The sequence below is a fragment of the Bifidobacterium parmae genome (genome assembly GCF_002860365.1).
Taxonomy (GTDB): domain Bacteria; phylum Actinomycetota; class Actinomycetes; order Actinomycetales; family Bifidobacteriaceae; genus Bifidobacterium; species Bifidobacterium parmae.
In genome coordinates, this window is the sequence record NZ_NMWT01000001.1 from 173,015 (window position 1) to 230,685 (window position 57,671).

The window sequence follows — 57,671 nt, forward strand, 5'->3', positions numbered from 1 at the left end:
CGCGATGGTGTCGGATTCCGGCGGTGTCACGGTCGACAACGCTCCCGAAACCGTGTCGAGCAGGGAGAATTCCGAGCGTTTCAATGACGAGGTCGTCGCTTCGACGAGGTATCTGCCGTCGCTCGACAGATACGCCGGCGTATTTCCGTCCGGATATTCGTCCGGATCGGCGAAGGGCTTGAGGATCTTCCGTATCGTGTCGCGGTCGGTGACGCTATGGATGGTCTTTCCCGTGGTGATGCTCTTGACGATGAGACTCGACACGGCGTTCCGACCCTTGACTTCGTACACACTCAACTGCTGATTCACGTCGCCGGACTCATCCTCCGCGAGCATCACATAGTCCAGATTGGCGGTGACGAGGCTGTTGCGATGATTTGAAATTGTCGTCACGTCGCCGGTTTTGGAATCGATCCGATAGACGTACGGACCATCGGGACCCGTAACGTCGCCAAAGTAATAAATATATGCGAGCAGTGTCCCGCCGCCGAAGCCTCCGAACAGAAAAGACGTTGTCCCCGAGTCCGGATCGAACGACGAGGGGACGGAATCCTCGGGAATGGCGGCCTGCATCGTGGAGACGACGTCGCCGCTGCCCGCATCATAGGTCTTCAACGTGCTGGAGGAGGCGCCGGAGGGGATGTTGAGCACATACAAATGCGACAAATCGGAATTCATGGCCATGGTGGAGGCGCCGTCTTCGTCGACCTTCAGTGTGGAGAGCATCTTGTGCCGTGCGATGTCGCCCACCCCGTAGTGGTCCGAGTATGCGACCACCAGTCGGTTGCCGTTCGCATGCCATACGGACGGAGCGTCGTCCGAGTCATCGGAGTCGTCATCCGAGTAGTCGGAGTCGTCGTCGGAATAGTCCGAGTCGTCGTCGGAATAGTCCGAGTCGTCGTCGGAACTCGATGAGCCCGCCGAATCGTCATCCATATAGTTCAGCGTGGTGATCTTCTTCGAAGCGACGTCCACCATCCGCACCGATTGGTCGTCGTCGATGTAGTAGACGTGTTTGGCGTCGGTCGAGATGACCGGATAATCGTCATTCGAGTCGTCCAGCTTGGTGATTGACGCGTCTTTCGGCGTCACCATGAAGTACGTGCCGTCGTCCGAAGAATCCGATGCTCTCACGATGGCCACGGAGCCGTCCCTGGACCATTGGCGGATGGAGACCTTCTCGTATTTCCGGAAGTCGATGTTGCCGATGACCTTCAGCGACAACGGTCCCGACGCCGAGGCGATCATCGGCGTGAACAGCATCGCCGCCGCGACGATCATCGCGATGACGCCCGCCGCCACGCGTGCCGCCGCGTGTTTCGTGTCGCGCTCCGCCACGCGCGCCGTGACACGCGTCGTCGTCGTTCGCGTCGCGTCAATCGCCGCCGTCATCCGTGTTCCGTCGTTTGTCGTCGGTGTCCGTGTTCCGTCGTTTGTCGTCGGTGTCCGTGTTCCGTCGTTTGTCGTCGGTGTCCGTGTTCCAGATGTCTGAGCGCATCTTGCCATTCGTGTCCCGGATGCCTGAGTGCATCCCGTCCGCTGTGTGTTCTTCCCTTCCATGGTCATCTCCTTCGATGTCCCGTTGTCCGTGTCGGATGGAATAGCGGTCCGCACCGGCCGTCGACCTGACCGAGTGTAGTTGCCGGTTGAGTCGTTGCACCTTTTTCATTTTACCCCGCAGTACACCGTCATCCCCGGCGGCGTCTTCGGTTCCGCGGTCGGCCGGTTTTCTCGTCCCTGCGGTCGCTCCGTTCTCTCGTTTCGCGCTGTCGGCGTACGTTCAGCACGGTATTTTCCCGTCCTACCGTCGCGAACGTACGCTGGGAAATCGTCAGTGTACGTTCGCGACGATGCTTCCCAAAAAGACCGTGCCGAACGTACGCCGGTCCGTCAGGCCGTCGTCCGGGAATCGTCGGTGGTGTCGCTTGTGGAGAAACGACACCGGACGGATGGACGGTTATCCACAATCGCACGTCGTGCGGCGTGTCATCCACAATCCCGGATTTGCCGGATTCAACGGATGTCCTCTACCGTGAGGGAATGAAACAGCACAAGGTGGTGAACGAGCGGATAGCACAGGCGCAACAGGAGAACCGTTGCGCGGTAGGGGACACGGACGCCCTGCGCCGGGCGATGAGGCGACGTGCCATGACGGGCGAATTGGCGTCTCCTTACCAGAATCTGTATGTTCCGCCGGACTATTGGGCGCAGTTGAACGAGTGCCAGCGCTCGCTGCACGTGGCGCGAGGCTTGGCGCGCCTGCATCCCACGTGGGTGTTCGCGGGGATCACTGCCGCGGACGTCCACGGATTCGAACACTCGTGGAACGTCCATGACCAATCCGTCTACGTCGCGAACGCGGAGGGGAGGAAGATCTCGAACAGGTCCGAGTTGTCTCGGCGAATGCCGGGAGAGGGATATCGCCGTTCCAACCGGTCAGGGGCCGACGGAGGACGCCGGTTCACCGTGAGACGCCTCTACGTTCCATCGATTGCGCCGGTATCGGTGAACGGCATCATGGTGACTGATGCGGCCCGAACGCTGATCGACTGCGGTCTGAGCCTGCCGTTCCGTTTCGCGCTGCCGATGTTCGATTCCGCGGCGCGCAAAGGCATGGACGTGAACGAGGTGGAGCGGTCGTGCAAGGGGCTGCATGATGATCGCGCCCCTATCGAAATGCTGTTGCGATATGTTGACGCGGCCAGCGAGAACGGAGGGGAATCGATGGTTCGCGCGTTCATCATCGACAACGGGTTCGTCGTGCCGGAGCTGCAGGTCGAGTTCCACGATCCCACGTATCCCGTGCGACGGTATCGTGTCGACTTCCTGTGGAGACTGCATGACGGCCGCATGATCGTGCTGGAATACGACGGCATGGCCAAATACGAGAATCCCGCGATGACGCGGGGACGCACCGCCAAGCAGATACTCAACGAGCGTAACGAGCGTGATCGCGTGTTGAGGGCCGCCGGCGTCACCACGATTCTGCATTGCACGTATGAGGACGCGTTCGCGTCGAACCGGCTCTTCATGATGCTGGGGGACAACGCCGTGCCGAGAATCCGCGCCGAGGACGCCTACCGCTGATGTGTCGGTGCGGTCGGTGGCGGTGCGGTCGGTGGCGGTGCGGTCGGTGGCGGTTTCGCTGTCGCCGACCGCACCTGCCGCGGCGTACGTTCGGCACGGTCTTTTTGGAAGGCGTCGTCGCGAACGTACACTGAGGATTTCCCAGCGTACGTTCGCGACGATAGATCAGGAAAATACCGTGCCGAACGTACGCAGGTGAAACGAATCCCTACCGGCCGCCGGCGAAGTTGAGCTGGCGCCACGCCTCGTAGATGGCGATCGACGCGCAGTTCGTGAGGTTCAGGCTGCGCAGGCTCGGGCGCATCGGCAGCCTGACCTGCTCGGCCACGTGCGGGCCGGCCATGATGTCCATCGGATCGGGGATGTTGCCCGGCTCCGGCCCGAACAGCAGGATGTCGGTCGGCTTGTACTCGATCTCCGTGTACAGCTTCGTGGCGTGCGCGGTGAACGCGATGATGCGCGAGTTCGGCATCGACTCGACGAGGTTCTCGAAGTTCGGGTGCAATACCACGTGCGCCATGTCGTGGTAGTCGAGGCCGGCGCGGCGCAGCTTCGTGTCGCGCAGGTTGAAGCCGAGCGGCTCCACGAGGTGCAGGATCGTGCCGGTCACCGCGCACAGGCGGATCGCGGAGCCGGTGTTGCCGGGGATGCGCGGCGAGTAGTAGCACAGGTGCGGGGTGACGGTCTCCGCCTCGGCCGCCTTCTCAGCGGTGAGCATCGCGTCGACCACGCTGATCGGATTGCCGTGCGCGTCGGTCACGAGCTCGTCCGGCCCGTAGTTCGACTTGCGGTAGCCGTATTCGAACATCTTCTCGACTTGTGCCTCCGGGTTGTCGGCAGGGTTGCCGGCCGGATTGCCGGTTTCCGGCGTGGTCTGGGCCGTGGCCCCCAGCGTCTGTTGTGCTTCGTTCGTCATAGCTGCTAAGAATATGGACGATGACCGACACGGGTGTGCGTCAATGCGGGCGTCCGCGCGTGGTTCCCGGACTCGCGTGGCTCCCAGAACGCGCCTGTGGCGGCAGAAGGAATCGCGGGCTGGGCGTCGGCGAGCGGGCTGGGCGTCGACGAGCGGAAGGGAGCGTCGGAATGGATGTCATGGGTGTTCCGGAACGGAGCCGAACCGCCCGCGTGCGCCTGCGTCTCGCCGCATGGTGGGAGGCGAACGCGCGCGACCTGCCGTGGCGGTTCGGCCGCGCGACGCCGTGGGGGATCCTCGTCTCGGAGGTGATGAGCCAGCAGACGCAGATGAGCCGCGTCGTGCCGTATTGGACCGCGTGGATGGAGCGGTGGCCGGACGCCGCCGCGCTCGCCGCCGCCCCGAAATCCGACGTGATTGGCGCGTGGGGGCGTCTCGGCTACCCGCGCCGCGCCCTGCGGCTGCAGGAGTGCGCGCGCGTCGTCGCCGGCGCGTGCGGCGACGAGCTGCCGCGCACGTACGACGCGTTGGTCGCGCTGCCCGGCGTCGGCGACTATACGGCGAGCGCGGTGATGAGCTTCGCGTACGGCGAGCGGATCGCCGTGGTCGACACGAACATCCGTCGCGTTCTTTCGCGCGTGTTCGCGGGGGAGGAGTCGCGCGGCGGCGCGGCGAGCGCGGCGGAGCGCGCGCTCGCGGCCGCCGTCCTGCCGGGCGATGACGGGAGCGATGGTGCGGGAAGCGATGATGACGATGATGTTCCACGCGATGTTTCACGGGATTCCGGTGATGTTCCACATGATGTTTCACGCGATGGCTCGCGCATCCCCTCCGTCATGTGGAACCAGTCGGTGATGGAGTTGGGCGCGCTCGTGTGTACGGCGAAGAACCCGTTGTGCGGGCATTGCCCGGTGCGCGACGACTGCGCGTTCCTCGCCGCGGGGCGGCCCGGATTGGGGGAGCGGCGCACGCGTCCCCGGCAGCGGTTCCGGGGCACGGACCGTCAGGTGCGCGGCATCGTCCTCGACGCGTTGCGCGGACTGCCGGCCGCGTCCGAACAGTCCGCCGGACGTGCGTCCGTGCTGGAGCGTGCGACGGTCGAAACGTTGTGGAAGGACCATGCGCAGCTCGACCGGTGCGTGGCGAGCCTCGACGAGGATGGTCTGATCGAGATCCTGCCCGGCGGCGCGATTCGTCTGCCGCGATAGACTGGGACGCATTATGGCACAGGGCAAGTCGGGTATGGGCAGGTCGGGTACGCAGCGCACGCGCAGGCCGGGCGGACGCAAGCTGAGCAAACGGCAGCGTGCGGTCTATCGTCGGCGTCGCATCGTCGTCGGCGTCGCGCTGCTGGTCGCGCTCGCGCTCGTCGTGTTCTGCGGGTACAGCCTGTCGCGCGGCGTGGGCGCGGTGTGGGGCGCGACGTACGGCAGCGTGGACCGTGCCGCGCTGGAACGCGACACGACGCCCACGCCGCATCGCACCACCGGCGTGAAGGACTGCTCCGCGAAGGACACGCGCCTGTCGCTCACCGCGAAGTCCGCGACGGTGGCGGTCGGCGGTTCGATGGAGTTCGTCGCGACGATCGAGCATGACGGCGCGGATTCGTGTCTGATCGACGCGTCCGATTCGGGGCGTGTGCTCACGATCACGTCGGCCGACGGCAAGGACACGGTGTGGACGTCCGACTCGTGCCCGGCGGACGCGAGGATGCTGCTCATGGCGAAGGGCGACAAGGACGTGCAGACGCTCACGTGGGGCGCGAACCGCACGGGCTCGGAGTGCGTGGAGAACCAGGACGATCTGCCGAAGGTGGACCGCGGCGCGTACGTCGCGCGGCTGAGTCTCAGGAACGCCCCCAAGGTCGTCAGCGAGAAGGTCACCATCGAAGTCCAATAGGCCACGCGCCCCCAGCGCGAGACCTTGCCTCCCCGGAGGGAGTCGTGATGGGGTGGATCTGTGTCGCCCCCGCTGACGGGGGCTGGCGAGCCCGGACGATGTGCAGACGCGCCGTCTTGAGGTGTCGCCCCCGCTGGCGGGGGCTGGCGTGGATGACGGCGTTCTGGAATTGGCTGACGTAGGTGTCGCCCCCGCTGGCGGGGGCTGGCGGCCTTTGGCCGACTGGGGGTGGTTGCGGTCGGTGGCCACCTTCGGTCGCGCTGCGCGCGCCAGCTCCAGCCGGCGGGAACGGGAATGAAGACGTGCGCCCGTTTGAGCGGGCGGGGCGGGAAAGTCCTTACATACCGCTATTCTTTGTAATTTGCATACGGTGTGTCATATTGCGGGCATGCCTCCACACAACGAAGCTCGCATAGGCATATGGTGGCCATGCTTGCTTCGACGGGGAAAACGAACACATAGCGAGCGATAAGGAACGTCCATTGGCTACTGAAGCTACGACGAACACCACCACCATCACCGCACGCGCCGACCAGCACGACATCGACCTGCACAAGGCGTCGGATCGCGTGAACTTCGGTTCCATCAAGGAACCCATCGACGTGCCCTACCTCCTGGGCGTCCAGACCGACAGCTTCGACTGGCTGATCGGCAACGAACGCTGGAAGGCGCGCGTCGCGAAGGACGAGGAGAACGGCACGGTCACCACGCCGCACGTCTCCGGCCTCGACGAGGTCTTCAACGAGATCTCCCCGATCGAGAACTTCGCGCAGACCATGTCCCTCACCTTCTCCGACCCGTACTTCGAGGAGCCGCGCCACACGGTCCAGGAGTGCAAGGAGAAGGACTACACCTACTCCGCCCCGCTGTACGTGAACGCCGAGTTCGAGAACGGCGAGACCGGCGAGATCAAGTCCCAGACCGTGTTCATGGGCGACTTCCCGCTGCAGACCGCGCACGGCACGTTCATCATCGGCGGCACCGAGCGCGTCATCGTCTCCCAGCTCGTGCGCTCCCCGGGCGTCTACTTCGACCGCCAGCAGGACCGCACCTCCGACAAGGAGGTCTTCGGCGCGAAGATCATCCCGTCGCGCGGCGCGTGGCTCGAGTTCGAGATCGACAAGAAGGACCAGCCGCAGGTGCGCGTGGACCGCAAGCGCAAGCAGTCCGCGATCGTGTTCCTCATGGCCATCGGCATGACCAAGCCGGAGATCCGCGAGGCGTTCAAGGACTACCCGCTGGTGCTCGACGCCTTGGAGAAGGAGACCCTCCAGACCCAGGACGAGGCCCTCGTCGACCTGTACCGCAAGATCCGTCCGGCCGACACCCCGACCCCGGACGCGGGCCGCAACCTGCTCGACTCCTTCTACTTCAACACGAAGCGCTACGATCTGGCCCGCGTCGGCCGCTACAAGATCGACCGCAAGCTCGGCCTGGAGAACGAGGTCAACGACCGCTCCCTCCACAAAGAGGACATCATCGCGACGATCAAGTACCTGTGCACGCTGCATGACGGCAAGGACACCTTCCCGGGCAAGCGCAACGGCGAGGACGTGGACCTGCGCGTCGACGTCGACGACATCGACCACTTCGGCAACCGCCGCATCCGCCAGGTCGGCGAGCTGATCCAGAACCAGCTGCGCACCGGCCTGTCCCGCATGGAGCGCGTCGTGCGCGAGCGCATGACCACGCAGGACGCCGAGGCGATCACCCCGCAGTCCCTGATCAACATCCGCCCGGTGAACGCCACCATCAAGGAGTTCTTCGGCACCTCGCAGCTGTCGCAGTTCATGGACCAGAACAACCCGCTGTCCGGCGTGACGAACAAGCGTCGTCTCTCCGCGCTGGGCCCCGGCGGCCTGTCCCGCGACCGCGCCTCCATGGAGGTGCGCGACGTGCACCCGTCCCACTTCGGCCGCATGTGCCCGATCGAGTCCCCTGAAGGCCCGAACATCGGCCTCATCGGCTCGCTGGCGACCTTCGGCCGCGTCAACCCGTTCGGCTTCATCGAGACCCCGTACCGCAAGGTCGTCGACGGCCACGTGACCGACGAGGTCGAGTACATGACCGCCGACCGCGATCTCGACCACGTGATCGCCCAGGCCAACCAGGAGCTCGACAAGAACGGCAACTTCGTCCAGAAGTCCGCCCTCGCCCGAGTTGGCGAGGAGGAGGCGGTCGATGTGCCCGTCAGCCAGGTCGACTACATGGACGTCTCCCCGCGCCAGATGGTCTCCCTCGGCGCCTCGCTGATTCCGTTCCTCGAGCACGACGAGGGCCACCGAGCGCTCATGGGCACCAACATGCAGCGCCAGGCCGTCCCGCTGATCGAGTCCGAGCGCCCGCTCGTCGGCACCGGCTCCGAGTGGCGCGCCGCCAACGACTCCGGCGACGTCATCAAGTCGGAGAAGGACGGCGTGGTCACCTACGTCTCCGCCGACATGATCCGCGTGATGAACGACGACGGCACGACCAGCTCCTACAAGCTGGCCAAGTTCCAGCGCTCCAACCAGACCACCTGCTACAACCAGCGTCCGATCGTCCACGACGGCGAGCGCGTCGAGGCCGGCACCGTGATGGCCGACGGCCCGGCGATCGAGAAGGGCGAGCTGGCCCTCGGCAAGAACCTGCTCATCGCGTTCATGCCGTGGAACGGCTACAACTACGAGGACGCCGTGATCATCTCCCAGCGTCTCGTCCAGGACGACACGCTCTCCTCCATCCACATCGAGGAGTACGAGATCGACGCCCGCGAGACCAAGCTGGGTGCCGAGGAGATCACCCGCGACCTGCCGAACGTCGGCGAGGACGCGGTCGCGAACCTCGACGAGCGCGGCATCATCCGCATCGGCGCCGAGGTCGAGGCCGGCGACATCCTCGTCGGCAAGGTCACGCCGAAGGGCGAGACCGAGCTGACCCCGGAGGAGCGCCTGCTGCGCGCCATCTTCGGCGAGAAGTCCCGCGAGGTGCGCGACACCTCGCTGCGCGTGCCCCACGGCGAGACCGGCACGGTCATCGGCGTCAAGGAGATCACCCGCGAGGACGCCGAGGAGGACGGCGACGAGCTGCCCAACGGCGTCAACCAGATGATCCGCGTCTACATCGCCCAGCACCGCAAGATCACGGTGGGCGACAAGCTCTCCGGCCGCCACGGCAACAAGGGCTGCATCTCCCGCATCCTGCCCGAGGAGGACATGCCGTTCCTCGCCGACGGCACCCCGGTCGACATCATGCTCAACCCGCTCGGCGTGCCGTCCCGAATGAACCTCGGCCAGGTGCTCGAGCTGCACCTCGGCTGGATCGCGCACTCCGGCTGGGACATCTCCCTCGACCCGGACCTCGAGGCCGAGTGGAAGAAGCTCGTGCCCGCCGGCGCCGAGAAGGCGGAGCCGGGCACCCCGGTCGCGACCCCGGTGTTCGACGGCGTCAAGCCGGACGTGCTCAAGGGCCTGCTGTCCACCACGCTGCCGAACCGCGACGGCGACCGTCTGGTCGGCCCGGACGGCAAGGCCACGCTGTTCGACGGCCGCACCGGCGAGCCGTTCGCGCGTCCGATCTCCGTGGGCTACATGTACATGCTGAAGCTCCACCACCTGGTCGACGACAAGATCCACGCCCGCTCCACCGGCCCGTACTCGATGATCACCCAGCAGCCGCTGGGCGGCAAGGCGCAGTTCGGCGGCCAGCGCTTCGGCGAGATGGAGGTGTGGGCCCTCGAGGCCTACGGCGCCGCGTATACGCTGCACGAGATGATGACCACCAAGTCCGACGACGTGGACGGCCGCGTGCGCGTCTACGGCGCGATCGTCAAGGGCGAGAACCTGCCGCCGGCGGGCATCCCCGAGTCCTTCAAGGTGCTCCTCAAGGAGATGCAGTCCCTGTCCCTGAACGTCGAGGTGCTCAACGCCGAAGGCCAGGCCATCGACATGAAGGACGAGGACGACGATCCGGCCGGCTCCTCCGACGACCTCGGCTTCAACATCGGCGCCCGCCCCGACGCGGCCGCGAAGGAAGACCAGGCCGCCGCACAGCCCGAGTACCAGTGAGACCCATCGAGAACCGTAAGCAAGCGTAAGTAAGGACGAAAACAACAGTGCTGGACGTCAACGCATTCGACAAGCTTCGCATCGGCCTGGCCACCGCGGACGATATCCGCGGCTGGAGCCACGGCGAGGTCAAGAAGCCCGAAACCATCAACTACCGCACCCTGAAGCCGGAGAAGGACGGTCTGTTCGGCGAGCAGATCTTCGGACCGACCCGTGACTGGGAGTGCGCCTGCGGCAAGTACAAGCGCGTGCGCTTCAAGGGCATCGTGTGCGAGCGATGCGGCGTGGAGGTCACCCGCTCCCGCGTCCGCCGCGAGCGCATGGGCCACATCGAGCTGGCCGCCCCCGTCACCCACATCTGGTTCTTCAAGGGCGTGCCGTCCCGTCTGGGCTACATGCTCAACGTGACCCCGAAGGACCTGGAGAAGGTCATCTACTTCGCCTCCTACATGGTCACCGCCGTGAACGAGGAGCAGCGTCACCAGGACCTGCCGGACCTGCAGGACGAGTTCGACCACGAGATCGCGAACTTCGAGAAGCGCCGCGACGTCGAGATCGAGGACCGCGCCAAGAAGGTCGAGGCCGATCTGCACGAGCTCGAGGAGGCCGGCGAGGCCAAGGGCGCCGCGAAGGCCAAGCTGCGCAACGGCGCCGAGCGCGACATGGCGGCCATCCGCCAGCGCTACGACGACCAGATCGCGCGTCTGAACGCCGTGTTCGACAAGTTCAAGAAGCTCAAGGCCGGCGACATCATCGACGACGTGGACCTGTGGCGCGAGATGCAGGACCGCTACGAGGACTACTTCGAGGGCTCCATGGGCGCCGAGGCGGTCAAGAAGCGCCTGCAGTCCCTCGACCTCGAGGCCATCGCCGCCGAGCTGCGCGAGGAGATCAAGGACGCGTCCGAGCAGCGCAAGACCAAGGCCCTCAAGCGCCTCAAGGTCGTCAACGCGTTCCTGTCCACCGGCAACAAGCCGGAGGCCATGGTGCTCGACGTGATCCCGGTCATCCCGCCGGACCTGCGCCCGATGGTCCAGCTGGACGGCGGCCGCTTCGCGACCTCCGACCTCAACGACCTGTACCGTCGCGTCATCAACCGCAACAACCGTCTGAAGCGCCTCATCGAGCTCGGCGCCCCGGAGATCATGCTCAACAACGAGAAGCGCATGCTCCAGGAGGCCGTCGACTCCCTGTTCGACAACGGCCGCCGCGGCCGTCCGGTCACCGGCGCCTCGAACCGCCCGCTCAAGTCCCTGTCCGACATGCTCAAGGGCAAGCAGGGCCGCTTCCGCCAGAACCTGCTCGGCAAGCGCGTCGACTACTCCGGCCGTTCCGTGATCGTCGTCGGCCCGTCGCTGCGCATGCACCAGTGCGGCCTGCCGAAGCCGATGGCGCTCGAGCTGTTCAAGCCGTTCGTCATCAAGCGTCTCGTCGATATGAACTACGCGCAGAACATGAAGAGCGCGAAGCGCATGGTCGACCGCGGCGACACCGAGGTGTACGGCGTGCTCGAGGAGGTCATCTCCGAGCATCCGGTGCTCCTCAACCGCGCGCCTACGCTGCACCGTCTGGGCATCCAGGCGTTCGAGCCGATCCTGGTCGAGGGCAAGGCCATCCACCTGCCGCCGCTCGCCTGCGCCGCGTTCAACGCCGACTTCGACGGCGACCAGATGGCCGTCCACCTGCCGCTGTCCGCCGAGGCCCAGGCCGAGGCCCGCTCGCTGATGATGGCCTCCGACAACATCCTGAAGCCGGCCGACGGCCACACCGTGACCATGCCGTCCCAGGACATGATCCTCGGCCTGTACTACCTGTCCACCGTGGTGGAGGGCGTCAAGGGCCAGGGCCGCGTGTTCTCCTCGCTGGCCGAGGCCGAGATGGCGCTCGACCTGCACGAGATCGACATGCAGGCCAAGGTGCTCATCCGCGTGCCGAAGGACTTCGTCCTGCCGTCCAACTGGGAGCCGGGCGAGCTCAAGGTCGCCGATCCGGACGCCCAGAACGGCGAGACCGTCGTCAAGGAGGAGCGTTTCCAGGACGGTACCGCCCTGTTCGCCACCTCCTACGGCCGCGTGCTGTTCAACCAGACCCTGCCGGTCGACTACCCGTTCGTCAACGAGCAGGTCGGCAAGAAGCGTCTGGCGAAGATCGTCGACGACATCGCGACCCGCTACTCCACCGCCCAGGTGGCCGCCTCGCTGGACGCCCTGAAGGATCTCGGCTTCACCCGCGCGCCGTGGTCCGGCGTGTCCTTCGCGTTCTCCGACGTCATCGAGCCGGGCGAGCGCAACACCCTCGTCGCCAAGTACGAGGACGAGGCCGCCCAGGTCAACGACAACTTCGAGATGGGTCTTCTGACCGAGGAGGAGCGCCGCCAGGAGCTCATCGACCTGTGGACGAAGTGCACCGCCGAAGTGTCGAAGGCCGTCGAGCACGACTTCGATCCGCTCAACAACCTCGCCATCATCGTCCAGTCGGGCGCGCGAGGCAACATGATGCAGATCAACCAGATCGCCGGCATGCGTGGCCTCGTGGCCAACCCGAAGGGCGAGATCATCCCCCGTCCGGTGAAGTCCAACTACCGCGACGGCCTGTCCGTGCTGGAGTACTTCATCTCCCAGCACGGCGCCCGCAAGGGTCTGGCCGATACCGCACTGCGTACCGCCGAGTCGGGCTACCTGACCCGTCGTCTGGTCGACGTCTCCCAGGACGTGATCGTCCGCGAGGAGGACTGCGGCACCAAGCAGGGCATCGACATCCGCGTGGCCGACCGCGACGCCGACGGCAACCTCGTGCTCGTCAAGAACGCGGACGGCGGCCCGTACTCCCGTCTGCTCGCGGCCGACGTCATCGACCCGGCCGACGGCAAGACCGTGCTGTACAAGCGCGACGACGCCCTGTCGATGGACGTGCTCAACGACCTCGTCGCCCACGGCGTCGAGTTCGTCAAGTGCCGTTCCGTGCTCTCCTGCGCCTCCAAGCGCGGCGTGTGCGCGAAGTGCTACGGCTGGTCGATGGCCACCAACAAGCTGGTCGACGTCGGCGAGACCGTCGGCATCGTCGCGGCCCAGTCCATCGGCGAGCCCGGCACCCAGCTGACGCTGCGTTCCTTCCACTCCGGCGGCGTCGCCTCGGCCTCCGATATCACGCAGGGTCTCCCGCGTGTCACCGAGCTTTTCGAAGCCCGCACGCCGAAGGGCGAGTCCCCGATCGCCGAGTTCGCCGGCACCATCAAGGTGGTGGACGGCGACCGCGGCCGCCAGGTCATCCTCACCCCGGACGCCGACTCCGGCGCCCCGGTCGAGGACGGCGAGATCAAGCCGATCACGTACAACGTGTCGCGCCGCGTCCCGCTGCTCGTGAAGGACGGCGAGCACGTCGCCACCGGCACGCAGCTCATCGAGGGTTCCGTCGATCCGAAGAAGATCCTGCGCATCCTCAACAAGCGCGCCGCGCAGATGAACATCGTCGAGGAAGTGCACAACGTGTACCGCTCCCAGGGCGTCGACATCCACGACAAGCACATCGAGGTCATCGTCCACCAGATGAGCCGTCGCATCACCGTGATCGACTCCGGCGAGACCGACCTGCTGCCCGGCGAGCTGGTCGACCAGCAGCGCTTCCGCGAGGTCAACAAGGCCGCCGTGCAGGCGGGCAAGAAGCCGGCCTCCGGCCGTCCGGAGCTCATGGGCATCACGAAGGCCTCGCTGGCCACCGACTCGTGGCTGTCCGCCGCCTCCTTCCAGGAGACGACCCGCGTGCTCACCGACGCCGCCCTGAACCAGAAGGTCGACGACCTGAAGGGCCTCAAGGAGAACGTCATCATCGGTAAGCTCATCCCGGCCGGTACCGGCCTGGCCCGCTACCGCAACGCGGTGGTCGAGCCGGACAAGGCGATCCGCGACACCATCTACCCGAACTTCGGTCTGGGCGGCGACGCGGACGGCGAGGGCCTCGACTTCACCGACGGCGACATGAACGATGTGGACTTCTCCAACATCGACTTCGGCGACCTGAAGCTCGGCGAGGACTTCAACCCGGACGACTTCCTGGACGACCAGGGCGGCACCGCTGGCTTCGGCGGCGACGCTGACGCCTCAGGCGACGGCTCCGCCGACCTGCCGGACCTGAAGCTCCCCGGTGACGACGGCACGGACGGCGACGGCGCGAACGGCGCCGACGACGATCCGACCGCGATCGTCTGAGAGCGGGTCTCCGTCCGGTCGGATGGTCGGGTATAGGACCTTATATATAGGACCTCCGGGAACCGGATGAGAGGGTCATCCACGGGCCGGTGGCACATGCCTCACGCATGTGCCACCGGCCCGTTCCGTTATGCGCCGGACCACCCCCAGTCGGCTTCGCCGACAGCCCCCGCCGGCGGGGGCGGTGTTCCTCCCGCTGGCGGGAGGTGGCGCGTAGCGTCGGAGGGTGGTCCGCGGGCGGCACCGGGGTCCGTCGGATGGCGGGGGCGGTGTTGCCTCCCGCTGGCGGGAGGTGGCGCGCAGCGTCGGAGGGTGGTCGGCGGTCGGCCCGGGGAACGGCCTGTTCCGTTGGCGGGCCACCCCCAGTCGGCTTCGCCGACAGCCCTCGCCGGCGGGGGGCGGTGTTGTCTCCCGCTGGCGGGAGGTGGCGCGTAGCGCCGGAGGGTGGTTCGCGGTCGGCCCTAGGGTGGTCGGCGGGCGGCCCGGGGAACGGCCCGTTCCGTTACGTGAGATGGTCCGCGATGTTACGGAATGTCGCCTAAACGACACCTCGGCCGCCCGTAATCGTTTACATCTCTAGAGTTTGTCGGTTTTCCGGGGTACTGTTGGCTTCAGTGTCGCCAGAGGTATGCGTGGGATGTTGTTCGTACTCGCCGCCGACGGCGTGAACGTAATGGAGAACGAGCAACTTAGAGATGAGAAGTTGAGAAGGGGCCGCGCGTATGGTGGCTGAAAACACGCTTGTCGGCAAGCGCTACCGCATCCTGACGCAGATCGGCAAGGGCGGCATGTCGACCGTCTATCTGGCGTTGGATTCGTCGCTGAACAAGCAGTGGGCGATCAAGGAGATCAGGAACGTCTCCGACCCCGTCCAGCGTGATCTGGTGATCAAGAGCCTCACGGTCGAGGCGAACATGATCAAGCGTTTCGACCATCCGGCGATCCCGCGCATCGTCGACCTGATCGAGGAGAAGGGCTCGCTGTTCGTCGTCATGGACTTCGTCGAAGGCCAGACGCTGTCGAGCCTACTCAAGAAGGAGGGGCCGCAGAAGGAGAAGGACGTCGTCGACTGGGGCATCCAGCTGTGCGACGTGCTCGACTACCTGCACCGCCGCAAGCCGCCGGTCGTGTTCCGCGACATGAAGCCGTCGAACGTGATGCTCACGCCCGACGGTTCCGTCAAGCTCATCGACTTTGGCATCGCGCTGGAGATCGGCAAGGGCGAGCGCCCGCTCATCGGCGACAACCGCCAGCTCGGCACGCCGGGCTTCGGCGCCCCCGAACAGTTCGACGAGAACGGCGTCGTCGACCAGCGCACCGACATCTACGCGCTCGGCGCGACCCTGTTCTACCTGCTCACCGGCTCGCACCCGCGCAAGAACGGCATCGTGCCGATCCGCCAGATCCGTCCGGAACTGAGCGAGGGCCTGGAGCGCGTGATCGCGAAGGCGACGCGCAAGGATCCGAACGAGCGCTACAACTCGTGCGCCGAGTTCGCGTACGCGCTGCGCCACTACACCGAGGAGGACACCGCCCACCGCAACGCGTTGCTCACCAAGTGGCGCGGCTTCCTCGGCACGGCGATCGCCTCGGTCGTGTGCCTCGCGCTTTCCGGCGGCATGCTGCTGCTCGCCAACCACGCGCAGAACACCGACTACGACTACTGGATGGCGCAGGGCGCGCAGAACTCCGACGACACCGCCTCGCAGGACGCCTACCTCAAAGCCATCGACATCAAGCCGGGCAGCACGGAGCCGTACAAGAAGCTCATCACTCGTTACACGGCGGACGGCAGCTTCACCGACAAGGAGGAGCGCGTCTACAACACGGCGATCACCACGCATTCCTCCGACCTCGCGAAGGACGAGAACGCGTGGGCCGATCTGAGCTACGCGACCGGCCGCATGTACTGGTACTACTACTCCGGTTCGCGCATCAAGTCCGCCGGATCCTCGTCCGACGCCGACCCGCTGCGCTACGCGCGCATCCGCGCCGCCTCGCAGTGGATGCACAACGCCTCGTCGGACAAGGGCTACAAGAACGCATCCGTCGCGAAGATGTACGCCGACATCGCCGACTTCAACACGCAGATCGTGCCGCTCATCAACGAGGGCAACGACGGCGGCAAGTACAAGCCGTACTTCAACAAGCTCAAGGACCTCGTCGACTCCGCCGATCAGGAGGACAACGACGTGATCCGTCTTGAGGCCTCGAACCTCGCGCTCGACGCGCTGCGCGTCTACCCGCGCAAGTTCCGCGCCGACGGCATCGGACAGCGCGACATGGCCGATCTGGCCCGCAAGGCCAACGATCTGGCCGGCAAGGTCGAGCCCACCACCGACGCGCAGGACAAGTCCCAGCAGGAGGCCGTCGAGGCCTATCAACCCACGATCGAAGCGATCAACAACGCCTTCGTCGATATCAAGGGGGATGCCAAGTGAACGCCGATACCTTCAGGACCCTAGCGGTCGTCTTCCTCGCGCTGGCCATCGTGCTGGCGGTCGTCGCGGTCGTGCTGTACCGCGTGTTCGACATCCGCGCCGTGCGTGACGCGTTGAGCGGCCGCACCGCGGCACGCGAGATCGCGGACCTCAGGCACGTGCGCCGCGGCCAGTGGCAGCACGCCGACGAGTTCGCGCGCATCGGCAAGCGCGGCGCGAAGCGAGGCTCCGCGTCCGACGGCGGTACCGGCACCGGATCGACCGGCACCGGTTCCAGCGACATCGAATTCCGTCCGGTCACCGGCACGGGCTCCGGCTCGTTCCCGACGAACCCGGGCGAGACGCGCGAATCGCAGGAGCCGCACGACGAGACGCGTGCCGGCGCGGGCGCGAAGGTCGCCCCGCAGACCGCCTCCGCCGCGGCCGGCAAGCACGCGCACGGCGGTGCGGCCAAGCCCGCCGGCAAGTCCGGCAAGACGCGCGGCACGTCCGCGCCGAAGTCCAGGTCCCAGGCAGACGAGCCGTCCCCGATCGCGGACGACGGCGAATCCACCGTGCTCGGCTCCCGCGCCAAGCTCGACGCGCCGAACCTGGACGATCATTTCGTGGAGATCCCGGTCGCCATGGCGTCGGCCGCCGAACTCGCCGACGAGGGGGAGACCTCGCTCATGCAGTTCCGCAAGACCGACCAGCACACGACCGAAGACGATGATGAATCCCGCACCATTCTGGTACGTGGAGGGAAGAACAAGTGATGAATCCGAATACCGAACAATCCACCGGCCCGAAGAAGGCCAGTAGCACGCTGTGGAAGGCGTTGCTCGGCGGCGTCGTGTCCATCGCGATGATCGCCAGCACGAACGCCGTCGTCGCCTACGCGAACCCGGCGAACACGAACGGCGACGCCACCACGTCCCAGACGCCCGCCGACGGCACGAACGCCGCTGACAGCGGCAAGACCGACGACACCGGCAACGCCGACGCGAACGGCACCGGCTCCGGCGACGGCAATACGCAGAACGGCACGAACGCCGGTGACGGCACGCAGAACGGTTCCGACGGCACGAACGCCGGCACCGGCACCGACAACGGCAACACCGGTGCCGGCGACACCGCGAGCGTGGCCGCGCCGAGCGCCGTCACGCTCGACGGTTCCGCCACCGCCGCCACGTTCAAGGAGAAGGACGCGAACGGCCAGGATCAGGACGTCACCTACGATCTGGTGAACGGTGACGGCTGGTCCGTGAAGATCACGGCCGCAGGCGCCTCCCAGGTGCAGGTGTCCGGCTGGTACAGCCTCGACGGCACGACCGCCTGCGCCACCGCGCAGGAGCAAGGCGACGCCAAGAAGTGCGCGCAGATCCCCGCCGACAAGGGCATCGTCGCCAACCCGGACGCCAACGGCGTGTTCACGTTCACGCCCGGCGACGGCGTCTACAGCCTCGCCGCCCTGAACGTGCAGGCGTTCGACGCGAACGGCAAGGCGTCCGACGCCGTGAACCTCGGCGAACTCGCCGGCAAGACGACCGGCTCCACGCTGAAGAACGTCGCCAAGCTCGTCGTCGACACCGACGCGAGCAAGACCACCACGCTCACCGCAGACACGACGCCGGTGAAGAACGGCAGCGACCTGTCCCAGAAGGTCGACTCGTTCACCATCGCCAACGCCAACCCGCTGTTCGCCCAGCGTATGCGCATCCTCGCCGCGCAGAACCCGAAGCCGCAGCTGCTGACCGTCGGCTCCACGAACTTCGGCGACGCCGCGGAAGCGCAGGCCAAGGGCGGCAAGTACGTCGTGACCATCGACGCCGCGGCCGCCGGCAATGACGCGTTCGCCAAGGACGCCGCCTACACCGTGGCGCTGAACGGCGCCGCGCTCGGCTCCGGCGCCGCCCAGACCTCCACGTCGTTCACCATCGACAACGAGAAGCCGGCCCAGCCCGTCAAGCTAGGCATCGCCCTCGCCGCCGGCGAGACGGTGCTCAAGGATGACGCCGACGAATGGCTGGTGACCGGCGACCACGCGCTCACCATCACCCCCGCCGCCGACACCGCCGGCATCGCCGCCGTGACCATCCTCGACAAGGACGGGAAAAAGGTCGCCGACCTCACGGCCGACACCGACGGCACCTACCATTGGACGCTCGCCGCCGACGCGACCTACGACCTGAGCAAGTACCAGGTCACCGTCACCGACGACGCCGGACTGGTCTCCGACCCGGTCGCGCTCGACACGATTGCCCGCGCCGACGGCTTCAACGCCGCCAAGGTGATCGTCGCCACCGACGACGCCGCGAAGAGCAAGGTCACGTTCGCCGTGACCGGCGACCTCAAGCCGGGCGGCACCTACAACTCCATCAGCGGCATCACCCTGTCCAACAAGAACGACCGGTACTTCGCCAAGCGCGTCGAACTGATGAAGACGCAGCTGGGCAACGGCAACCTCGTCGAAGTGGTCGATGCGGACGGCAACGTCAAAGACGGCTATTCCGCCGCCAAGCTCCAGGCGAAGAACGGCACCGAGTTCCAACTCACGTTCGATCAGGAACTCAAGCTCGGCAAGTACTCGCTCCGTCTCACCGATGCGGCCATCGCATACCTGAACAACGTCGATCCGACCGTCATCGGCGATCTCACCGTCGACGACGTCGCGCCGACCATCAGCAAGGTGACCTACACACCGGACGCAGGCAGCACCCAGCAGCTCTCCGGCAAGGTGCTCTACGCCAACGCGAAGCAGTCCGCCCCGCGGATCGTCGTCGAGACCGCAGATGACGTCAGCGGCGTGGCCAAGGTCGTCGTGAACGCGCAGTTCCAGAAGCTCAACGCGGACGGCTCGCTCGGCAACGTCGAGAACAAGGCCATCGAAGCCGCGCAGCAGCCGGACGGCACCTGGGTCGCCACGCTCAACGACCAGGGCGCCTACGATTTCTCGAATGCCATCGTCGACTCGACCGACAATGCCGAGAACCCCGCGCACTTCGAGTTCAACGGCGCGGCCGACGGCACGCTGGCCTTCGACGACACCACGCTGTTCGTCTCCACCTCCGCCAGCAAGGACGCGGACTTCGCCGCCTCCATCGCCATCGATCCGAACGCCGCCTCGACCAACAAGGTCAACGCGGTGAAGCTCGAATCCACCTCCGCGTGGTTCAAGCAGATTGTCGCGAACCTGCCGAAGGACGCCAACGGCGACCTCATCGTCGCCAACGGCGTCTCCGACACCGGCGCTTCGTACGCGCTGGCCGCGGGCGCCGTCAGCGGCAAGGACAGCAAGTTCTCGCTGGCCCTCGGCACCGCCGCGTTCGACGTTCTCGTCGAAGCCCAGAAGAACGGCAACCATACGATCGCGATCGCGGCGCCGTTCACCGGCAGCGACAAGACGTTCCTGTTCGATGACGTGCCTGCCGCGATCACCGGTTTCAAGTACGACAACAACGGCACCGAGGATTCCATCGACGATGGAGACCTCAGCACCGGCGACGGCGACGTCAAGCGTGAGCTCGTGTTCACCGCGAAGGATCTGCTGTCCGACGGCACCGACGACTCCGGCAAGACCGCCGGCGTCAAACAGGTCACCGCCACAATCGGATCCGGCGACGCCCAGAAGCTCACCGACAACGGCGACGGCACCTACACGCTGACGCTCGACAAGCCCGGCACCTACGTGCTGTCCGACATCCAGATCGCCGTCGAGGACCAGACCGGCAACGCGACGCCCGCCCAGTCCGTCGCCGACCTCGTCAAGAAGCTGGATGCCGACGGCCCGCTCAAGGACGTCACCTCCATCACCATCGCCGACGCCGCCGCCGACGCGAAGGTCGTCACCACGCTGCTGGTGAACGGCAAGGAGTACGATGTCGCCGCCGACAAGGCCATCTACCTCAAGGGAGACAAGGCCCCGACCATCCAGATCAAGGTGAGCGGCAACAAGAACTTCACCAAGCGTTGGAACGCCGCCGTCAAGACCGGCATCCCGGTGCTCGCCAGCACGCTGTCCGCCACGGGGGCCGCCCAGGCCTATGGCTCGGTCGTGCTCGACTCCTACGTCAAGAGCGGCGACGACTACATTATCACGCTGAAGCCCGCCACCGGCGCCAAGGACCTCATGTCCGCCGCGGACAACGGCCTGTACACGGTGAGTCTCGACACCGCCGCGCTCAACGGGAACAAGGCCATGCGCCAGCTGCTCGGCAAGCGGACGGGCGGCAGGTACACGGTGGCCGAGAAGTCCTTCTCCCTCGGCGTCGACAACGTCGAGCCGTCGTTCACCGCGCTCACGTACACGGCGGGCAAGAACGATCTGTCCGGCACCGTGAACGGCGAGGGGCACGTACTCGCCAACGGTTCCCGTGAGATCTCCTTCTCCGCCCATGACCTGTTCGCCGCGCTCAAGCAGGGCGACCAGGCCGGACAGACCAAGGACGACGCCAACGTCGCCGGCCTGCTGGACGTCACCGCCAAGGTGACCGTCGAAGGTTTCGACGGCACGACCAAGACCGAGGATCTCAAGCTCCAGGGCAACAACGGTACATACACCGCCAAGCTCGGCGACAACGGCGACGGCATCTACAAGCTGTCGAACGTGAGGATCACCGTGTCCGACAACGCGAAGAAGTTCACCAAGGACGACGACATCGCCACCAGCGACAACGCCAACACGAAGACGGTCAGCCTCGCCGACATCAAGCAGCAGCTCGGTGCCGCGGGCGTCCCCGACCAGGTGGCCGTCAGCAAGTCCAAGGGCACCGCCGAGACGCTCGTCAACGGCAAGTCGGTCAAGGACGAAGGCCAGTACTACACGAAGGACATCGAATCCGTCACCATCAAGGTGAAGGACGATCCGGCCTTCGCGTTCCGCGCCGCCATCCTCAAGGCCCAGTACGGAACGACCAACGTGTTCGACGGCAGCTCGGTCCAGTACTCCACCGTGAACAAGACCGGCCTGAGCGCCACCATCGCCGATGCCGACATCGACACGAACGCCGCCACGCTCACGTGGACCGGTGCCAAGCTGAATACGCTGTTCGTGCCGCTCGCCACGGCGATCGCCGCAGGCAAGACGCAGACCAACGGCAACTACACGATCAAGGCCCCGCTCACGGACGGCGCCGTCGCGCTGCTCGCCTCCCCGAAGGACGTGAAGTTCACACTCGACGAGGTCGCCCCCGAGATCTCGAAGATCTCCGGTGCCGAAGGCGTCGAAGGCGTGTCCCTCGTCAGGGGCTTCGACGTCAAGGGCAAGTCCTACGACGTGTACGCTGCAGCCGGCGAACAGAAGATCAAGCTGTACGTCAAGGACCTCCTGCCTGAAGGCCAGTCCGACGCGGCCGTGCGCAACGACGACAACGTCAAGAACGAGGTCGGCACGTCCGGCATCGACGACAAGTCGGTGACGTTCTCCGTGCCGGCTCCGGTCGATCTCGAAGGCAACGCGATTATCGGCGGTCACGCCGACACCGACAAGCAGGCCGACGACTACGACCCCGCCAAGGGCATCTTCACCATCACGCTCGATCAGGAAGGCTTCTACGACCTCAACGCCATCACGGTGACCGTCAAGGACGCCGCCGGCAACGAACACAAGAACGCCCCCATCCTCAGCGCCCCGGTGAAGGACAAGATCAACTACACCGCCATCGTCGCCGACGTGAACGACGACAACAGCGCGAAGCTGATCGTGAACAACGTGGCCGGCAACCCGAAGTCGCGCGATCCGGAGTACTACTACCGCGGCAAGACGCGCGCCACCTACGAGATCACCGACAAGTGGTTCCCGCTGTACCAGAAGCTGACCAAGCTCCACTCCAACCTGCTTGCCGGCAGCACCGGCGACACCACGCCCCAGGATCCGAACACCGGCGAGACCGATGTCAAGGAGCTCAAGGTCACCGACGGCACGTGGACGAAGAACGGCGACACGTGGACGCTCGCCGACCAGCCGATCCAGCTCAAGGGCAACAACGCCGAAGTCGAAGGCAAGTACCACCTGAACCTCACCTACAAGGGTCTGCGTTCGGAACAGAAGAACGCCAACAAGGACTTCGTCATGGACTGGACCGCTCCGAAGCTCGGCAACCTCACCTCCTCGGTGACGAGCCCGGCCAAGTGGAACTGGATCTTCGCGACCACCGGCGTGACCGTCACGCTCGACGGCGTCAACGATTCGATCTCCGGCATCTGCTCCGCCGCCGCGAACAACAGCCCCGACAGCCATGACTGCGCCAGCAAGGGCGAGGAGAGCGTCAGGTTCTCGCAGCTCGGCTTCGACAAGTGGATCTCCGATCTCGGAGAGCATCCGGCCCCGGCCGTCGCCTACGCGGGCACCACCGCCGGCGGCTCGATCAGCTTCGGCTTCGACGGCGACAGCCAGCGTCTCACGCTCGGCAACACCTCGATCGCCCTCACCGACGCGGCCGGCAACCCGGTCGACACCGGCGCGCTCAACACGTACGAGGGCGTGAACGGCGACAAGGCCGCCAGCAACGTCAAGGGTGTCGAAGGCATCGCCATCGACACGGTCGCGCCGACGATCTCCATCGCGTACGACAACAACGACGTGCGCAACGGCAAGTACTACAAGGCGCACCGCACCGGCACCGTCACGCTCGTCGAATCGAACTTCGACTTCTCGTTGAAGAACGAGCCGGCGCGCGTGGTCGTCACCACCACGGTCGACGGGGAGAAGCACACCTACGGCGTCGCCTCGTTCAGCAACCCGAGCGGTGACCGGAAGACCTACGTCGCCACGTTCAAGGCCGACAGGGACGGCGACTGGACGGTCGACGCCTCCTACACGGATCCGGGCGACCACGCCTCCAACGTGATCCACGAGGAGTTCACGGTCGACACGGTCGCCCCGGTGCTGACCCTCACGTTCGACAACAACAACGTGAAGAACGGCATGTACTATTCCGCCGACCGCAACGCCACCGTGCGCGAGGTGGAGCGCAACTTCTCCGAATCCGAGTCGGTGATCACCACCACCGCGAAGGACGACAACAAGGCCGACCAGCCCGCTCCGGGCGCGTCCGGCTGGGTCCGCACGGGCGGCGAACGCGAGTCCACCGAGTGGATGAACCACGTCGCCTTCACCGGTGAGCTCCACTACACGATCAAGGCGACCGCGACCGATCTCGCCGGCAACGTGGCGCAGGAGGTCAGCGAACCCGAGTTCGTGATCGACAAGACCAAGCCGTCCATCAAGATCGACCGCGTGGAGGACAAGACCGCGTACGCGGGCACCGTCGCGCCGCTCATCACCACGGACGACACGAACATCGACATGAGCAAGGTCAAGTGGACCCTCAAGGGCGCCCACCGCGGCGAACTGAAGGACAAGAAGCTCCCGCAGTCCACCACGAAGGACACGGACAACTCGCAGGTCGTCGACTTCGCCGACTTCGAACGTAAGGTCGCCATCGACGACGTGTACACGCTGACCGCCGAAGCCACCGACATGGCCGGCAACACGTACAAGACGCAGAAGACGTTCTCCGCGAACCGCTTCGGCTCCACGTACGTGTTCACCGCGGGCACGCAGAACCTGCGCGGCGCCTTCATCAAGAAGTCGCAGCCCGTCACCGTCAGCGAGATCAACGTGTCCGGCCTCGACCAGGGCAAGTCGCACGTGGTCGTCGCCAAGGACGCCTCCGCCAAGCAGCTCGCCGACAAGGACTTCACGATGAAGACCACCGACGACAAGGGCTGGAGCCGCACCGAGTACACGATCCCCGCGAAGCAGTTCGACGAGGACGGCTACTACCGCGTGCAGCTCACCTCCGAGGACAAGGCCGGCAACCTGTCGCAGAACACGATGGAGAAGAAGGACGAGGACCGCAAGTCCAACGCGGAGGTCAACTTCGCGCTTGACACGACCGCCCCGACCTCCGCCGCGCTCGGCGTGACCTCCGGCAACGTCTACCTCGACCAGAACGGCCGCAGCGTGGGCATCGACGCGAAGGACAACCTGCAGGTCGCCTCCGCCGAGATTGCCGTGGACGGCGAGACGCAGGCCACGTGGAACGGCAACACGCTCCTCAAGAGCACGCCGACGTTCCGCCTGCCCGCCGACGGCGCCCGCCACGAGATCACCGTGACCACCGTCGACAAGGCCGGCAACCAGTCCACCGCCGTGTACGACAACATCACGATCGCCTCCAACTGGTGGCAGTACGCGATGAGCACGCCGTGGATCCGCAACACGATGATCTTCGGTGCGATCATCGTGATCGCCGCGATCGCCGGAGCGATCGTCGCGATCAGCCGCCGGAGGAAGTCGCTCGCCTACCGCGACAACCCCTTCGGCAGGGAGTAGATGAATGCGGCCGGACCCGTCCGAACAAGGAAGGGTCCGGCCGCTTCCTTATCGGATGAGCGAAAGGGACAACGATGACGGCATTGAATCTTGCGATCGATGGTGAGATATGCGTGAACGGCAAGTGCAGGCCGATGACGCAGCAGGAACTGTGGATTCCCTTCGCGATCATTGGTGGGGTGTTCCTGTTCATCATCCTGATCGTCGTGCTCATCGTCGTGGTCGTCCTCCGCGTGAGCCGTGCGAAGACGAAGGGACGGGCCACCGGCAAGGTGAGTGTCGGCACCACGTATGCGTGGCCGGCGAAGACCGTGAAACGCATCGCTGGAGCGGTGGGCGCGCGCTATGAGCCGACCATCGGCGACCAGGGCGCGTTCAAGGCGTCCAGCGGCATCGACGCCACCGCATATTCGAACTCGATGCGGGTGAACATGCGTACCGACGACCATCTCGCCGAATACGCGGCGAACGCCGGACTCGCGTTGCCTCCCGTGCCGCCCGTCACGACCGGCGTGAACCGGTACGTGTTGAACTGGATGGCCGTGCCGCGCCCGTACGGCGGACTTCAGGCGTACACGCTGCGTTACGACAAGCCGGTGCGTGTCGGCATGGATTTCCATCCAACCGCGTTCATCGTGGACATGCAGTTCAACGGGACGAATCCCGCCGCGTTCAGCGCGGACGAGACGACGATCCGCGAAGGATTCGCGGCGGAGGCCCCGTCGGGACGGCTCTCCTCGCAGGATGTGGCAGGTCACCGCGTGATCGTCGTGGACGAGCCCGACAGCGGCGACGTCAAGACCATGTACGAGATCGTCGGCCGTGCGCTAGGTTGGCGGCCGGACGGCAGGTAACGGTGAGATTGCTCCGGTGCCGGTCGGCCTTATCTCTTGTCTGCGATTGCCGTTTTACGGCAGGCTTGTTGGTAGGCTTCGGCTTGACTGGTGTGCCGGAGGATGCGTATGCGTGTGGCGGCATGCTCGATGCGTGTGAGTGTGGCGGGCGATGCGTCGGTCAGGCCGTGGCGCGCGAGGAGCTCGTTGCGCCATGAGTCGTAGCGTTGCTCGCGTACCACGCGTGGTTTCCTTCGTCCTTTGACCCATGCGGCGGCGTACGTCCAGTCGCCTTCCTCGTAGATGTCGCGCGCCCACGACGCCGTCGGGCGGTTGAACGGGTAGGGACCCGCCGGCAGCGGCGACTCGTCGACCATCGGGTCGAACGTGATGGACTGCCGTCGTTCGCGCGCCTCGCGTTCTCGTTCCGGTGCGGCCAACGCTTCCGCGACATCCGCGTGGAACGCGTCCATGCGTTCCTTGATGCCAGAGGATTCGAATCCGTCGTCGGGCTTGCGCAGTCCGTGTTCTTCGAGCAGCGGGTGGATGTCGTGGTCCATGATCCAGCGGAATCGGCTCATGTTGAACGCGAGGATGAAGGTCAGCGAGACCGCGACCAGAAGTCCCGTCCCGGCGCCCATCAGCAGGATGCTCATCGTAGACGGCTCCTGCGTTCGGCTCCCTCGTGCAGGTTGAAACGCCCTCGCCAGTCCCATGGGCCGACGAAACGCAAAGCCAACAGAATCGGCAGGAATAGTGTCACGCACATCCATATGAGCTCGGCCACCTGCACCATTTTGTAGCCGGACCATTCGAATTTCAGGTTTCGCGCGCTGCTCCAGAACATCTCCGTCAGACATACAGGGAACCAGGATATTCCGATGAGGAACAGTGTGCCGACTATGGGGCCGCCGAACATGTAGCGTAGTTGTGTGGCCGGCATGGAGGAGGCGAACGCCAGCTCCTCGAGCGAGGCCGGGACATAAGTCGTTGCACGGCCGAACACGAGACGGCAGAAGCACCAATACAGCAGGAACCCGACCAGCCACATCGCGACCGCCGCCACGTACGTGTTCCATTCGTTGCGATCCATGGTGATTGGTTTGAGGAAGGCCAGCAGCGTCACATCATCCACCGTGGACGTGTGATGTGTTCCCTTCTCCGGCGCGAGCAGCCGGCCAATCTCATGGATCAGGACCATCAGACCGGGCACGGCGCCCGCGGCGGCGGCTCCGGCGGCGGCTCCGGCCTGCGCCCAGCCGGGGCCGCCGCCGAGATCCAGCACGCGTTTGACGGGCGTCTTCTCCCGCGTGTCCCAGAACACCTGGGCGCCGTCCTCGAGACGCCCCACCAGCACATACCGCATGAACAACACCAACCGCCATCCCTCACTTCCCTGCCCCTGGAAATCGTCCTTGGGCCAATCATACGGTTCATCACCGTCACTGAGGTCCGCCGCGTTGTCGTATGAGCTCATCAGTCACATCGAATGTGGGTACCATCAAGGATAAGGTCGGCGAGATTCGGAAAATCGTGGAATAACGTCGTCCGACGGCGGCGATGACGTACCGGCGCGGATTCGCTTCCATGCCGACAGGTGACAGGTGGTATCGATATGGCGAAACGTTCACGACGAAGGGGCGGGTCTGTGAGACTCAGGGGATTCGGCGCATTGAAGCAGTTCGACGAGGATATGCGGATCGTGTCCGATGCCTCGGGGCGCGTGTTCACGATGACTGGCGTGGTCTGGCGCCTCGCCATGATTGGCGTGCTGGCCGTCATCGACTTGCTGGCTCAGGCGTGGTGGGTCGTGTCGAGTCGCAACGTCGGCTGGGATCCGTGGTGGCTCGGCGTGTTCGGAATCGATTCGGGTGGGTTCGATGCCATATCGTTGGTGGCGGGCGTATTGGGCGTCGCCCCCGTGATCGGCATGGCGCTCATGCTGCCCGTGTTCCTGCTGCCCGGCGTGACATGGTTGTTCCATGTGATGATGGTCGCGTTCATCGGCGGCACGGCGCGGCTTCTGGGCACGGGATTCGGCAGGACGATACTGTACATGCGGGGTGTGCGTGACGGTGTGACCTCGAATTACGGCAGTGGCGTGGCCGGCACGTTGGAGCTGTCGGACACGGTGGCCGGCGCATGGCCGGCGGTCGTGGCGNGCGTCGTATTCACGGTGGTCGCGTTCACGTTCGCATGGATGCCCCGCGGCAAGCGGGCTCCGACGCCGAAGCCGATGGTCGGCGGCGGCATGGCGGTCACCATCGGACTGGTCGGCATCGTGCTCGTGGAGCATGGTTGGGCACCGGTGTCCGGATTGCTGCTGGCATCGGCCGTGGGGCTCGCCTGGGCTTGGTTGCCGGGCGAGGTGCAGCAGGCACGCCAATGTGCGGAGAACCGCGTGGAAGCCTCGTGGATGTGGCATGCCGCATCTTTGATCTGGCTGGAGACGTTGCTCGTCTTTACCGCGATCATGGTCGCGCTTGCCGGAATCTGACCGGTTGATCCATGATGTCAACCGAGGATTGAAAGGGATTGCTATGGATACGGTGATTGTGGACGATAAGGCGTTCCTCTTGCGGCTGGAAGCGCATATGGATGAGGTTGAGGCGCTGCGGAGGTTCACGGTGCCGGTTCCCCCTGAACGGCAGAAGAATATCATCGACCATGCCGCCGAGTTGTTCGGGGAGACATTGTTCGCCGATATGGCGATTGCCGTCGTTGGAAACCGTGACACCGATGCACTGGAGGAATATCTTCGGTTCGTGGATGCCGTAGACTCTACCGTTCGTGCGAAAGGCGTGGTCGGCTGGCTGTTCCGTATGCTGTGGGATGCCGATACCTCCGTCACGGAGACCGTTCGCGAGAGCGAGGATAATAACGAAGTCGCCTCAGCTCGGGGGTATCTTCGCGATGTATGTGTGATGGCAGCGACGATTATGCTGCAATGCCTCGCGGACAAGGAGATATCTACGAGACTGGCTGCATTGTTGCTTGGCGACAGGTATGATGATGTGTTGAGCATCTGGTTGCCACAGGCTGATGTTTTGCTGGATGAGGCAAGCTTTCAACATATGTATGAGGAGCTGGAGCGGCACCGTGCCGTGAAGACGTTTCAGGAGGGTCTCCCCCCCCGTGCCTCTTCCTGTCACCTCGGATGATGTCGATGGGGTCTCTGCGAATGACGGTTCCAATGCCGGAGCCATTCACGGAAAAGGTGCGGATGATTCTCCTGTAGGGGCCTTCCCCGACGAAAAAGAACGGGACGCGTCTCATGGGTTGATGGAGCTTCAGTATGTGTTTGACGCAAATCATGTGATTGACTCCTATAAGTCGTTTTGGCGCAAAGCCAATGAAGGTGAGGCCGACGATACCGATGCGGATATCTGGTCGAACCGTGATTTCGTATACAACCAGTTGGTATCGCTGACCGGAGTCACGCTAATCGCCGAGACATTGGACGTCAGTGTAGATGTTGGAGACAGAGACGTGTTCGATTGCTCCCTGCACTTGCTTGAAGGCTACAAGCGTTGCGTGGAATCGAACGGTATGATCACTCTCCCTGTATACGTGGTGACTACCATGTGTGAGACGCTCGATTTTGAAGACGGTGAAGCGTTCCTCGATAAGATTCGCACGGTGCGCAATGCATGTTTCGATATGGCGGAGGTCGTGCTGGCGCGTGTCCCCGATACGAGCTTGCGCTACGATTTGGCCGTTGCTTTGATGTCGCTTGATCTGGATTCGTACATCAATCAGACTGACCGAGTCCTCTCCGACGGCAAAGACATGTCCGCTGAGCAATCATGAGGCGATCATGGTCGCGCTTGCCGGAATCTGACCATCGGAATCTGTTCGGCGTAAGCTGGCTTGATGGATTGCGGAAGAAACCTGAAAACATGCCGTGATGGGCGTAGTCTGGAGCCATGAAGGTCAAAATCGTGAGGAACCGGCAGGTCGGTTCGCAGACGTTGACGGTGACGGCCACGCGCGGGGAGGAATTCGACTATGCGCGCGCCCAATGGCTGGGCATGGGGCAGATGGCTATGCTTGCCTTCCGTTACGAGGCGAACGACCGTGAGACGCTGTGCTACTACGATGTGACCGGATCGGTTCCATTGCAGGATGCGGCACGCTCCGGTCTGAACGACACCGTGTACATGGGCGCGTTGCTGTCCGCCGCCGCGGTGCTGGGGGAGTGTGAGTCGCAGGGCATCGCCGTCGTCTGCGTGCTGTGGGAGCCCAAACATGTGTTCGTCGGTCCTGACGGCGGCGTGCGGTTCGCGCTGGTTCCGTTGTTCGGCGCGGATGCCGGACGGAAGAACACCGTCCACACCCTGCTCGCGTTCCTCGCCGATGGCCGCCGCGTGCGCATGCAATCGCAGAACGGCATCGGATTGCAGCAGGCATTGGGCGGATTCCTCGCGCAGAACCCCACCGTGAGCGCCGCCCAGTTTAACGGGTTCCTCGCTTCGATGGGACTCATCTCGCCGGTCGGAGCCGGACGATCCTCGGCACGGCCTTCGTTCACGCAGGCATCCTCGCCCACGCAGGCGGCATCCCCGACCATCGCCGCCGGCGCGCGTCGTGCTCCTGTCGACGACGATCCGTTCGGCGCGACCATCGTAGGCGATGCCCCGGGAGCGAACGCCGTCGCCGCGAACGCGCCGGCACAGTCGCCGTTGCAGCAGCTGCGCGGCGTCGCGGACCTAACTGGCGGCACCGGATCGGGATTCACCGGATCGTATACGGGAACCGGCTCCGGTTTCACCGGTTCCACCGGTCCGACCGAATCGTTCGGGCAACGTCCCATGCCCCAGCCCGTCATATCCGATGAGACCGTGGCCTCCTCGTTGCCGCGGCGCACCATGCCGGACTCCGGCCAGTCCGGTGCGGACGAGACCGTGGCATCGGTTCTACCCCGTCATACGCAGCCGACACAGCCGGCGCAATCGACGGAACAAGCGTTGCCGTCTCCTGTGAAGCCGCCGCAGACCGCGGAACCGTCCCGACCCGTCGAACCGGTCGCGACCCCGCAGCCGGTCAGGACGCCCGAACCGGTGCCGTCCCGGCCCGTCGCGCCATCCATGCCGCCGTCGCACGCGCAGACGGCACCGTCGATGCCCGCGCGCGAACCTGCACACGCACGGACGGAGACCACGCCGAATCATGCGTCCACGCCGGAACCTGCGCCGGAATCCACGCCGAAACCCGTGCACATGCCGGAACCCACGCCGGAAGCCGTCTCCACACAAGCCCGGCACGCTCCCCAGCGCGATTTCTCCGCCGTACTCAACGGCGACAAACCGCGCCCCCAGTCCGTCTACAAGCCCGTCATCCGCACCAACCCCGCAGCGCAGACCACCGGCGCCGCCGCATCGCGATCCGACTCCGACAACAGCGAAGGCGAAACCAGCCTATTCGGCGCGACCGAACACGACGGATTCGAAGTGACGCGCCTGCGTGACGGGCGCAGACTCACCGCGACCGGCGCAATCGCGCGCAAAGCCACCATCGGACGCTCCAAGACCGCAGACCTGCACATGGGTGGCAACACGAACGTGAGCCGCATCCACGCCACCATCGAAGTGATGGGCGACGGCCGGTTCTCCATCACCGACAACGACTCCGCCAACGGCACTTCGGTGCGCGGGCGCGAGATGGCTCCCGGCGGCACCGAATACCTCTCCAGCGGCGAGGATTTCGCGCTCGCCGACGACACGTTCGTCATCCGCGCGCTCTAGCCGGTCGCCGCGCGCGAGACCGCGGCGGCATCCGGGCGTGAACGGTGTGTCGGCGGCGGTGTCAGCCGCGCCTGATGACCGCGACGTCGCCGGCGCCGGCGAAGAAGAAACGCACGACGACCGTCGTGCCGCCCGTGACGTTCACGGTACCAGTCTCCCCAAAAGCCATTTCTTGGTTTTGTATGCCGCCCGGGCATGAGCCGCCGTAGCAGAGTTCGCTCCCCACGGTGAAGTCCTTGTTCACACCCGTCAGCGTGGCCGGTTTAAGATTCGACGCGTCGACCGTGATGCTCCAGGATCCGACGTCGGAGGAATCGAACGTGACGGGCAGCTCTCCCAACAGCCTGTCGGTGACCTTGATCACGCCGTCGACGGAAGGGGCATCCATGATGGGGACGTTCACCGTCTGTCCGTCGACGATGATCACGCAGCCGTCGTCCACTGCGAGAATGACCTGCCCCGCCAGATCGAAATCGGGGAGCGACCCGTATTCGCTACGATCGGCGCAGTGGTAACGCTCACGCCAATCCGATACGATTTTCCCTTCCGGCTGCGCCTTCGTGGACTTGCTGTTCTTGGAGTCGTCCGTTGACGTTGACCCTGACTTCGACTTCCCGGATCGTTGCGAGGCGGATGGCTGCCCCGCAGACTGGGAATCGCCCGTGCCGCCGCACGCTCCCAATCCCATGATGATGCAGGCGCTCAGCAACAGCGCTCCGATACGTTTCATGCCTTTCATACCCTTATTTCTCCTGTCTATTCTCGATCCAACGCTCCAATCGGCAACGAACGGAGCGTTCGGCGGAACAACGCCGATGAGGCGATTCTACGGCTTTCATAGGTCGGTGTTAAGCAAGTCAGGTGTCTCCTGACGAAGTCTCTCTATTGGTAAGGAGATATCGGCGGCGTGCCGCCTTTACAATGGGAGGAGAGACGAAGCGGTCCGAGCGGAAGGGGAAAGACGATGAGACGATGCGCACAATGCGGCAACACGGTGCCTGACGGCGCGATGTTCTGCGAGCGATGCGGCGCACCGGTGCCGGGCGGGGTGCCGGCACCGGCACCATCACAGGGGAACGGCTTTGCGGGGGTTCCTCAACCGGGTATCCCGCAGCCCGTCATACCGCAGCCTGCCGTACCTGCTGCCGTACCTGCTGCCGTACCTGTGACACCGTCCGTGCCTACCGTACCGGCGCCGCCGTCCGTACCGCAACCGGCGGTGCCGTCCATACCACAACCGGGAATGCCGGCCGTGCCGGGCGGCTCCGGCACGCCGGTCCCTCCCGGTGACGGCGGCGCACCACGGAAACCGCATCGCGCACGTGCCATCATCATCGTGCTGATCGTCGCGATCGTGCTGGCGGCTGCGGGAATCGGAGGATTCCTGTATTGGCGTCACACGCAGGCCGCCGCGCAACAGGAGACGCAGGCGCAGGCGACGACGAAGAAGAAGACCGCCGCGCAGCCGAAAACGAAGAGGAACGGCACGGAGGAGTCAACGAAACCGAAGGTCAGCGAAGTCACGATGACCGACTTCCAATGCGGCGGGTCAAGCGCCAGCAGGTGGAGTTGGAGTGGTGGCGCCATGGTCTCCAACCTGATCAGCTGCGCGGACGACGGCTACGCCACCGACGGCGAGACCGCATCGAACGGCAGTCAGGCCGGGGGTGAAGGCGAATACTCGTTCGGATTATGGACTCCCGCGCTGAATGCCTCGGAAGTGGTCCACGTTTCGATGCTGGAATCCGGTGAGAAAGCGGAGACCACGCCGATTGTCGCCGCCACATACGGCGACGATCCGGCGGTGTTCGTGATCTACGCGGTCAAGACGAAAGCCGTCGGCACCACTCCCGAAACCGTGCACCTGTACGCGCATGAAGTGAACGTGAATACCGGCGAACTTGGCAAACGCATCGATCTGAAGACCGAGGAGGACAATCTCGCCGACCGCGATCAGGACTATCAGTACGCCGTGATCGGGGCGTCGGACACACGCGTGGCGGTGCAGAAGACATGGCACACGGAGGAGACGTTCACCGTGAACGGCAGAGAGGACAAGGAGCGCGTCGACCACGCGCAGGTGATGGCGTTGACCCATGGCAGGAAGACGGCGACGACGCTGCAGACGTTCAAGGATGAAGGCGCGGTCACCAGCGACAGCGGCGGATACCAGTCGGTCGACATGACCGAGACCGAGGTGAAGGACGTGTCCGTATACGACACGTACCTGGCCACGGTCAAGCGGCCGGGAACGCCCGTCAGCACGAAAACCTACCAGTTGTATTCCATCGACGGGAACAAGAAGCTCGTCGACGTGCCCGAAACGTATTGCGGGCGGTCGTACGGTTGCGGCGCGGATACGATCCGCCGCGTCGGCGACGATCATTGGCTGTTCAACGGCTGGATGGTCGATTCAACCGGTGCCGCGAAGTCGGTGGCGTCGATCGTTGGTGTGAGCGAGGACTCCCAACTGGATCTGAACCAGTTCTCGGACGGAACGGTCTACGTGCAGGCCGTCGATTTCGGCGATGACTACGCCAAACGAATCTTCCTCATCGACGACGATCTCCAATCCACCGAAGTACTCGACAAGGACCAGTGGGGGAGACTGCTGCTCAGCAGCGGCTCGTTCAAAGGCATCAACTATCTGACCGACGAGATCTACGTGCAGACCACGGATGAGAAGATCATCGTGGATCGCAAGGGCAAGTCGGTCGGATCGTTCGACCTGCTGCCGGCCTCGGAAGATACCGCTCACCTCGACCACACGCACATGTCATGGATGCTGTACATGACCGACGACGGCGACTATACGGTGACTCGGGGCCAGTCTCCGAGCAATGCATAGGCATCGTGGTCGGTTCGGTGCAATCCGTGAAGGAACGTGACCAATAGAGTTGGGGGTGGGCGCATTCCAGCGAATGCGCCCACCCCCAACTCTATTATCGACTTCATATATCGGAAACCACCTCAGTCCCGCTGCGCGGGACAGCTCCCGCCGGCAGGCGCAGGGGGCTCACCAGTCGACGAAACCGCTAGATTCTGTCGCGGAAGCCGTCCTGCACGAGATCGGACAGGTCGTTGAGCTCCTCGGTCGGCGTGACCTCCTTCTCGATGTCGTTCAGACCATCGCTGAGATCGGACGAGGGTTGTGAACTGCTGAGGCTTTGGTTTGTTTTGCCTTGTTGTTGTGTGATATGATTTGCCTATGCGTGCGAAGGAATGGGCGGCTCGTGAGGGTTTGAACGAGCAGACGGTGTGGAAGTGGTGCCGTGAGAACCGTATGCCCGTCCCGGTGGAGAAGGCCGGGAGCGTGTGGCTGGTCCACGACCCGAAGTACGAGAAGCCGGATATGCCGGTGGCCGGTTCGCGCGTCGTGTGCTATGCGCGTGTCTCGTCCTCCGATCGGAAGAGTGATTTGCAACGTCAGGCGGATCGGTTGAAGGCGTTCGCCATCGACATGGGGGTCGAGAAACCGGAATTGGTCATGGAGACGGGTTCCGGCGTGGACGACAAACGTCGCAAATTGAACCGCGTCCTCGCCGACCCGACCGTGGGCACGATCATCGTGGAGCATCGGGATCGTCTGGCCCGTATGGACGCGGGACTGGTCGAATCCGCGTTGACGGCGCAGGGGCGGCGTCTTATCGTCGTGGACGATTCGGAGCTTGACGACGACCTGGTGCGTGACATGACCGAGGTATTGACCTCGTTCTGCGCCCGACTGTACGGGCGGCGCGCGGCTAGAACCAAGGCGGAGGCCGCGTTGAGGGCGGCGCATGATGCTTGAGGCCGTCAAGGTGGCGTTGGACCCGACGCCCATACAGGAACGGCTGCTGTCGTCGCACGCGGGAGCGGCGCGGTTCGCGTACAACGCGGGTCTCGCCCACGTCAAAACCGCCATCGAGGCCGGGGAGAAGCCGGAATGGTCCCTGTACGCGCTGCGCCGCTGGTGGAACGCGAACAAGGACACGCTGGCCGTGGATGCGGACGGGAAAACGTGGTGGCGGGAGAACTCGAAGGAATCCTATAACAGCGGGCTCGGATCGTTGGCGGACGCCCTCAAGAACTGGTCGAAAAGCCGCAAGGGCGAACGGAGGGGACGCAGGGTCGGCTTCCCGAGGTTCAAGGCGAAGGACAGCGCCACTCCCCGGTTCGCGTACACGACCGGCAGTTTCGGCCTCGTCAAGGACGACCCGAAAGCATTGCGACTGCCCCGTATCGGCCGCGTGCACTGCATGGAGGACGTGACGGGACGCGTGGACGGGGCCAGGGTGCTGCGCATGACGGTCTCGTGCCGCGCGGGACGCTGGTACGCCGCGTTGACCGTCGAACGCGCCGACCCGACGGCGAAACGAACGCCGAAGGGAGGGGCGGTCGGTGTCGATCTGGGCGTCAAAACGCTTGCCACGCTCTCGGACGGCACCCGCGTCGACAACCCGCACACGCTCAGAACGGCCGAACGCCGGTTGAAACACGCGCAGAAGGCGTTGAGCCGCAAGACCAAGGGGTCGAACAGGCGGCGTAGGGCGCGCGCCCGGGTCGCCCGCATCCACGCGCGCATCGCCGACCGGCGCCGCGACCTGCTGGACAAGCTCACCACATGGCTCGCCGGAACATACTCGGACATCAGCATCGAGGACCTGAACGTGACGGGCATGGTCAGGAACCACCGGCTCGCCAAGACGATCGAGGACGCGTCCTTCGCCGGACTGCGACGCCGACTCGAATACAAGACCATGCGGACCGGCGCGAGACTGCATGTGATCGACCGCTGGTATCCCAGCAGCAAGATGTGCTCGGACTGCGGGAGCGTGAAAGCCAAGCTCTCCCTCGACGAGCGAACCTACCACTGCGAAGACTGCGGTCTGACCCTGGACCGTGACCTGAACGCGGCCATCAACATCATGGTCGCCGGGAGTGCCCCGGAGACCCTAAACGCGCATGGAGGGGACGCAAGACCCGCCGTCCATCAGGATGGAAGGCAGACCCCCGCGAAGTGCGAACCAAGCAGCCGGGCGACCGGCGTCAGACTTGGAGCGGACGGCCGCAAGACCGTCCTGCAAACTAGAACAAACTAGCTTGCAACGGTCGCTCATGAGCGTTCCTTTCGTTATCCTCCTCGCCACGTCATCGGGCGATGATGACGTTCCAACCACCGGGAGGCTGTTTTCAGCCTATCACCGGGCTTGTTGCCAGCCGAGAATCAACGTGCCACCTTGCTCTTGTTCACCCCCTGTTCACTATCTCGTCTCTTTCCTCCGGCTTCGTGCCTCGTTCTTTTTCCATTCCGGTTGTGTCCGCAGTCGTGTCCAATTGCTGAACGGCCGCCGTGGGCGCCGGGCGGCCGCGAGTAACGTCTCGTGCCATGAGCGAAAACACCGCAACGAAGAAGTACACGATCGCCGTGATCCCCGGCGACGGCATCGGCAAGGAAGTGACCCCATGGGCGCAGAAGGCGCTTGAGAAGGCGGCCGAAGGCGTGGCCGAATTCGCATACGAGTCCTTCGATCTGGGCGCCGAGCGCTACCTGCGCGACGGCTCCATCCTGCCCGAGGACGAGGAGGAGCGCATCAAGAAGACCGACGCGATCCTGCTCGGCGCCGTCGGCGACCCGCGCATCAAGGCCGGCATCCTGGAGCGCGGCCTGCTGCTGAAGCTCCGCTTCGACCTCGACCAGTACGTGAACCTGCGTCCGTCCAAGCTGTACAAGGGCGTCACCTCGCCGCTCGCCAACCCCGGCGACATCGACTTCGTCGTCGTGCGCGAGGGCACCGAGGGCCTGTACTGCGGCGCCGGCGGCGCCGTCCGCCGCAACACCCCGAACGAGGTGGCCACCGAGGTCTCCATCAACACCGCGTACGGCGTGGAGCGCGTCGTGCGCTACGCGTTCAAGCTCGCCATGAAGCGCCGCAAGCACATCACGCTCGTCCACAAGAAGAACGTGCTCGTCAATGCGGGCGACATGTGGCAGCGCATCGTCGACAAGGTCGGCGAGGAGTACCCGGAGGTCACGCACGACTACTCGCACATCGACGCGGCCACGATCTTCCTCGTCTCCGCCCCGTCGAAGTTCGACGTGATCCTCACCGACAACCTCTTCGGCGACATCCTCACCGACGAGGCCGGCGCCGTCGTGGGCGGCGTGGGCTACTCCGCCTCCGGCTGCATCAACGCCTCCGACGAATACCCGTCCATGTTCGAGCCGATCCACGGCTCCGCACCGGACATCGCCGGCCAGAACAAGGCCAACCCGACCGCCGCGATCCTCTCCGCCGCCATGCTGCTCGAGCATCTCGGTTTCGACGAGGCCGCGCAGAGGATCCACAAGGCCGTCGAGGCGGACATCGAGGAGCTCGGCTCCACCGTCCGCACCACCGACCAGGTCGGCAAGGACATCCTCGCCCGCATGTGATGCGCAAGTGAGTCACGCGTGACGCGCATGGCGTACAGATGATCGCGTGTCCGTCGCGTGTTCCCGAAGGCCCTCGGCACCCCGCCGAGGGCCTTTTGCTATGGTGACGGCATGGGTATGACGAACACGATGCGTGGGGAATGCAAGACGCCGGGCGGCAAACTCGTCGCCGTGACCGTGGATCCGGGTGATGCGCCGACGGGAGCGCCGGCCTTCGCCACGGCGGACGGCGCGCCGGCGCCACGCGTGCGCGTCGACGGCGATTTCTTCGTCGACGCCGATTCCGACGAGCACGCCGACGCCCTCCTGCGCGACATCGAGCACGCCATCGCGTCGGTCATCGCCGAATCTCCCACGACCGATGCCGAGACGATCGCGGCCGCGGTGCGCGAGGCGATCACCCGTCATCCGCGCGCCCGTCTCGTCGGCACCGACGCCGCCGCCGTCGCCGTCGCCGCCGCCCGCGCCCTCACCCCGCCCCCGTCATCCGGCACCGATACCGCCGCCTCCCTCACCCTGCCCCCGCTGGCGGGGGCTCCCGCGCAGCGGGTGGGGGTGGTCATGACCCCCGACACCGACTTCGCCTCCCGCTGGGCCGCCCTCTGGCCGCGGCTCGCCATCATCCACGACGAGCCCCGCACACCCGCCGAACAGATGGCGGTCGACGAGCGATGGGCGCGCGAGGTCGCGGCTGGCGCGCGCCGGCCGACCCTGCGCATCTGGGAGTGGAGCGCACCGTGCGTGGTCGTCGGCCGGTTCCAATCGATCCCCGACGAGGTCCACGAGGACGTCGCGCGCGCCGAGGGCATCACCGTCGTGCGCCGGTGCACGGGCGGCGGCGCGATGTTCATCGAACCCGGCAACACGATCACCTACTCCTTATATACTCCGCTCGATTTCGTCGCCGGCATCGACGTCGCATCGTCGTACCGTCTGTGCGACCGGTGGCTCGTCGAGGCGTTGCGCGGGCTGGGACTTGACGTGCGGTTCGCCGGTCTCAACGACATCGCGTCGCAATACGGCAAGATCGGCGGCGCGGCGCAACGCCGCTTCCCCGCGCCGCACGCAGCGGCGCACGGGGGAGCGGCCGCGCCGGTGGCGACGGACGCGCCCGGCGCGGTCCTGCACCACGTGACGATGGCGTACGACATCGACGCGGCGAAGATGACGCGTGTGCTCAACGTGAGCGGCGAGAAGACGAGCGACAAGGCGGTCAGGTCGGCGGTGAAGCGCGTCGACCCGCTCCGCAGCCAGACCGGCATGACGCGCGCCGAGGTCGTCGCGCACCTGCTCGCGTACTGCCGCGCGCAGGCGTCCCGCGCGTGACGGCGGCGCCGCACGCGGGACGCGCACGCGCGACCGCCGCACGCGCATGTGAACGCTTACGGTACGTTCACGGCGGCTCCGGCGGGCGTGCGGTACAATGTTGCGGACGATAGTCGAGGATGTCCGCGGACCGACGGTGGAATACGGCGACGTGACGATGGGATGGTGATGTGAGTTGGCGGAAAAGCCGAACGCGATGCCCGAAGAGGAGAACGTGCTCCTGCACACCGCGCTGTTCAAGCAGGTGTCGCCGGAGCAGGCGGAGGAGCTGATCCCCCATCTCAACCAGGCCGTGTACGACAAGGGCGAGGCCATCTTCGAGCAGGGCGGCACCGATCACCGCATGTACCTGCTGGAGCACGGGCGCGTCAAGCTCGTGCGCGAATCGAACGACCATCGCATCCAGCTGCTGTCCATCCACGCGCCGGGCGAAGTGCTCGGCGAGATTCCCGTCTTCGACCCGACCGGCGGCCCGCGCACCGCGTCCGCGCTCGCGATGAGCCGCGGCACGCGCGTCGTCTGGCTCGAACATGACGCGCTGTTCCACTGGCTCGACCAGCATCCGCGCGTCGCCATCGACATGCTGCAGGTGATGGCCGGGCGCATGCGCTCCAACAACGAGCACATCTCCGACCTCGTGTTCATGGACGTGCCCGCCCGCCTTGCCAAGACGCTCATCAACCTTGCGTCCCGCTTCGGCGAGCCGGTCGAGGAGGGGCTCAAGGTGCCGCACGATCTGACGCAGGAGGAGATGGCGCAGCTCGTCGGCTCCAGCCGCGAGACCGTGAACAAGGCGCTGATGGACTTCGCGAACCGCGGGTGGATCGCGCGCGAGGGCCGGTCGATCATCATCTACCAGCCGGGCATGCTCATCCGCAGGTCGCGCCGCTGAGGTATTCGGCCGGCGACCACCCCCAGTCGGCTTCGCCGACAGCCCCCGCCGGCGGGGGCAGGACGTGGGGCACCTCGGTCTCCGGCTGACAGCCCCCGCCGGCGGGGGCGGCGATACGGGGCGTTCACCGTGTTTGCGGGAGACGTTCAGGGAGTGCGGTTCTTGTGAACGATTGCACACAGTCCGGCACGGAAACGGCTCCGGTAGACCCACCCACTTAGAATGGGGCGCATGCCGAAAAAGAAGTCCCTTACCGTTCGACGTGTGCTCACTTTGCTGTTGGCCTATATCATGCTGTGCGTCGGCGGTGGCGTGGTGGTGGCCACGCTGGTTTCCCCCGCCGTGTTCGCCGCGAACTCGGTGGCCAAGGCCGTGGTGCCGTCGCTGAAGGTCGAGGGCGTCGATTTCGACGTGACCTCGCTGCCGCAGAAGTCCGTCATGTACGCCTCCGACGGCACGACGAAGATCGCCGAGTTCTACGCCGACAACCGTACCGTCGTGCCGCTCAAGAACATCTCGAAGGTCATGCAGCAGGCCGTGGTCGCGCGTGAGGACCGTCGATTCTTCAAGCATCACGGCGTCGACGTGCAGGGCGTCATGCGCGCCTTCTTCCAGACGTTCGTGAAGAAGGGCGATACGCAGGGCGGTTCGACCCTCACCCAGCAGTACGTGAAGAACGTCCTCGCCATGCAGGCCCGCGAGGACGACGACCCGATCGCCGAATACCACGCCTCCGAGCAGACCGTCGCGCGCAAGGTGCGCGAGATGCTCATCGCCGTGCAGATGGAGAAGCAGTACTCGAAGCTCGAGATCCTGCAGGGCTATCTCAACATCGCCCAGTTCGGCAACCACAACCTCTACGGCGTGGAGAGCGCCGCGAAGCGCTACTTCAACGTGTCCGCCAAGGACCTGAACGTCGTGCAGGCCGCGACCATCGCCGCCATCACGAAGAACCCCGCCAAGTACGATCCGACCAGCGACGAGAACATCGAGGAGTCCCAGAAGCAGCGCAACATCGTGCTCGACCTGATGCTGCAGGAGGGCTACATCACCCAGAAGCAGCATGACGAGGCCGCCAAGACGCCGCTCAAGGACACGCTCAACGTGCAGTCCATCGAATCCGGATGCCAGGTGGCCGGCGACGCCGCGTTCTTCTGCGACTACGTGACCCGCCAGATCCTCAAGAACCAGGAGTTCGGCAAGACCGAGGAGGAGCGCAACAAGCTGCTCAAGGAGGGCGGCCTGTCGATCGTCACCACGATGGACGTGAACGCGAACAACATCGCCATGCAGACGGCGCGCGACACCATCCCGCCGAACGATCCGACCGGCTTCGAGATCGCGATCGCCTCGATCCGGCCCGGCACCGGCGAAGTGCTCGGCTTCGGCATCAACCGCACCTACGACGCCACCGATCTGGCGAAGACCGATTCGACCCGAACGGCCGTCAACTACGCGGTCGACGAGCAGGACGGCGGCGGCTGGGGCTTCCAGCCCGGCTCCACATGGAAGCCGATCAACCTGATCGCGTGGATGCAGAAGGGCAAGTCCATCAACCAGTACCTGCGCACCTCCACCGCGTACAACACGGCCAGCTTCAGCTGCAACGGCTACGCGTTCGCCGGCACGTGGAACGTCCAGAACTCCGGCGGCGGCACCTCGAACGAAAGCCCGCTGCAGGGCCTCGTGCTCTCGCACAACACCACCCAGGCCTCGATGACCCAGCAGATCGGCCTGTGCGCGATCGCGGACGCCGCCAAGCAGGTCGGCTACCACAATTCGATCCAGGGCCATGAGGACGTCTACGACTCCAACTCGTTCCAGCCGCCGATGGTGATCGGCACCGTGCAGGCCTCGCCGCTCACCATGGCGAACGTGTACGCGACCATCGCCGCCAAGGGCGTGGAATGCACCCCGATCGCCATCACCAAGATGACCGACCGTTCCGGCAAGAACTACAAGGTGCCGTCCGCGAACTGCCATCAGGCCATCGACCCGGAGATCGCGGAGACCACCGCCTACGCCATCAACCAGGGCGTCGTCCGCTCCGGCGGCAACGCCGTGGACGCGCAGCTGAGCGGCGGCCGCAAGACCTTCGCGAAGACCGGCACCAACGAGGACACGTACATGCTCACCGGCGGCTTCATCCCGCAGGTGGCGACGTTCGTGGCCGTCGGCAACGCGGAATCGCCGCAGTCGTTCAACTACAAGACGATCAACGGCGTGTACCGTCCGACCTGGTACGGCATGTACATCGCCGAGCCGGCGTGGAAGCAGTTCATGCAGACCTACGTCGACACGGCCGGCATCCCGATCGACAACAGCTACGGCAACCCGAGCGCGAAGTACACGGGCGGAAGCACCACCACGTACAGCGGCACGGGTTCGGGCACGACCGGCACGACCACTCAGCAGGGCACGGGAACCACCGGCACGACGACGCAGCAGGGCACGACCGGCGCGACGACGGGAGGCGCCACGACCCAGCAGGGCACGACCGGCCAGTGAGCCGGTAGCCCGGCGGCCCGGCGGCCCCGGCCGTCTCCCGAAGGCCGGACGCCCGACGATCGAACGCCCACCGCATTCCACATGCGGTGGGCGTTCGGCGTACTTGCGGCTTCGACGTTAGAATGGCTAGGGACAGTCATCGCCAATCATCGAAGGGGGACAACATCATGGCGGAAGACACCACGGCATACGGCGGCGCGATCGGGGCGACGGCGAACGTCGAAGGGCCGAGCGGATTCGACTTCCGCGGGCTCGACGTGACGAACACCGTCGAGGCCGCGGACTCGGGCAAGGCGGCCGGCAAGGCGGCGAAGCCCGGCAAGGGCGGCAAGGGCAAGGCCGCGAAATCGTCGAAGTCCGCGTCGAAGTCCGCGGCGAAGGCTGGCAAGTCCGGCAAGCCGTCCAAGGGAGCGACGGGGGAGAACCCCGCCAAGGACGCCGGTCCGCTGCTGTTCCGCCCGATCACCCTGCGCGGTCTGACCATCCGCAACCGCATCTGGCTGCCGCCGATGGACACGTATTCGGCGTTCGCGCAGGACGGCCGCCCGACGCCGTTCCACTACCAGCACTACGTGTCGCGCGCGATGGGCGGCTTCGGCCTGATCATCGCCGAAGCGACCGCCGTCGCGCCGGAGGGGCGCATCTCACCGAACGACGTGGGCCTGTGGGCCGACTGGCAGATCGACTCGTGGAAGTGGATCGTCGAAGGCATCAAGGCGACCGGCGCCGCCGCGGCCATCCAGCTCAACCATGCGGGCCGCAAGGGCTCGACCGGATCGTTCACCGTCGGCTACGAGCGTGAGACCGTACCCGGGGAGGCCAGCGGCTGGCCGGTCGTCGCGCCGAGCGCCATCCCGTTCGGCGGCTACGCGACGCCGCGCGCGCTCTCCATCGACGAGATCCACGGACTGGTCGACGCGTTCGCCGCAGCCGCGGGGCGCGCCGTCGCCGCCGGATTCCAGGCGATCGAGATCCACGCCGCGCACGGCTACCTCATCTCCCAGTTCCTCGACCCGCTGAGCAACGAACGCGACGACGAATACGGCGGCGGCTTCGAAGGCCGCACGCGCTTCCTGCTGGAGGTCGCCGACGCGATCCGCGGCGTCATCCCGGACGACATGCCGCTGCTCGTGCGCGTCTCCGCCACCGATTGGGCGGCGGGCGGCTGGGACCTCGACCAGACGGTCGCGCTCGCGCAGCTGCTCAAGGCGCACGGCGTCGACCTGGTCGACGTGTCCACCGGCGGCATCGTCTCCGGCGTGACGGTCCCGGTCAAACCCGAGTATCAGGTGCCGTTCTCCGCGCAGGTGCGCAAGCGCGCCGAGGTGCCGGTCACCGCGGTCGGCCTCATCACCAAGCCGAAGCAGGCGGAGAAGGTGCTCGCCAAGGGCAAGGCCGACGCGGTCGAGATCGGCCGCGCCGCGCTGCGCGACCCGTACTGGCCGCTGCGCGCCGCTGACAAGCTCGGCGTGCCCGTCACCGAAGCCCCCTACCAGCCCCAGTACGTGCGCGGCGCCTACTGATTGTCCCCGTCGGCCCCCTCTGACGAGGGGGCTGAGCCGTGAAGAAAACGCCGGAGGCGTTTTTAGGCGAAGGCGAACGTTAGTGAGCAAATATGAGGTCGGCTGAAGGTCGTTCTTAATTGCGGGACCGTCGGTGGAACCGACTGGGGGAGAGACAGGCCGGGTAATCCGCTTGGCCGCATGACAGTTCGCGCAAACAGTGCCACAATGGGAACCATGAGTTACGTTTCGGATAGCTTCTGGCATGATGCGGTCAACAAGGCGACCTGCGACCTGTTCACCTTCGGCTACAAGCACGTCATCAAACCCAATTTCGTGTTCAACGTGCCCCCGGACGAGGCGCACGACCGCATGATCGCGTTCTGCCGCGTGGTCAAGCACATTCCGCCGCTGCTGTGGGCGGAACGCACGATGCTCGACTACACCGATCCGATCCTCGAGACCACGGTGATGGGCGTCGACTTCGCGAACCCGTTCGGCCTGTCCGCCGGACTCGACAAGAACTGCGACATGCCGGTCCTGCTCGACAACGCCGGCTTCGGCTTCGAGACGGTCGGCTCCACCACGTCCCGCCCGTGCCCCGGCAACGCGAAGCCGTGGTTCCACCGTCTGCCCGAATACGATTCGATGATGGTGCACGTGGGACTCGCGAACATCGGCTCCGACAAGGTCATCGACCGCGCGGAGAAGGCGTGGACGCACGCGCACGACATGCAGATGTCCGTCTCGATCGCCCGCACCAACGACGACAAGTGCGGCGACCTCGACGAGGGCATCGAGGACTACTGCATCTCGATGCGCCGCGCCGCCGGCCGCACCGCGATGGTCGAGGTGAACGTGTCCTGCCCGAACACGCACGTGGGCGAACCGTTCACCGCCTCGCCCGAGGCGCTCGACAAGCTGTTCACCGCGCTCGACAAGGTCGACCGCCCGCAGCCGACGCTCGTCAAGATGCCGCTCAACAAGCCGTGGGGCGAATTCCGCGAACTGCTTGACGTGCTCGCCGAACACAACGTGCAGGGCGTTTCGCTTGCCAACCTCAACAAGGACCGCACCGGCCTCGCCATCCCGCACGAGTGGGAGGGCGGCCTGTCCGGCGGTCCGTGCACGGCGCCCAGCGAGGCGCTGGTCGCGAAGGTGCGCCGCGAATACGGCGACCGGTTCGCGATTGCCGGCATCGGCGGCGTGTTCACGCCCGAACAGGCGTATGCGAGGATCCGCGCCGGCGCCGATCTGGTGATGTTCATCTCGTCGCTCATGTACCGCGGCCCCCAGCAGATCACGGTGCTGAAGCGCGGTCTCGCCGAACTGCTGCGCCGCGACGGATTCTCGTCCGTCTCCGAAGCCGTCGGCGTCGACGCCGAGTGAGCCGGATGCCGTGGATGCCGTGGACGGTGTTGAATGGCGTGAACGGTGTTGAGCGGCGTAAACGGTGTTGAACGACGTGGATGCCGTGAACGGCGGTCGGATAGCACGGTGATTATCGGTCGGCGCGACTTTTCCCGGGAATGATGCCTATCGTCCGGGTTATGTCGCGCTGGGCCGGGGTCAGTGCGACTTTTCCCGGATATGGGTGGCTTCGTCCGGGAATAGTTGCGCTGGGCACGTCTCAGCGCGACCATTCCCGGACGAGTGGGCTGATATCCGGGATTTGTTGCTCCGTTGCATTGGGGTGCGTTGTGTTGAGGCTGTTGTATTGGGGTGCGTTGTGTTGAGGCTGTTGTATTGGGGTGCGTTGTGTTGAGGCTGTTGTATTGGGGTGCGTTGTGTTGAGGCTGTTGTATTGGGGTGCGTTGCGTTGAGGCCGTTGTATTGGAGCCGTTGTATTGGGGCCGTTGCCGTTCGCCTGACCGGTATCGCCTCGTTGAACCAGTTGCATTGGGGGTAATGGGCATTGCATTGGGGCGCCGTTGCGTAATGGGCATTGCATTAGAGGCGTTGCATGGTTGCGCCCGCTCCTTTATGGCCGGATGGCCGGTGTGACGGCCACTGGTTGGACGGGCGGTTCGCGGGATTCGTCGCATGAGGTCGGAGGGAATCGCCTATGTTGTTTTTTGTTCGCTAACGTTTGCAAAACTACAAAAATATGACGAGAAACGCACAACTCGGTTTGAACTATGGGTGATTGTGTGCGATAATGTTCACATGATATCGTCACAACGTCAACACCTGATACTGAGCAGGCTTCGCACCCGAGGTGCCGTGCGCATCACGGCCCTCAGCAAGGAACTCGGCGTTTCCGCGATGACCATCCGCCGCGATATCGCCGAACTCGCCGACAAAGGGCTCCTCAAGCGGGTCCATGGCGGCGCCGTCACCACCTCCACGCTGCTGAGCGAGCCGCTGTTCTCTGTAAAGTCGCAGATGGACATCGGACTCAAGGATGCGATCGCGCAGGAGGCCGTCAAATACGTGGCCCCCGGCGACGTGATCGCCATCGGCGGCGGCACCACAGCCTACGTCTTCGCCCAGCATCTGCTGGAAAGCCAGCAGGCCGCGGGCATCACCATCCTCACCAACTCGATCCCCGTCGCCGAACTCGTGCAGGCGCTCGAATCGAAGGACGTGGAGGTGATCGTCACCGGAGGCGTCATCACCCGGTCGAACTCGCTCGTCGGTCCGATCGCCGACAAGGTCGTCGCCTCGTTGCGCGTCAACACCGTCTTCCTCGGCACGCACTCCGTGTCGATCCCCCGCGGCTTCCTCATGCCTAACTCGCTGGAGGCCGCCACCGATATGGCGATGATGGACATCGCCGATCGCACCATCATCTTGACCGATCACACCAAGTGGAGCTGCACATCGCTGTCGCTGTTCGCGCGGTTCGACCAGGTGGACACGGTCATCACCGACGACGGTCTCGACCCCGATACCGCCGCCAAAACGAAGGAACTGGTCAAGGAGCTCGTGCTGGCCGAACAGACCGAGCCCGTACAGGAAAGTGAGCAGGAATAACCATGACCGAATTCGCAGCCTACGAGCCGGGTGCGTACGCGAAGGAGCACATCCGCATCACGCCGACGACGCTCGCCGACGGACGTGACTTCTTCTACCTCGACGACGATCCGGAATACGTCTCCGGCGCGAAGACCCGCGAGCTCAAGGACCCGCGCCATCTCGCCTACCGTTTCGCCAATCAGCTGAACGCCGCCGGCGAGGAGGTGCCGTACGCGGCCCCCGAGATGCGCCGCGACCCGCTGACCGGCGACTGGATCCCGATGGCGACCGCGCGCATGAACCGCCCGATCACCGCCGGCCCCGGCGCCACCGCCAAGGGCAACCCGCTGGCCGCCCGCAAGCCCGGCGACCCGTACCAGGACGGCGAGGTGCCGGACACCGACTACAACGTCGTCGTGTTCGAGAACCGCTTCCCGTCGATGGTGCGCGTGCCCGGCCGCTCCGAAGACATCACCTACGTGGACGGCAACCCGCTGTGGGAGAAGAAGATGGCCGCCGGCCGCTGCGAGGTCATCTGCTTCGACCCGAACGAGCACGGCCTGCCCGCCGACCTGCCGGTGAGCCGCCTGCGCACCGTCGTCGAGGCGTGGGCGTTCCGCACCGCCGAGATCTCGAAGATGGACGGCATCGAGCAGATCTTCCCGTTCGAGAACCACGGCGCCGAGATCGGCGTCTCCCTCGCCCACCCGCACGGCCAGGTCTACTGCTACCCGTTCATCGCCCCGAAGATGGAGCAGGAGCTCAAGCACACCGAGGCCTACCACGAGAAGACCGGCGGCAACCTGCTCAAGGACCTGATGAACGCCGAGCTCGAAGCCGAGGAGCGCGTCATCATGCGCAACCACAGCTGGGTCGCCTACGTGCCGGCCGCCGCCCGCTGGCCCCTCGAAGTGCATGTGGCGCCGGTGCGCGACGTGCTCACCCTCGACCAGCTCGACGACCAGGAGCGCTGGGACCTCGCCTCCATGTACTCGCACCTGCTCAAGCGCGGCAACGCGTTCTTCGACAAGGGCGACGGCAAGGGCATGGACCTGCCGTACATCGCCGCCTGGCACCAGGCCCCGATCCACGATTCGCGCCGCGAGAACTACCGTCTCAACCTGCAGTTCTTCTCGTTCCGCCGCGCCGCCAACAAGATCAAGTACCTCGCCGGCTCCGAATCCGGCATGGCCGCCTGGATCTCCGACACGACCCCGGAGCTCATCGCGAAGCGCTTCCACGAGCTCGGCGACGTCGACATCGCCGACTGACGCGGCAAAACCCAACAAGGATGTTCCACAAACCAAGGAAGGAAAACACCAATGGCTGCTGTTGAATTCATCAAGCCGATCTCCCACGAGGACGGCGTCTCCGAGGCGACGAAGCTGTTCGTCGACACGTACGGCTCCGCGCCGGAAGGCGTGTGGGCCGCCCCGGGCCGCGTCAACCTGATCGGCGAGCACACCGACTACAACGCGGGCCTGTGCCTGCCGATCGCGCTGCCGCAGCGCACGTTCATCGCGCTCAAGCCGCGCGAGGACACCAAGGTGCGCGTCGTCTCGTCCATCTCCCCGGACAAGGTCGCCGAGGCGGATCTCGACGGGCTCAAGGCCCGCGGCGTGGACGGTTGGGCCGCCTACCCGGTGGGTGTCGCGTGGGCGCTGCGCGAGGCCGGATTCAAGGTGAAGGGCTTCGACGCCGCGTTCGTCTCCTGCGTGCCGCTCGGCAGCGGCCTGAGCTCCTCCGCCGCGATGACCTGCTCGACCGCGCTCGCCCTCGACGACGTGTACGGTCTCGGCTACGGCGACTCCGACGCGGGCCGTGTCACCCTCATCAACGCCGCCATCAAGTCCGAGAACGAGATGGCCGGCGCCTCCACCGGCGGCCTCGACCAGAACGCGTCGATGCGCTGCACGCCCGGCCACGCGCTGCTCCTCGACTGCCGTCCGGAGCTCACCCCGCTGGAGAACGTCTCCCAGCAGGAGTTCGACCTCGACAAGTACGGCCTCGAGCTGCTCGTCGTCGACACCCAGGCCCCGCACCAGCTCAACGACGGCCAGTACGCCCAGCGCCGCGCCACCTGCGAGGAGGCCGCGAAGGTCCTCGGCGTCGCCAACCTGCGCGTCGCCGCCGACGGCATCGCCAAGGCCGACGACCAGTTCCAGGCCTTGAAGGAGACGCTCGACGCGCTGCCCGACGAGACGATGAAGAAGCGCGTGCGCCACGTCGTCACCGAGATCGAACGCGTGCGCTCCTTCGTGCGCGCCTTCGCCCAGGGTGACATCGAATCCGCCGGACGTCTGTTCAACGCGTCCCACGATTCGCTCGCCGCGGATTACGAGGTCACCGTGCCGGAGCTCGACATCGCCGTGGACGTGGCCCGCCACAACGGCGCCTACGGCGCCCGCATGACCGGCGGCGGCTTCGGCGGCTCCATCATCGCGCTCGTCGACAAGGGCCGCTCCCAGGAGGTCGCCCAGAAGATCGCCGACGAGTTTGACAAGCAGGGCTTCCACGCCCCGCGCGCGCTTGCCGCCTACGCCGCGGCGAGCGCCTCCCGCGAAGCGTGACCTATGATTTCGCCCCCGCCCCGCGCGGTTCGGTCGCGTACCGTTCCGTGATGGGTAGGGTGGTATGATTTCGCCCCCGCCGGCGGGGGCTGTCATGCGCAGCATGACTGGGGGTGGTCGCCCGTATCACGGAACCTGACCACCCCCAGTCGGCTAACGCCGACAGCCCCCGCCAGCGGGGGCGACTTCATGCCGCGAATCCACTGTCCGTGTTCGTTTTCCGACAGCCCCCGCCAGTGGGGGCGTTTCAGTCGTCTATCATCCGCGCGGGGTGCGGATCATCGCCTCTTGGGCGATGGCGGCGACCAGTTCGCCGTCCTGCGAATACACCTTCGCCGTGCCGAGTCCGCGGCCGTGCGCGGCGGTCGGCGTGTCCTGCACGTACAGATGCCACTGGCAGACGTCCACGTCGCGGTACCACCACATCGAATGGTCGATCGACGCATAGGCGATGCCCGGCGTGGAGATCGACAGTCCGGCGCGACGCAGCACCGGCTCCATCATCACCTGGTCGCAGCCGAGCGCCAGCATCGCACGGTGCATGAGCTGCGGCGCCTCGACCTCGCCGTCGGCCTTCATCCACACCATCTGCCTGCCGGAGTCGGCTTCCGCGGACTCCTTGTCCGGGCCGAGCATGATCGTCGGCGTGATATGGCGGATGTCGAACGGCGACTGCTGCGCGTAGTAGTTCGCGAACGGCGACTTGTCCGCGTACGGCGCCATCAGCTGCTTCGCGCTGGTGAGCGACTCCGGGTCGGGCAGGTCCTCCGGCATCGGATCGGCGAACTCCACGCCCTCCTGTCCGGTCACCTGGAACGAGGCGATCGCGGTGAGGATCGGCCCTTCCGCCTGCGTGACGTTCACGCGCCGCGCCGAGAACGAACGGCCGTCGCGCAGCTTCTCCACGTCGAACAGCAGATCCTGGCGGATGTCGCCGGGCGCGATGAAATAGCCGTGGATCGAATGGGGCAGACGGTTCGGCGAGACCGTCTTCGCGGCGGCCATCAGCGACTGCGCAATGACCTGGCCGCCGTACACGCGGCCGGTGGGGAAGTAGAGGCTTTCGCCGTTCACATACGTGTGGTTGCGGTAGTCGGAGGGCTTGCCCAGTTTGAGCACCTTCACCAGATGTTCCAGCGGTGTGATGGTCTCGTCGGTCATGCTCGTCTCCTCTGTTACGTGATGTTCGATGTTCGATTATGCGCGGGTGCCGCCGCGCCACGGCCGATATTCTCTCACCGGCATTGCTGCGCCGGTACCATCGGCCGCACGGCGTGGCGTGCGATTAATCCGATGCCTCGACTGTAACGGCCGGGCGTTAAGTCGTTTCAGGGTGATTGTAACGAGCATGTGAGCCGTGTGAACGGCGGGTTATGCCGATATACGGCAAGGCCCCCTCGTCAGAGGGGGCCAAGTCATCAGGGGCCGACATATGCGTGCTCCCGCTGGCGGGAGCTGTCCCGCGCAGCGGGACTGAGGGTGGTCTCCTGCGTATGGACACGGACACGACCACCCCCACCCGGCTTCGCCGGGAGCCCCCGCCGGCGGGGGCGGGAATCAGACCCTGGTCAGCTTGCGGTGCAGGCGGTGCGGGCGGGCGGCGTCCTCGCCGAGGCGGGCGACGCGGTTCTCCTGGTAGGCCTGGAAGTTGCCCTCGAACCAGTACCACTTGGCCGGGTTCTCGTCATCGCCCTCCCACGCGAGGATGTGCGTGGCGACGCGGTCGAGGAACCAACGGTCGTGGGAGATCACGACGGCGCAGCCCGGGAAGCCGAGCAGCGCGTTCTCGAGCGATTCCAGCGTCTCGACGTCGAGGTCGTTCGTGGGCTCGTCGAGCAGCAGCAGGTTGCCGCCCTGCTTCAGGGTCAGCGCCAGGTTGAGTCGGTTGCGCTCGCCGCCGGAGAGCACGCCCGTCAGCTTCTGCTGGTCGGAGCCCTTGAAGCCGAAGCTCGCCACGTAGGCGCGGGTCGGCACCTCGACGCCGGCCACCTCGATGAAGTCGAGACCGCCGGAGACCGCCTCCCACAGGTTCTTGTTCGGGTCGAGGCCGGCGCGGTTCTGGTCGACGTAGCTGATCTTCACCGTGTCGCCGATCTTCAGCTCGCCGGAGGTGAGCGGTTCGAGACCGACGATCGTCTTGAACAGCGTGGACTTGCCGACGCCGTTCGGGCCGATCACGCCGACGATGCCGTTGCGCGGCAGCGTGAAGGACAGGTCGTCGATGAGCACGCGGTCGCCGAACGCCTTGTGGATGTGCTTCGCCTCGAGCACCGTGGAGCCCAGACGCGGGCCGGCCGGGATCTGGATCTCGGAGAAGTCGAGCTTCTTGTTGTTGCGCGCCTCCTGCTCCATCTGGTCGTAGCGCTCCAGACGGGCCTTGTTCTTGGCCTGGCGGGCCTTCGGCGAGGAACGCACCCAGTCGAGCTCGTTCTTCAGGCGCTTGGCGAGCTTCGCGTCCTTCGCGCCCTGGATCTCCATACGCTTCGCCTTGGTCTCCAGGTACGTGGAGTAGTTGCCCTTGTACGGGTACAGGTGGCCGCGGTCCACCTCGCAGATCCACTCGGCCACGTTGTCCATGAAGTAACGGTCGTGGGTGACGGCGATGACGGCGCCCTTGTACTGGTGCAGGAACTGCTCCAGCCACAGGATCGACTCGGCGTCGAGGTGGTTGGTGGGCTCGTCGAGCAGCAGCAGGTCGGGGGCTTCGAGCAGGAGCTTGCACAGGGCCACGCGGCGGCGCTCGCCGCCGGAGCACACGTTCACCGGGGTGTCCGGGTCCGGGCACTGCAGGGCGTCCATCGCCTGGTCGAGCTGCGAGTCGAGATCCCAGCCGTTCGCCGCGTCGATCTCGGTCTGGAGCTTGCCCATCTCCTCCATGAGGGCGTCGAAGTCGGCGTCCGGGTTCGCCATCTCCTCGCCGATCTGGTTGAAGCGGTCGACCTTCTGCGCGATGTCGCCGAACGCCATCTTGATGTTCTCGCCCACGGTCTTCGTGTCGTCCAGCGGCGGCTCCTGCTGCAGGATGCCGACCGTGAAGCCCGGGGTGAGCGTGGCCTCGCCGTTGGACACGGTTTCGAGGCCGGCCATGATCTTGAGCAGCGTGGACTTGCCCATGCCGTTCGGGCCGACCACGCCGATCTTCGCGCCCGGCAGGAAGCTCAGGGTCACGTCGTCGAGGATGACGCGGTCGCCGAACGCCTTGCGCGCCTTGATCATCTGATACACGAATTCTGCCATTGGTTGCAGCTTCTCCTTAAATACGGTCGAATTCCAGCCGTTTCCCTGGCTTGTGCATGTCGTCCGCCCCGTGCGGCGTCGAGGTCATATCCGTCCGCATAGCGGTCGTATCCATGCCAAACCACCGCCCACCATGCTATCGGAAGGGCTGGAATGCCGGCGTTTGCCGTGCCCGCCACGCGCTACAGTGGTGAGGGTCGAAACGCGGACATCCACTCGTGGGACGTCCGGGATGAGTGAGAAGCGAGAAACGAAGGAGTGGCGCACATGCCGCAGAACCCGCAGAGCCTGCCCGATTTCACCGAAGACGCCGGACTGAAGGACATCAAGGTCGTCGCCAGCGACATGGACTGCACGCTGCTCGCCGACAACGGCACGATGCCGCCGCGCATGGCCGAGCGCATCCTCGCGCTGGATGCCGCCGGACTCACGTTCTGCGCGGCGAGCGGACGCCCGAACTACACGCTGGCCGAGATGTTCCCCGATCTCGCCGGTCACATGGCGCTGATGTCCGACAACGGCGCGGCGATCTACTGCCGCGGCGAACTCGTCTACGAGAGCCTCATCCCCGTCGAGGAGTACCGCCGTCTGATCGACTTCACGCTCGCCGACGGCCGCGGATGCCCCACCGTCTGCGGCCTCGAGGCGTGCTTCATCCGCTCGTGCGACAGGAAGTACGACGACTACTTCCGCACGTTCTACAAGAAGATCGTCTACATGGACGACATCACGACGCTCGACCGCGACGTGAACAAGTACACGGTGTTCTTCCCCGGCAACGACTCCGAGGAGGTATACCGCGAGACCTACCGCGACGCCTGGTCCGACCGCTACACGGTGACGAACGCCGGCAAGATGTGGATCGACATGATGAATCCCGGCGTCGACAAGGGCACCGGCCTCGCCCGCCTGTGCGAGCACCTTGGGGTGGATGTCAAGGACGCCTGCGCGCTCGGCGACACGTACAACGACATCCAGATGCTCGAAGCCGCCGGCCACGGCTACGTGGTGGCGAACGCCGAGGAGCATATGCGCGCCCACGCCGGCTGGATCGCCCCGAGCAACAACGACCGCGGCGTCGCCACCGTGCTCGACGCCGTGCTCGCCGCCGCGCGGTGAGTGGCGCGTCCGGTACGGCCCGGCATGATCCGGCGTGGTGAGTTTCGCGTAACATTCGCCCGTACGATGACATTGTTCGATATGCAACAATCATGGTCTTGACGGACGAAAGGACGGCACGCATGCGCGGACATGACGGACACGACACCCAGAACGCACGGGCGGCACGCGCGGGGGAGTCGGTGGAATCCGCCAAACGGCCCGTCGCGCCGAAACTCGTCGTCACCGTCGTCGCGCTCGCCATCCTCACGTTCCTCGGCATCCTGTCGGAAACGTCGCTCAACATCGCCTACTCGACGCTGATGGCCGAATTCGCGATCGACGCGTCCACCGTGCAATGGCTCACCACCGGCTACCTGCTGCTGCTGTCGGTCGCGATCCCGAGCTCGCCGTTCATGGTGCGACGGTTCGCCACGAAACGGCTGTTCATCGCCGCCGTCGCGATCTTCACACTCGGCACGCTGATCGGCGCGCTCGCCGCGAGCTTCCCGATGCTGCTCGCCGCGCGTCTCGTCATGGCGCTCGGCACCGGCATCTCGCTGCCGCTCATCACCACCATCATCCTGGAGCGTGCGCCGCTCGAACAGCGCGGCGCGATGCTCGGCATCGTGAGCCTCGTCACCTGCGCCGCGCCCGCCATCGGCCCGGTGTTCGGCGGCATCGTGATGGAATGGCTCGACTGGCATTGGATCTTCTACGCGATGCTGCCGTTCCTCGCGGTCTCCTTCGCGCTCGGCGTCGCCACCGTGCCGGAGATCCGGCATCCGGGCGACGCGGAGCAGGCGCGCATCAGCGTGCCGTCGCTGCTGCTGGTCGCGCTCGGACTCGCGGGCCTGATCGTCGCGGTCAGCTTCTTCGCCGCGTGGAACGGCGACTGGCGGTTCTGGGCGACGCTCGCCGCGGCCGTCGCCGTGCTCGCCGCGTTCGCCGCCATGCAGCTGACGATGGACCATCCGCTGGTCGAGGTGCGCGTGTTCGGCTATTCCGGGTTCACGCTCGGCATGCTCATCCTGCTCATGGCCTCGGGCGGCGTGCTCGGCCTCAACTTCATGCTGCCGATCCTGCTGCAACGTGGCTTCGGATTCGGCTCGCTCGTCGCCGCGCTGATCCTCCTGCCCGGCGCGGTGGTCGGCGCGATCGCCGCACCGATGATCGGCGGCGCGCTGAAGGGTCATTTCCCGCCGAAGTTCATCCTGTTCGGCTTCCTCGGCGTCACCGTGATGGACGCGGCGATCATCGTCGCCTACCGCAACGTTGCCGCGGTGGCCGTCGCCTACGCGCTGTTCATGGCGTGCTCCGGATTCGTGCTCGTGCCCGACCAGACGCATGCGCTGAACCAGCTGCCCGCGCGGCTCAACGCGGACGGTTCCGCCGTGATGAACACGGTCCAGCAGCTCGCCGGCGCGATCGGCACCGCCGTCGCGAGCGCGCTGATCACCGAGTTCTCGGCCGCCGCCGCACGCTCCGGCGCCTCGACCGCCGAATCGTATCTGCTCGGTTTCGCGTCGAGCATGTGGCCGCTCGCCGGCATGGCCGTGTGCGGCGCCGTGCTCGCCGCGCTCATGTTCCGCTTCTCCACGCGCCGCCCGCCGGAGCTGGTTGAGGCGTGAGTTTCGCGCGTCGCGCGTGTGTGGTGTGCGAGGCGCGTTCACCGATTGTTCATGTCGCGTGACGTCGGGCCGGTGGGTCCGATGCGATGATGAAGGCATGGACGAAGGATTCGACGGCGATGACGCGCGGAATCGTGACGGTGTGGCAGGCCGTGCGGCGACGCCCGCCGGCGATGCGGTGACGTCCGCCGACCGCGCGGCGTTGCGGCGCATCCGCGTCAGGGCGTCGATCTGGCTGGCGGCGTTCCTCGCGCTGCTGGCGTGCGCGGTCGCGGCGGGCGCGGACCGCGCAGGCGCGACCCCGCTCGGCCGCGTCTATCCGTGGCTCGCCATCGTCGCGTTCGTCGTCGGCGTGGGCGCGTTGACGTACCTCATCGGATGGCGGCGTGCGGCCGCCCTGATCCGTGACGCGGAGGACGGCGACCGCGTGGCCGCCGCGTACCTGCGTCGCGGCCCGCAGCTGGGAACGGTCGACTGGTGGTGGACGCAGCCGCCGGTGCGCCCGTCGTCGGAGCGCCGCCGCGTGCTCGCGCTCGGCGCGATCCAGCTCGTCGCGGCCGCGCTGCTTCTGGGAATCGACGTGGCGTTGGCCGTGTCCGGCGTGTTCGCGGACGCCGGCATGAGCGGCTTCCCGCTCGCCATCGCGCTGTCGTGCGTGCCGCTGATCGCCGTCGGCGCGTGGTGCGTGGCGTTCCGGTTCCATCCGACCGAGCGTCGCGTCCGCACGTTGCGGCGCATGCAATGGGCGCTGTTCGCGTACGGATTGGTCGGATTGGCGGTCGTGGGGTTGCTCTCGCGCGGCGTCGCGGCCTGTGCGGCGTATACGACGGTGGTCGTGTTCGCGGGGAGCGTGTCGCGCGCGGTGACGCCGATCGCGCGGATGGCGCTGCCGGACCATGTGGTCGTCGCCGATACGCGCGCCGCCATCGACGAGGACATCGCGCGCCGCGTCCGCGCCGAAGCGCAGGTTCCCTCCGTATGGTCCGGGCGAAGCGCGAACGCCGCCTGATGCTGCGGTATGCGCTGGTGGTCGTCGGATTCCTGGTGATATTGGGTGTTGCCGTAGCGGTGAAGATGCTGCTGGGGTAGGGGATTGCCTTGGGCATCCGGGACTGTTCGGAATCGCTTGCGATTGCTTGGGATTACTGGGTTTTTCGGGGTCGGGCCCGGGGCTTCGTCACGAGGGGCGAAAGCGCGACACGCCGAGGGTTGCGTGAGTCGCGGATATCGGTAATATATCTACTCGTGCTTGCACAGCGCAAGTGCGAAACGGCCGCGTAGCTCAGTTGGTTAGAGCGCCGCCCTGTCACGGCGGAGGTCGCCGGTTCAAGTCCGGTCGTGGTCGCCAAAGAAAGCCCCGTCATTGCGACGGGGCTTTCGTGTTTTCGCGCGTCCAAACTCCCATAACTCCCATGGTGCGGTAAATCCGCCATGGTGCGGTGGCGGAAAATGGCTATTTTCCGCCGATATGGAGATTGTGTGTTACCGCACCATGGGGAATCCGGGGCTTATCGCAGGGCGAGGTTGGCGGCGCCGATGAGGCCGGCGTCCTGGCCGGCGGTGGCGGCGACGATCTTCGCGTGGCTGCGGTAGGCGCTGCCTTCGAGGAATCGGGCGTAGTTGTAGCGGGCCGGCTCGAGCAGGATGTCGCCGACGGCCACGACGCCGCCGCCGATCACGAACAGGTCCGGATCGAGCACGGCCGCGGTGGCGGCCATCGTGCGTCCCAGCCATTCGCCGATCTTGCCGAACGCGTACAGGCCGAGCTCGTCGCCCTCCTGCGCGGCCTGGGAGACCATCGGCCCCTCCAGCTTGTTCACGTCGCCGCCGCACAGCTCCAGCAGACGCTTCGCGTCCTGCGGGCGGCGGCGCACGGCGGACTTGGCGAAGTTCTCGAGCGAGGTGCCGGACGTGTAGCGCTCGGCGCAGCCGCGCAGGCCGCAGCCGCAGTGGTCGCCGTCCGGGACCATCGGCAGGTGGCCGAGTTCGGCGGCCATGCCGAACGAGCCGCGGTACAGTTCGCCGTTGATGACGATCGCGCCGCCG

36 protein-coding genes, 1 tRNA gene and 1 pseudogene (2 of these 38 running past the window's edge) are annotated in these 57,671 nt (G+C 65.6%); 29 read left to right on the forward strand and 9 right to left on the reverse strand.

The features are described from left to right. Both Uis4E_RS12040 and Uis4E_RS12290 read right to left on the reverse strand, forming a co-directional pair. Positions 1-1,392: the 5' portion of a hypothetical protein gene (locus tag Uis4E_RS12040; protein ID WP_207764522.1), read on the reverse strand. It extends 582 nt beyond the left edge of the window; only the first 1,392 of its 1,974 coding nucleotides appear in the window; it begins with the start codon at positions 1,390-1,392; its stop codon lies off the left edge, out of view. Continuing rightward, complete coding sequence (locus Uis4E_RS12290; RefSeq protein WP_279324948.1) at positions 1,376-1,498, reverse strand: hypothetical protein; 123 nt, start codon at positions 1,496-1,498, stop codon at positions 1,376-1,378. Before Uis4E_RS12290 ends, Uis4E_RS12040 begins: the two co-directional genes overlap by 17 nt. Positions 1,499-2,517: 1,019 nt before the next feature. Here Uis4E_RS12290 and Uis4E_RS00720 point away from each other — a divergent pair. Next, entirely contained in the window at positions 2,518-3,087 is a 570-nt protein-coding gene (locus Uis4E_RS00720; RefSeq protein ID WP_133125358.1) for a hypothetical protein, read from the forward strand. 208 nt (positions 3,088-3,295) lie between these two features. Here the strand turns inward: Uis4E_RS00720 and Uis4E_RS00725 are convergent, their stop codons facing one another. Further along, complete coding sequence (locus Uis4E_RS00725) at positions 3,296-4,003, reverse strand: tRNA (cytidine(34)-2'-O)-methyltransferase (RefSeq protein ID WP_084686015.1); 708 nt, start codon at positions 4,001-4,003, stop codon at positions 3,296-3,298. A gap of 179 nt (positions 4,004-4,182) precedes the next feature. Here Uis4E_RS00725 and Uis4E_RS00730 point away from each other — a divergent pair, with 179 nt between their 5' ends. The 8 genes from Uis4E_RS00730 to Uis4E_RS00765 all read left to right on the forward strand — a co-directional run bounded on the left by Uis4E_RS00730 (position 4,183) and on the right by Uis4E_RS00765 (position 25,765). Then, on the forward strand, positions 4,183-5,211 hold the full coding sequence (locus Uis4E_RS00730; RefSeq protein ID WP_101621425.1) for an HhH-GPD family protein: 1,029 nt from the start codon (positions 4,183-4,185) through the stop codon (positions 5,209-5,211). A gap of 13 nt (positions 5,212-5,224) precedes the next feature. After that, positions 5,225-5,902, forward strand: coding sequence for a hypothetical protein (locus Uis4E_RS00735; RefSeq protein WP_243394259.1), 678 nt, complete (start codon positions 5,225-5,227; stop codon positions 5,900-5,902). Positions 5,903-6,384: 482 nt separating this feature from the next. Further along, the gene (rpoB, locus tag Uis4E_RS00740) at positions 6,385-9,948 is read left to right on the forward strand and encodes a DNA-directed RNA polymerase subunit beta (protein ID WP_101621338.1); all 3,564 of its coding nucleotides are present in this window, start codon (positions 6,385-6,387) and stop codon (positions 9,946-9,948) included. A 47-nt stretch (positions 9,949-9,995) separates the two neighbouring features. After that, entirely contained in the window at positions 9,996-14,153 is a 4,158-nt protein-coding gene (locus Uis4E_RS00745) for a DNA-directed RNA polymerase subunit beta' (RefSeq protein ID WP_101621339.1), read from the forward strand. 722 nt (positions 14,154-14,875) lie between these two features. Beyond that, the gene (locus Uis4E_RS00750) at positions 14,876-16,594 is read left to right on the forward strand and encodes a serine/threonine protein kinase (RefSeq protein ID WP_101621340.1); all 1,719 of its coding nucleotides are present in this window, start codon (positions 14,876-14,878) and stop codon (positions 16,592-16,594) included. Continuing rightward, positions 16,591-17,349, forward strand: a complete 759-nt coding sequence (locus tag Uis4E_RS00755; RefSeq protein ID WP_101621341.1) for a hypothetical protein — start codon at positions 16,591-16,593, stop codon at positions 17,347-17,349. Before Uis4E_RS00750 ends, Uis4E_RS00755 begins: the two co-directional genes overlap by 4 nt. Further along, a complete protein-coding gene (locus tag Uis4E_RS00760) occupies positions 17,346-24,911 on the forward strand; it encodes a beta strand repeat-containing protein (RefSeq protein ID WP_165784791.1) in 7,566 nt (2,521 codons plus the stop codon). Before Uis4E_RS00755 ends, Uis4E_RS00760 begins: the two co-directional genes overlap by 4 nt. Positions 24,912-24,985: 74 nt before the next feature. Next, on the forward strand, positions 24,986-25,765 hold the full coding sequence (locus Uis4E_RS00765; RefSeq protein WP_101621343.1) for a hypothetical protein: 780 nt from the start codon (positions 24,986-24,988) through the stop codon (positions 25,763-25,765). A 29-nt stretch (positions 25,766-25,794) separates the two neighbouring features. Here the strand turns inward: Uis4E_RS00765 and Uis4E_RS00770 are convergent, their stop codons facing one another. Both Uis4E_RS00770 and Uis4E_RS00775 read right to left on the reverse strand, forming a co-directional pair. Continuing rightward, positions 25,795-26,400 (reverse strand): hypothetical protein, encoded by a 606-nt coding sequence (locus tag Uis4E_RS00770; protein WP_101621344.1) that lies wholly within the window; start codon positions 26,398-26,400, stop codon positions 25,795-25,797. Further along, on the reverse strand, positions 26,397-27,221 hold the full coding sequence (locus Uis4E_RS00775) for a hypothetical protein (protein ID WP_101621345.1): 825 nt from the start codon (positions 27,219-27,221) through the stop codon (positions 26,397-26,399). Before Uis4E_RS00775 ends, Uis4E_RS00770 begins: the two co-directional genes overlap by 4 nt. 1,063 nt (positions 27,222-28,284) lie before the next feature. Here Uis4E_RS00775 and Uis4E_RS00785 point away from each other — a divergent pair. The 3 genes from Uis4E_RS00785 to Uis4E_RS00795 all read left to right on the forward strand — a co-directional run bounded on the left by Uis4E_RS00785 (position 28,285) and on the right by Uis4E_RS00795 (position 31,488). Beyond that, positions 28,285-28,905: a hypothetical protein gene (locus Uis4E_RS00785; protein ID WP_101621346.1), complete on the forward strand. Its 621-nt coding sequence runs from the start codon at positions 28,285-28,287 to the stop codon at positions 28,903-28,905. Next, positions 28,880-29,554, forward strand: a complete 675-nt coding sequence (locus Uis4E_RS00790; RefSeq protein WP_133125360.1) for a hypothetical protein — start codon at positions 28,880-28,882, stop codon at positions 29,552-29,554. Before Uis4E_RS00785 ends, Uis4E_RS00790 begins: the two co-directional genes overlap by 26 nt. Before the next feature lie 116 nt (positions 29,555-29,670). Continuing rightward, positions 29,671-31,488, forward strand: coding sequence for an FHA domain-containing protein (locus Uis4E_RS00795; protein WP_101621348.1), 1,818 nt, complete (start codon positions 29,671-29,673; stop codon positions 31,486-31,488). A gap of 61 nt (positions 31,489-31,549) precedes the next feature. Here the strand turns inward: Uis4E_RS00795 and Uis4E_RS00800 are convergent, their stop codons facing one another. Next, positions 31,550-32,227: a hypothetical protein gene (locus tag Uis4E_RS00800; RefSeq protein WP_133125361.1), complete on the reverse strand. Its 678-nt coding sequence runs from the start codon at positions 32,225-32,227 to the stop codon at positions 31,550-31,552. Positions 32,228-32,452: 225 nt separating this feature from the next. Between Uis4E_RS00800 and Uis4E_RS12380 the strand changes: the two are divergent. The 13 genes and pseudogenes from Uis4E_RS12380 to galK form a co-directional block, all read left to right on the forward strand. Continuing rightward, positions 32,453-32,521, forward strand: a pseudogene (locus Uis4E_RS12380) (zinc-ribbon domain-containing protein); the annotation flags it as partial. 210 nt (positions 32,522-32,731) lie between these two features. Beyond that, positions 32,732-34,336 carry a zinc ribbon domain-containing protein gene (locus Uis4E_RS00805; protein ID WP_243394260.1) on the forward strand — a complete coding sequence of 535 codons (1,605 nt, stop codon included), beginning with the start codon at positions 32,732-32,734 and terminating at the stop codon, positions 34,334-34,336. Positions 34,337-34,696: 360 nt separating this feature from the next. Then, complete coding sequence (locus tag Uis4E_RS00815; protein ID WP_101621352.1) at positions 34,697-35,278, forward strand: IS607 family transposase; 582 nt, start codon at positions 34,697-34,699, stop codon at positions 35,276-35,278. Further along, positions 35,271-36,569, forward strand: coding sequence for an IS607 family element RNA-guided endonuclease TnpB (gene tnpB / locus Uis4E_RS00820; RefSeq protein ID WP_101621427.1), 1,299 nt, complete (start codon positions 35,271-35,273; stop codon positions 36,567-36,569). Before Uis4E_RS00815 ends, tnpB begins: the two co-directional genes overlap by 8 nt. A 287-nt stretch (positions 36,570-36,856) precedes the next feature. Beyond that, entirely contained in the window at positions 36,857-37,903 is a 1,047-nt protein-coding gene (locus Uis4E_RS00825) for a 3-isopropylmalate dehydrogenase (protein WP_101621353.1), read from the forward strand. A gap of 111 nt (positions 37,904-38,014) precedes the next feature. Further along, the gene (locus Uis4E_RS00830) at positions 38,015-39,229 is read left to right on the forward strand and encodes a lipoate--protein ligase family protein (protein WP_243394261.1); all 1,215 of its coding nucleotides are present in this window, start codon (positions 38,015-38,017) and stop codon (positions 39,227-39,229) included. A gap of 196 nt (positions 39,230-39,425) precedes the next feature. Then, complete coding sequence (locus Uis4E_RS00835; protein WP_101621429.1) at positions 39,426-40,121, forward strand: Crp/Fnr family transcriptional regulator; 696 nt, start codon at positions 39,426-39,428, stop codon at positions 40,119-40,121. 222 nt (positions 40,122-40,343) lie between these two features. Beyond that, on the forward strand, positions 40,344-42,629 hold the full coding sequence (locus Uis4E_RS00840; RefSeq protein WP_101621354.1) for a transglycosylase domain-containing protein: 2,286 nt from the start codon (positions 40,344-40,346) through the stop codon (positions 42,627-42,629). Positions 42,630-42,796: 167 nt separating this feature from the next. After that, on the forward strand, positions 42,797-44,152 hold the full coding sequence (locus tag Uis4E_RS00845) for an NADH:flavin oxidoreductase/NADH oxidase (RefSeq protein ID WP_101621355.1): 1,356 nt from the start codon (positions 42,797-42,799) through the stop codon (positions 44,150-44,152). A 216-nt stretch (positions 44,153-44,368) separates the two neighbouring features. After that, a complete protein-coding gene (locus Uis4E_RS00850) occupies positions 44,369-45,520 on the forward strand; it encodes a quinone-dependent dihydroorotate dehydrogenase (RefSeq protein ID WP_101621356.1) in 1,152 nt (383 codons plus the stop codon). 777 nt (positions 45,521-46,297) lie between these two features. Continuing rightward, positions 46,298-47,107 (forward strand): DeoR/GlpR family DNA-binding transcription regulator, encoded by an 810-nt coding sequence (locus Uis4E_RS00855; protein ID WP_034526657.1) that lies wholly within the window; start codon positions 46,298-46,300, stop codon positions 47,105-47,107. A gap of 2 nt (positions 47,108-47,109) precedes the next feature. Continuing rightward, a complete protein-coding gene (gene galT / locus Uis4E_RS00860) occupies positions 47,110-48,360 on the forward strand; it encodes a galactose-1-phosphate uridylyltransferase (protein ID WP_101621357.1) in 1,251 nt (416 codons plus the stop codon). A 51-nt stretch (positions 48,361-48,411) separates the two neighbouring features. After that, positions 48,412-49,659: a galactokinase gene (gene galK / locus Uis4E_RS00865; protein WP_101621358.1), complete on the forward strand. Its 1,248-nt coding sequence runs from the start codon at positions 48,412-48,414 to the stop codon at positions 49,657-49,659. Between the two features lie 258 nt (positions 49,660-49,917). Here the strand turns inward: galK and Uis4E_RS00870 are convergent, their stop codons facing one another. Both Uis4E_RS00870 and ettA read right to left on the reverse strand, forming a co-directional pair. After that, complete coding sequence (locus Uis4E_RS00870) at positions 49,918-50,820, reverse strand: acyl-CoA thioesterase (protein ID WP_101621359.1); 903 nt, start codon at positions 50,818-50,820, stop codon at positions 49,918-49,920. A gap of 396 nt (positions 50,821-51,216) precedes the next feature. Then, positions 51,217-52,896, reverse strand: a complete 1,680-nt coding sequence (gene ettA, locus Uis4E_RS00875) for an energy-dependent translational throttle protein EttA (protein WP_101621360.1) — start codon at positions 52,894-52,896, stop codon at positions 51,217-51,219. Positions 52,897-53,163: 267 nt separating this feature from the next. Here ettA and Uis4E_RS00880 point away from each other — a divergent pair, with 267 nt between their 5' ends. The 4 genes from Uis4E_RS00880 (at position 53,164) to Uis4E_RS00895 (ending at position 56,973) form a co-directional block, all read left to right on the forward strand. Next, entirely contained in the window at positions 53,164-54,015 is an 852-nt protein-coding gene (locus Uis4E_RS00880) for an HAD family hydrolase (protein ID WP_101621361.1), read from the forward strand. A 122-nt stretch (positions 54,016-54,137) separates the two neighbouring features. Then, a complete protein-coding gene (locus tag Uis4E_RS00885; protein ID WP_101621362.1) occupies positions 54,138-55,625 on the forward strand; it encodes a DHA2 family efflux MFS transporter permease subunit in 1,488 nt (495 codons plus the stop codon). Positions 55,626-55,722: 97 nt separating this feature from the next. After that, entirely contained in the window at positions 55,723-56,634 is a 912-nt protein-coding gene (locus Uis4E_RS00890) for a hypothetical protein (RefSeq protein ID WP_101621363.1), read from the forward strand. A gap of 262 nt (positions 56,635-56,896) precedes the next feature. Continuing rightward, positions 56,897-56,973 (forward strand) — tRNA-Asp (locus Uis4E_RS00895). A gap of 160 nt (positions 56,974-57,133) precedes the next feature. Here the strand turns inward: Uis4E_RS00895 and Uis4E_RS00900 are convergent. After that, a protein-coding gene (locus tag Uis4E_RS00900) for an ROK family glucokinase (protein WP_101621364.1) crosses the window boundary here: on the reverse strand, positions 57,134-57,671 show its 3' portion. It continues 413 nt past the right edge of the window; only the last 538 of its 951 coding nucleotides appear in the window; the start codon falls outside the window, past its right edge; the stop codon is at positions 57,134-57,136.

Coding starts and splice junctions, on each gene's coding strand:
- Uis4E_RS00835 (WP_101621429.1), top strand. CDS start 39,426: ATGCCCGAAGAGGAGAACGTGCTCCTGCACACCGCGCTGTTCAAGCAG.
- Uis4E_RS00795 (WP_101621348.1), top strand. CDS start 29,671: ATGAAGGTCAAAATCGTGAGGAACCGGCAGGTCGGTTCGCAGACGTTG.
- Uis4E_RS00840 (WP_101621354.1), top strand. CDS start 40,344: ATGGGGCGCATGCCGAAAAAGAAGTCCCTTACCGTTCGACGTGTGCTC.
- Uis4E_RS00885 (WP_101621362.1), top strand. CDS start 54,138: ATGCGCGGACATGACGGACACGACACCCAGAACGCACGGGCGGCACGC.
- galT (WP_101621357.1), top strand. CDS start 47,110: ATGACCGAATTCGCAGCCTACGAGCCGGGTGCGTACGCGAAGGAGCAC.
- Uis4E_RS00855 (WP_034526657.1), top strand. CDS start 46,298: ATGATATCGTCACAACGTCAACACCTGATACTGAGCAGGCTTCGCACC.
- Uis4E_RS00770 (WP_101621344.1), bottom strand. CDS start 26,400: ATGAGCATCCTGCTGATGGGCGCCGGGACGGGACTTCTGGTCGCGGTC.
- galK (WP_101621358.1), top strand. CDS start 48,412: ATGGCTGCTGTTGAATTCATCAAGCCGATCTCCCACGAGGACGGCGTC.
- Uis4E_RS00730 (WP_101621425.1), top strand. CDS start 4,183: ATGGGTGTTCCGGAACGGAGCCGAACCGCCCGCGTGCGCCTGCGTCTC.
- Uis4E_RS00805 (WP_243394260.1), top strand. CDS start 32,732: ATGCCGGCCGTGCCGGGCGGCTCCGGCACGCCGGTCCCTCCCGGTGAC.
- Uis4E_RS00765 (WP_101621343.1), top strand. CDS start 24,986: ATGACGGCATTGAATCTTGCGATCGATGGTGAGATATGCGTGAACGGC.
- tnpB (WP_101621427.1), top strand. CDS start 35,271: ATGCTTGAGGCCGTCAAGGTGGCGTTGGACCCGACGCCCATACAGGAA.
- Uis4E_RS00720 (WP_133125358.1), top strand. CDS start 2,518: ATGGTGACTGATGCGGCCCGAACGCTGATCGACTGCGGTCTGAGCCTG.
- Uis4E_RS00785 (WP_101621346.1), top strand. CDS start 28,285: ATGGATACGGTGATTGTGGACGATAAGGCGTTCCTCTTGCGGCTGGAA.
- Uis4E_RS00870 (WP_101621359.1), bottom strand. CDS start 50,820: ATGACCGACGAGACCATCACACCGCTGGAACATCTGGTGAAGGTGCTC.
- Uis4E_RS00775 (WP_101621345.1), bottom strand. CDS start 27,221: ATGAGCTCATACGACAACGCGGCGGACCTCAGTGACGGTGATGAACCG.
- Uis4E_RS00830 (WP_243394261.1), top strand. CDS start 38,015: ATGGGTATGACGAACACGATGCGTGGGGAATGCAAGACGCCGGGCGGC.
- Uis4E_RS00890 (WP_101621363.1), top strand. CDS start 55,723: ATGGACGAAGGATTCGACGGCGATGACGCGCGGAATCGTGACGGTGTG.
- Uis4E_RS00725 (WP_084686015.1), bottom strand. CDS start 4,003: ATGACGAACGAAGCACAACAGACGCTGGGGGCCACGGCCCAGACCACG.
- Uis4E_RS00825 (WP_101621353.1), top strand. CDS start 36,857: ATGAGCGAAAACACCGCAACGAAGAAGTACACGATCGCCGTGATCCCC.
- Uis4E_RS00850 (WP_101621356.1), top strand. CDS start 44,369: ATGAGTTACGTTTCGGATAGCTTCTGGCATGATGCGGTCAACAAGGCG.
- Uis4E_RS00880 (WP_101621361.1), top strand. CDS start 53,164: ATGCCGCAGAACCCGCAGAGCCTGCCCGATTTCACCGAAGACGCCGGA.
- Uis4E_RS00800 (WP_133125361.1), bottom strand. CDS start 32,227: ATGAAAGGCATGAAACGTATCGGAGCGCTGTTGCTGAGCGCCTGCATC.
- Uis4E_RS00750 (WP_101621340.1), top strand. CDS start 14,876: ATGGTGGCTGAAAACACGCTTGTCGGCAAGCGCTACCGCATCCTGACG.
- Uis4E_RS00735 (WP_243394259.1), top strand. CDS start 5,225: ATGGCACAGGGCAAGTCGGGTATGGGCAGGTCGGGTACGCAGCGCACG.
- Uis4E_RS00815 (WP_101621352.1), top strand. CDS start 34,697: ATGCGTGCGAAGGAATGGGCGGCTCGTGAGGGTTTGAACGAGCAGACG.
- Uis4E_RS00845 (WP_101621355.1), top strand. CDS start 42,797: ATGGCGGAAGACACCACGGCATACGGCGGCGCGATCGGGGCGACGGCG.
- Uis4E_RS12290 (WP_279324948.1), bottom strand. CDS start 1,498: ATGCGCTCAGACATCTGGAACACGGACACCGACGACAAACGACGGAAC.
- ettA (WP_101621360.1), bottom strand. CDS start 52,896: ATGGCAGAATTCGTGTATCAGATGATCAAGGCGCGCAAGGCGTTCGGC.